At 58.8% G+C, this 48655-nt stretch carries 46 protein-coding genes; 15 read left to right on the forward strand and 31 right to left on the reverse strand.

The annotated features are described in order from the left end of the window. Nucleotides 1–419 precede the first annotated feature (419 nt). Genes AACR14_RS05815 through AACR14_RS05840 form a run of 6 tightly spaced genes read right to left on the reverse strand, consistent with a single transcriptional unit; the run spans nt 420 to nt 5247 of the window. The gene (locus tag AACR14_RS05815) at nt 420–1598 is read right to left on the reverse strand and encodes a hypothetical protein (RefSeq protein WP_019445497.1); all 1179 of its coding nucleotides are present in this window, start codon (nt 1596–1598) and stop codon (nt 420–422) included. A 2-nt stretch (nt 1599–1600) separates the two neighbouring features. Then, the gene (locus AACR14_RS05820) at nt 1601–2263 is read right to left on the reverse strand and encodes an energy transducer TonB (protein ID WP_019445498.1); all 663 of its coding nucleotides are present in this window, start codon (nt 2261–2263) and stop codon (nt 1601–1603) included. After that, the gene (locus AACR14_RS05825; protein WP_005339369.1) at nt 2260–2661 is read right to left on the reverse strand and encodes an ExbD/TolR family protein; all 402 of its coding nucleotides are present in this window, start codon (nt 2659–2661) and stop codon (nt 2260–2262) included. The genes AACR14_RS05820 and AACR14_RS05825 overlap by 4 nt, the downstream gene beginning before the upstream one ends. Beyond that, on the reverse strand, nt 2658–3188 hold the full coding sequence (locus tag AACR14_RS05830) for a MotA/TolQ/ExbB proton channel family protein (protein WP_005339367.1): 531 nt from the start codon (nt 3186–3188) through the stop codon (nt 2658–2660). Before AACR14_RS05830 ends, AACR14_RS05825 begins: the two co-directional genes overlap by 4 nt. Continuing rightward, nucleotides 3185–4489 carry a MotA/TolQ/ExbB proton channel family protein gene (locus AACR14_RS05835; RefSeq protein WP_019445499.1) on the reverse strand — a complete coding sequence of 435 codons (1305 nt, stop codon included), beginning with the start codon at nt 4487–4489 and terminating at the stop codon, nt 3185–3187. Before AACR14_RS05835 ends, AACR14_RS05830 begins: the two co-directional genes overlap by 4 nt. Then, nucleotides 4486–5247 carry a DUF3450 domain-containing protein gene (locus AACR14_RS05840; protein ID WP_005357258.1) on the reverse strand — a complete coding sequence of 254 codons (762 nt, stop codon included), beginning with the start codon at nt 5245–5247 and terminating at the stop codon, nt 4486–4488. Before AACR14_RS05840 ends, AACR14_RS05835 begins: the two co-directional genes overlap by 4 nt. Nucleotides 5248–5457: 210 nt before the next feature. Between AACR14_RS05840 and AACR14_RS05845 the strand changes: the two genes are divergently transcribed. Then, complete coding sequence (locus AACR14_RS05845) at nt 5458–6234, forward strand: helix-turn-helix transcriptional regulator (RefSeq protein ID WP_005339360.1); 777 nt, start codon at nt 5458–5460, stop codon at nt 6232–6234. Between the two features lie 59 nt (nt 6235–6293). Here AACR14_RS05845 and glmS read toward each other — a convergent pair whose 3' ends face one another. After that, entirely contained in the window at nt 6294–8126 is a 1833-nt protein-coding gene (gene glmS / locus AACR14_RS05850; protein ID WP_019445500.1) for a glutamine--fructose-6-phosphate transaminase (isomerizing), read from the reverse strand. Between the two features lie 56 nt (nt 8127–8182). Beyond that, nucleotides 8183–8956 carry a DeoR/GlpR family DNA-binding transcription regulator gene (locus AACR14_RS05855; protein WP_005339356.1) on the reverse strand — a complete coding sequence of 258 codons (774 nt, stop codon included), beginning with the start codon at nt 8954–8956 and terminating at the stop codon, nt 8183–8185. A 122-nt stretch (nt 8957–9078) separates the two neighbouring features. Here AACR14_RS05855 and blrA point away from each other — a divergent pair, with 122 nt between their 5' ends. The 5 genes from blrA to creD all read left to right on the forward strand — a co-directional run bounded on the left by blrA (nt 9079) and on the right by creD (nt 14097). Beyond that, on the forward strand, nt 9079–9753 hold the full coding sequence (gene blrA / locus AACR14_RS05860) for a beta-lactam response regulator transcription factor BlrA (RefSeq protein WP_013724228.1): 675 nt from the start codon (nt 9079–9081) through the stop codon (nt 9751–9753). Continuing rightward, on the forward strand, nt 9750–11171 hold the full coding sequence (gene blrB / locus AACR14_RS05865; RefSeq protein WP_019445501.1) for a beta-lactam sensor histidine kinase BlrB: 1422 nt from the start codon (nt 9750–9752) through the stop codon (nt 11169–11171). The genes blrA and blrB overlap by 4 nt, the downstream gene beginning before the upstream one ends. An 80-nt stretch (nt 11172–11251) precedes the next feature. After that, the gene (gene blaOXA, locus AACR14_RS05870; protein ID WP_019445502.1) at nt 11252–12046 is read left to right on the forward strand and encodes an OXA-12 family class D beta-lactamase; all 795 of its coding nucleotides are present in this window, start codon (nt 11252–11254) and stop codon (nt 12044–12046) included. Between the two features lie 83 nt (nt 12047–12129). Further along, nucleotides 12130–12609 (forward strand): Lcl C-terminal domain-containing protein, encoded by a 480-nt coding sequence (locus AACR14_RS05875; protein WP_026034948.1) that lies wholly within the window; start codon nt 12130–12132, stop codon nt 12607–12609. A 117-nt stretch (nt 12610–12726) separates the two neighbouring features. After that, nucleotides 12727–14097, forward strand: a complete 1371-nt coding sequence (gene creD, locus AACR14_RS05880) for a cell envelope integrity protein CreD (RefSeq protein WP_019445504.1) — start codon at nt 12727–12729, stop codon at nt 14095–14097. Nucleotides 14098–14149: 52 nt separating this feature from the next. Here creD and glmU read toward each other — a convergent pair whose 3' ends face one another. From glmU to mioC, 15 genes are all read right to left on the reverse strand, one after another. Continuing rightward, nucleotides 14150–15511 carry a bifunctional UDP-N-acetylglucosamine diphosphorylase/glucosamine-1-phosphate N-acetyltransferase GlmU gene (gene glmU, locus AACR14_RS05885; RefSeq protein ID WP_019445505.1) on the reverse strand — a complete coding sequence of 454 codons (1362 nt, stop codon included), beginning with the start codon at nt 15509–15511 and terminating at the stop codon, nt 14150–14152. Nucleotides 15512–15604: 93 nt separating this feature from the next. Then, complete coding sequence (locus tag AACR14_RS05890; protein ID WP_005339345.1) at nt 15605–16033, reverse strand: F0F1 ATP synthase subunit epsilon; 429 nt, start codon at nt 16031–16033, stop codon at nt 15605–15607. 18 nt (nt 16034–16051) lie between these two features. Then, nucleotides 16052–17440 carry a F0F1 ATP synthase subunit beta gene (atpD, locus tag AACR14_RS05895; RefSeq protein WP_005339344.1) on the reverse strand — a complete coding sequence of 463 codons (1389 nt, stop codon included), beginning with the start codon at nt 17438–17440 and terminating at the stop codon, nt 16052–16054. A 33-nt stretch (nt 17441–17473) separates the two neighbouring features. Next, the gene (gene atpG, locus AACR14_RS05900) at nt 17474–18340 is read right to left on the reverse strand and encodes a F0F1 ATP synthase subunit gamma (RefSeq protein ID WP_005339343.1); all 867 of its coding nucleotides are present in this window, start codon (nt 18338–18340) and stop codon (nt 17474–17476) included. 43 nt (nt 18341–18383) lie between these two features. Further along, complete coding sequence (atpA, locus tag AACR14_RS05905) at nt 18384–19925, reverse strand: F0F1 ATP synthase subunit alpha (protein WP_005339342.1); 1542 nt, start codon at nt 19923–19925, stop codon at nt 18384–18386. A 15-nt stretch (nt 19926–19940) separates the two neighbouring features. Next, nucleotides 19941–20474 (reverse strand): F0F1 ATP synthase subunit delta, encoded by a 534-nt coding sequence (gene atpH / locus AACR14_RS05910; protein WP_005339341.1) that lies wholly within the window; start codon nt 20472–20474, stop codon nt 19941–19943. Between the two features lie 13 nt (nt 20475–20487). Beyond that, on the reverse strand, nt 20488–20958 hold the full coding sequence (atpF, locus tag AACR14_RS05915; RefSeq protein ID WP_005339336.1) for a F0F1 ATP synthase subunit B: 471 nt from the start codon (nt 20956–20958) through the stop codon (nt 20488–20490). Between the two features lie 54 nt (nt 20959–21012). Next, the gene (gene atpE / locus AACR14_RS05920; protein WP_005307205.1) at nt 21013–21255 is read right to left on the reverse strand and encodes a F0F1 ATP synthase subunit C; all 243 of its coding nucleotides are present in this window, start codon (nt 21253–21255) and stop codon (nt 21013–21015) included. Between the two features lie 58 nt (nt 21256–21313). Continuing rightward, the gene (gene atpB / locus AACR14_RS05925; RefSeq protein WP_005339335.1) at nt 21314–22096 is read right to left on the reverse strand and encodes a F0F1 ATP synthase subunit A; all 783 of its coding nucleotides are present in this window, start codon (nt 22094–22096) and stop codon (nt 21314–21316) included. 8 nt (nt 22097–22104) lie between these two features. Then, nucleotides 22105–22515: an ATP synthase subunit I gene (locus tag AACR14_RS05930; protein ID WP_019445506.1), complete on the reverse strand. Its 411-nt coding sequence runs from the start codon at nt 22513–22515 to the stop codon at nt 22105–22107. A 190-nt stretch (nt 22516–22705) separates the two neighbouring features. Next, nucleotides 22706–23614 carry a ParB/RepB/Spo0J family partition protein gene (locus AACR14_RS05935; protein WP_019445507.1) on the reverse strand — a complete coding sequence of 303 codons (909 nt, stop codon included), beginning with the start codon at nt 23612–23614 and terminating at the stop codon, nt 22706–22708. Then, on the reverse strand, nt 23611–24414 hold the full coding sequence (locus AACR14_RS05940; protein ID WP_005357226.1) for a ParA family protein: 804 nt from the start codon (nt 24412–24414) through the stop codon (nt 23611–23613). The genes AACR14_RS05935 and AACR14_RS05940 overlap by 4 nt, the downstream gene beginning before the upstream one ends. 26 nt (nt 24415–24440) lie before the next feature. Then, the gene (rsmG, locus tag AACR14_RS05945) at nt 24441–25067 is read right to left on the reverse strand and encodes a 16S rRNA (guanine(527)-N(7))-methyltransferase RsmG (RefSeq protein WP_019445508.1); all 627 of its coding nucleotides are present in this window, start codon (nt 25065–25067) and stop codon (nt 24441–24443) included. An 8-nt stretch (nt 25068–25075) separates the two neighbouring features. Then, nucleotides 25076–26965 carry a tRNA uridine-5-carboxymethylaminomethyl(34) synthesis enzyme MnmG gene (gene mnmG / locus AACR14_RS05950; RefSeq protein WP_005357220.1) on the reverse strand — a complete coding sequence of 630 codons (1890 nt, stop codon included), beginning with the start codon at nt 26963–26965 and terminating at the stop codon, nt 25076–25078. Nucleotides 26966–27473: 508 nt separating this feature from the next. Continuing rightward, on the reverse strand, nt 27474–27923 hold the full coding sequence (gene mioC / locus AACR14_RS05955; RefSeq protein ID WP_019445510.1) for an FMN-binding protein MioC: 450 nt from the start codon (nt 27921–27923) through the stop codon (nt 27474–27476). Nucleotides 27924–28319: 396 nt separating this feature from the next. Here mioC and AACR14_RS05960 point away from each other — a divergent pair, with 396 nt between their 5' ends. The 5 genes from AACR14_RS05960 to fhuB all read left to right on the forward strand — a co-directional run bounded on the left by AACR14_RS05960 (nt 28320) and on the right by fhuB (nt 35856). Continuing rightward, a complete protein-coding gene (locus tag AACR14_RS05960; protein WP_019445511.1) occupies nt 28320–30422 on the forward strand; it encodes a TonB-dependent siderophore receptor in 2103 nt (700 codons plus the stop codon). 79 nt (nt 30423–30501) lie between these two features. Then, nucleotides 30502–32148: a multidrug ABC transporter permease/ATP-binding protein gene (locus AACR14_RS05965; RefSeq protein WP_019445512.1), complete on the forward strand. Its 1647-nt coding sequence runs from the start codon at nt 30502–30504 to the stop codon at nt 32146–32148. 46 nt (nt 32149–32194) lie between these two features. After that, the gene (locus tag AACR14_RS05970; RefSeq protein WP_019445513.1) at nt 32195–32959 is read left to right on the forward strand and encodes an ATP-binding cassette domain-containing protein; all 765 of its coding nucleotides are present in this window, start codon (nt 32195–32197) and stop codon (nt 32957–32959) included. A 33-nt stretch (nt 32960–32992) separates the two neighbouring features. Next, nucleotides 32993–33877, forward strand: coding sequence for an ABC transporter substrate-binding protein (locus tag AACR14_RS05975; protein WP_019445514.1), 885 nt, complete (start codon nt 32993–32995; stop codon nt 33875–33877). Then, nucleotides 33874–35856, forward strand: a complete 1983-nt coding sequence (gene fhuB, locus AACR14_RS05980) for a Fe(3+)-hydroxamate ABC transporter permease FhuB (RefSeq protein WP_019445515.1) — start codon at nt 33874–33876, stop codon at nt 35854–35856. Before AACR14_RS05975 ends, fhuB begins: the two co-directional genes overlap by 4 nt. 71 nt (nt 35857–35927) lie before the next feature. Here fhuB and mnmE read toward each other — a convergent pair whose 3' ends face one another. The 8 genes from mnmE to AACR14_RS06020 all read right to left on the reverse strand — a co-directional run bounded on the left by mnmE (nt 35928) and on the right by AACR14_RS06020 (nt 42193). Further along, the gene (gene mnmE, locus AACR14_RS05985; protein WP_019445516.1) at nt 35928–37289 is read right to left on the reverse strand and encodes a tRNA uridine-5-carboxymethylaminomethyl(34) synthesis GTPase MnmE; all 1362 of its coding nucleotides are present in this window, start codon (nt 37287–37289) and stop codon (nt 35928–35930) included. Between the two features lie 98 nt (nt 37290–37387). Further along, the gene (gene yidC / locus AACR14_RS05990; protein ID WP_019445517.1) at nt 37388–39034 is read right to left on the reverse strand and encodes a membrane protein insertase YidC; all 1647 of its coding nucleotides are present in this window, start codon (nt 39032–39034) and stop codon (nt 37388–37390) included. Between the two features lie 5 nt (nt 39035–39039). Then, nucleotides 39040–39288, reverse strand: coding sequence for a membrane protein insertion efficiency factor YidD (yidD, locus tag AACR14_RS05995; RefSeq protein ID WP_010672280.1), 249 nt, complete (start codon nt 39286–39288; stop codon nt 39040–39042). Beyond that, the gene (gene rnpA, locus AACR14_RS06000; protein ID WP_005339313.1) at nt 39255–39614 is read right to left on the reverse strand and encodes a ribonuclease P protein component; all 360 of its coding nucleotides are present in this window, start codon (nt 39612–39614) and stop codon (nt 39255–39257) included. The genes yidD and rnpA overlap by 34 nt, the downstream gene beginning before the upstream one ends. Then, nucleotides 39614–39748 (reverse strand): 50S ribosomal protein L34, encoded by a 135-nt coding sequence (gene rpmH, locus AACR14_RS06005; RefSeq protein ID WP_005307156.1) that lies wholly within the window; start codon nt 39746–39748, stop codon nt 39614–39616. The genes rnpA and rpmH overlap by 1 nt, the downstream gene beginning before the upstream one ends. 270 nt (nt 39749–40018) lie before the next feature. Beyond that, complete coding sequence (locus AACR14_RS06010; protein ID WP_005339311.1) at nt 40019–40753, reverse strand: amino acid ABC transporter ATP-binding protein; 735 nt, start codon at nt 40751–40753, stop codon at nt 40019–40021. A 12-nt stretch (nt 40754–40765) separates the two neighbouring features. Beyond that, the gene (locus AACR14_RS06015) at nt 40766–41434 is read right to left on the reverse strand and encodes an amino acid ABC transporter permease (protein WP_019445518.1); all 669 of its coding nucleotides are present in this window, start codon (nt 41432–41434) and stop codon (nt 40766–40768) included. Then, the gene (locus tag AACR14_RS06020) at nt 41435–42193 is read right to left on the reverse strand and encodes an amino acid ABC transporter substrate-binding protein (RefSeq protein ID WP_019445519.1); all 759 of its coding nucleotides are present in this window, start codon (nt 42191–42193) and stop codon (nt 41435–41437) included. It lies immediately after the preceding gene. Nucleotides 42194–42504: 311 nt separating this feature from the next. Between AACR14_RS06020 and dnaA the strand changes: the two genes are divergently transcribed. From dnaA to gyrB, 4 genes are all read left to right on the forward strand, one after another. Continuing rightward, on the forward strand, nt 42505–43875 hold the full coding sequence (gene dnaA, locus AACR14_RS06025) for a chromosomal replication initiator protein DnaA (RefSeq protein WP_005339307.1): 1371 nt from the start codon (nt 42505–42507) through the stop codon (nt 43873–43875). An 83-nt stretch (nt 43876–43958) separates the two neighbouring features. Beyond that, nucleotides 43959–45062: a DNA polymerase III subunit beta gene (dnaN, locus tag AACR14_RS06030; RefSeq protein ID WP_005339306.1), complete on the forward strand. Its 1104-nt coding sequence runs from the start codon at nt 43959–43961 to the stop codon at nt 45060–45062. Nucleotides 45063–45064: 2 nt separating this feature from the next. Continuing rightward, nucleotides 45065–46168: a DNA replication/repair protein RecF gene (recF, locus tag AACR14_RS06035; protein WP_019445520.1), complete on the forward strand. Its 1104-nt coding sequence runs from the start codon at nt 45065–45067 to the stop codon at nt 46166–46168. After that, on the forward strand, nt 46165–48576 hold the full coding sequence (gyrB, locus tag AACR14_RS06040; protein WP_019445521.1) for a DNA topoisomerase (ATP-hydrolyzing) subunit B: 2412 nt from the start codon (nt 46165–46167) through the stop codon (nt 48574–48576). The genes recF and gyrB overlap by 4 nt, the downstream gene beginning before the upstream one ends. The last annotated feature ends 79 nt before the right edge of the window (nt 48577–48655 follow it).

Below are 48655 nucleotides of genomic sequence, written 5' to 3' on the forward strand. Positions count from 1 at the left end.
TCTTCAATTTAAGTTTGGTTGCCAATTAAGGCGGCTCAATGAATTGCTGAATTAACTGCTGCAACTAAAAGTTGCTTTGGTCACTTCATCAGACATTGAAAATCAAAAATTGTTTTTGATGTTCGATGCTGTGAGTGCCCACACAGATTGCTTGATTCAAATTGTTAAAGAGCGTCACGCTTGTCGCGTTGAGGAGGCGCATATTACGCTTCTCACTTCGAAAGTCAAGCGATTGTTTTCGCTTTTCTTTCGGCGCCTGCTTCACAAGGAAGGTAGCTCATCAGTTTGGCGTGTTCCGCCGTGCTGGTAGGGGCGCATTATAGGGAGCCGCGCCGCGATGACAAGGGCTTTTTGCAAAAATGCGTTCGTTTGCTGAAAAAGCGAACTGAACGCCCCAAAACAGCCCCTTGGCATCTCTTTTACGCCGCTTTTTTGCTCAACTCTTCGCTTTGTGCCCGGATATAGTTGACCCAGCTGGTTGCCTTCTGTTGCCAGTTATCCTGCTGCTGCAGCTCACGGGCCAGTTCCAGCGCCTGGGCATACTGCTCCTTATTAAGGTGTGCCTGCACCAACAACGCTTTGGCACGATTGCCTTGCTCGCCTTTTACCGACTTGATGGCGGCGAGCTGGGTCATGGCAGCATCTGTCTTGCCCTGTTGCAGCAGCAGTTCGGCGGCGCGCATGGCCGCTTTGGGCTGACCATGCTGGTTGGCCAGCTGTTGCCAGCTATCGACCGCTTGTGACCACTCCCGGGCACCTTCCCACAATTGGGCCAGCAGTTGGCGATTTTCAGCACTTTGCTTCATCTGTCCCTTGGCCATGGCCGCTTCCAGCAGACGGGCACCACGATAAGGCAGCCCTTGCCAGGCATAGAGGCGGATCAGCTGATTGCGGGCAGACGCGTCATCCATCAGTTTTTTGTCGATGGCGGTCTGCAGCAATGCCAACGCCTGATCGCCCCGTTTGGCAGAGAGGTTGAGCGACACCGCCTGCTGCCACCATTTGCTCTCTTTGGGTTCGTGGCTGATCAACTCGACCGCCTGATCGGCCGCCACGCCATAACGTTGCTGAGCGGTGAGGGCGGAGAGACGAATAATGGCGGCCTGCTTCTGCCAACCCTTCTTCAACAACTGTTCGCTCTGGCTGGCGGCGTCACCGTACTGCTTGTTGTGGTAATAGAGGCCAGCCAGACGCAGGTGCAGCCCATCGTCTTGCTTGAGTGCCAGTGCCGCCTTGTAGCTGGCGATGGCACCAGACCAGTTGGATTGCTGGGCCTGAATATCGCCGCGCAGTCGCAGCAGCTGGAGCTGTTGTTGCTCGGGCCACTCTTTATAGGCAAGGGCCTGTTCGACATAACGGCTCGCCTGGGCGGTCTGTTGCAGATTGGCCGCCAGCGAGGCTTGCAGCTGCGCCAGCCAGGCACGCTCGGCATCGCTATTTGGCTTGAGGCCGGATGCCTTGCTCTGGGCTTGTTGCCAATGACCGGACTGATAGAGCTTCATCACGGGTTCAAGCTGACGGGAGAAGTGGGGGCTGACCTCCATCGCCAGACAGGCTTGGCCGACCAGGGCCAGCAGACAGATCCAGATCCGCAACATAGTTATGACTCCAGTTTGAATTTGAGCGTGATGACTTGCACCAGCTTGTCGGTGGCGCCCGGTCTCGGCTGATAGCGCCACTTGTTGATCGCCTGAATGGCCGCCCGCTCGAACTGACGCTTGGGCTTAGCCTCAATCACCTCAACATCCTGCACACCACCTTCGGCATTCACGCTAAAACGCAGGGTGACGAATCCTTCGATCCCTGACTGCTGGGCACGATAGGGGTAAACCGGCTCGATCCGTTGCAGCGGCATCAGCATGTCACCGGCGCCGATCCCTGCCCCTTGCTGCTGGCCGTGGTAGTTGCTACTCAAGACCGGCGCGGTACTGGTCGCCACACCGGGGGCATAAACCTGCACAGCGCTGAGGCTGGATACCAGATCCAGACTCGGCTCAACGGCCGCCAAGGGGGCCGCAGCGGGCATCGGCAGCGGTGTGGAGGCCAATGCGGCAGGAGGCTCTGGCAGAGGTTCGGGCTCCTGCGGCACCGGACGCTCGCGTACCTGCACCTCGGTCACCTCGTTCTGCATATTGATGACGATGGGCTTCTGTTCGCTCGCCACCTTCTCGCCCCGGGGCGGTTCAACCAGGGTAGCCATAAACAGCAGGATGCCCAGACTGAGGGCAATCCCCAGCCCCAGGCTCATCAGCTTGTATTTCATTTCGGTGCCACCGCCACGGCGATATTGGCGATACCCGCCGCCTTGGCCTCATCCATCACCCGCACCACCTTGCCGTGGGGCACCCGCTCGTCGGCCTGGATCACCAGGCTGGCATCGGGTTGCTCCGCCAGCAGACGGGCAATGGTGGCCTGTACCCGCTCCACATCGATCTGCTTGCGGTCGAGGAAGATCTGACCCTGAGCCCCGATCGCCAGCATGATGCTGGAGGATTTCTGCGCCTTGGCTTGACTGGCCTGGGGCCTGTGCACCTCGAGCCCGGCTTCACGCACGAAGGAGGTGGTGACAATAAAGAAGATCAGCATGATGAACACGATATCCAGCATGGGGGTCATGTCGATCTGCACTTCGTCACGCTGGCGTTTGGATTGCCGTCTCATTGCATTACCTTCTCTTCTCGCAGGCCGTCCCGGGTCTTGGCCAGCGCACGCTTGGCCTGACTCTCGAGCCGACTGAGTAACAACACGCCGGAGAGCGCCACCACCATGCCTGCCATGGTGGGAATAGTGGCGCGGGAGATCCCGCCCGCCATGCTCTCCGGGTTAAAGCGGTTGGCCGCAGCCAACGCATCAAATACGCCGATCATGCCGGTCACTGTGCCCAGCAACCCCAGCATGGGACAGAGCACCACCAGGGTGCGGATGAAGATCAGATGACGGTTCAGTTCCAGCTCTGCCTGCGCCAGCCAGCGGCTGCGGATTGCCCGGGCGTGCCAACTGTGGCGCTCGCTGCGGGCCTGCCAGCGGCCGAGCAGCTGTTGCTGCAAGGGGCCAAAACCCAGATTGAGGTAGAGCAGCCGCTCGATCATCAAAATCCACATCAGCACCAGCAGGGCCAAAATGACCCAGAGCACAGGGCCGCCACGGCCCATGAAACTCTGCAGCTGTTGCCAGATGTCGAGCATCATGCTGCTCGCTCCATCCCGCCGTTATTGCTCTCGGCGCGCTCAGCCAGAATGCCGGCTACTTGCTGCTCCAGCACATTGGAGAGCTCGGTGAAGCGTGATTGCAGCAGGCTGTGGGCCAGGATCAGCGGAATGGCCGCAACCAGACCCTGTACCGTGGTGACCAGCGCCATGGAGATGCCGCCCGCCATGATCTTGGGATCGCCGGTGCCAAACTGGGTGATGGCCTGGAAGGTGCCGATCATCCCGGTTACTGTACCGAGCAGACCCAGCATGGGGGCGATGGCCGCGATTACCTTGACCATGCCGATGCCGCGCTCCATGCGAGGAGTCTCCTGCAGGATCGCCTCATCAAGACGCAGCTCGAGGGTCTCCATGCTCAGCTCAGGGTGTTTGTCTGCCACCGTCAGCACCCGGCCGAGGGCGTTGTCGGCGTGATACTCGCCGCTCTTGAGCTGGCGACGCACCAGCGTGAGTTCGCGGGAGAGGCTCCACAACCGTACAGCCGCAATTCCCAGACCAATAGCAGCCAGCAGCACGATAATGGCGCCAACCTGACCACCTTGTTGTACCTGCTGCCAGAAGGTGGGTGCCTGTGCCAACATCGCCAGCAGAGTGCCATGAGAAGGATCCAGCGGCAGCGCTTCCCCTTCCTGACCCTGATAAGCCGCAACGGCAGAGAGCACGCTACCGGGCAGACCCAGTACCGGGCTCAAGCCTTCGGCGGTCGGTTGCAGGAAGCCCTCGCTCCCCAGCAGGGCAAAGCTGCCTGCCCGGGTCAGCGACTGCTCGCTGGCAGCCCCCTGGGCATCGAGCACCTTGCCGTTGAACTGGGCAATCCGGCCAGATTCACGGATCTCCTGCAGCAGCGTGGTGGGTAGAAGGGCGAGGGCGGCGCGATCCGGCACCTGTTTATCCTGTGCCATGGCTTTCAGCGGGGCGAGACGCTCCGGGTACTGGCCCTCGACGGCGGATTCGCTCAGCAGCTTGACCGCATCGCTGGCGCCCTGACGGGTGACCGCGAAGATCTCGTTCATGTCGCCGGAGGCTTGCTCCCACTGGGCGTTGAGCTCGACCAGCTGCTTCTCGTTGCTGGCGAACTTGCCGGCCAGCTCCTTGCTCAAGCGCTGAGCCTCGGCCAGTCTGGCGCGGGCAGTGCCGAGCTCCCTGGCAACGGTCGCCAGATCTTGCTGAGCCTGCTGTTCACGAGCCTGTTCCTGCTGCTGCCACTCATCGGCGACAGCGGCGTTGGTACCGCAGGAGAGAGCAATAAGGAGGGGGAACCACTTCATGGTGACTCTCATGATTGGGCCTCCTGACTACGGCTGACAGAGAGGGGGACATTGAGCAACTGGGGAACTTTCTTGTCGGCGGCCACATCCATCGCCTCGGCGATAGGGGAGAGCCACTGGCTGTCGAGGGCTTGCCACTGCTTCGCCTCGGCAGACCAGCGCCATGCCTGACTGCGATCGGCCGTCATTGCCAGCAGGGAGACCCGCCCCAGCGCCAGCACATCAACCCGACGCGGAGCACCATCCAGCTCCAGCTCGGCGGAATAGCTGTCCATCCGGCTGCCGTATTCGGCTTCGATCTGATAGGCCTGCAGCAACTGACGGAATTTCTCTGCCTCGCTAACGTCTGCGCGAGCCAGGGTCGCTTTCAACTGTTCAACCCGCGCCAAACGATCTTCCTTGCGCAGCGGAATGTCATTTTGCACCAGCTGTTCCAGATCTGCCTGCATCTGCAACATCAGCGGGATCAAGCCCTGACGGGTCTCTTGCACCGCTTCCAGCTGCTGGCTCAATTTACCCAGCTCATTTTGCTGATCGGCCACCAGAGATTGCATGTAGCGGTTGTAGGCTTCGAGGTCACGCAGTTGCAGCTGGGCATTTTGCAGCTCCAGTCGTGCGGCAACGGCGGCATCGGCGGCTTTTTCCACCCGCTGCTGGGAGGCTTTCCCGGCAGCTATGCTGTTCTTGAGGGCGGGAGCAACCAGCTCATCCCCGATGGCAGCAAAGTGGACTGACAGTGGCAGCAGGGCCACACCCCATAATTTGTTCATTGAAATACATCTTACTAATGATAACTATTATCATTATCTCAAATGCAGGGCGGACTGGCAACGAGAGGATTTTCTTGGCCTTTATGCACAAAAAAAGGATAATTTTTAAGCACGCACGGAATAAGTGGCGCCAATAGCCACCGCACAAATATAAATAACGATAAAAAATCTTTTCGATCAGTGTGATAGAGATCGAAAAAGGAGAAAGTAATGCTCAACGATGCGATCTGGGAACATATCGACAAGTTCACCAAGGCAACAAAAACCAGCGATATCCAGCAACTGCTGGAGCGCTTCAGTCATCAAATGGGCTTCGATTACTTTCGGCTGCTGATTATTTTCCCCATCAGCATGCAAAAATCCCACGTGGCACTGTTCAACAACTGTCCGACCACCTGGTTTGACGCCTACAGCGAAAACCAGTATCTGACCCAGGATCCGGTGGTCTATCTGGGGCTGAAACAGACCCAGCCGATCTTCTGGAACAAGCTCGACTGCGACTCGCCCTGGCTGCCCAGTGCCAGCCGCGACGTGATGAACCTGGCCGCCGATTTCGGGGTACGCAATGGCGTCTCCTTTCCGCTGCACACCCCGCAGGGGGAGCACGGCATTCTCTCATTCATCACCAAGGATAAATCCAACTCCGACCTGATGTTTGAAAATGTCCCGCTGCTGTCTTTCTGCGCCAGCTATATCTTCAACTCCGCGCTGCAACTGATCAAAAGCAGACCGGATATGATGAAGTACCTGACCGAACTGTCGGATCGGGAGAAGGAGTGCCTGTTCTGGGCCAGCGAGGGCAAGACCTCCTGGGAGATCGCCACCATCCTCGGCATCAGTGAGCGGACGGTCAACTTCCACCTGACCCAGGTGACCAACAAGACCGACTCGAAGAACCGCAGTCAGGCCATCGCCAAAGGGATCACCAGCGGCATCATAGTGCCCTCCCTAGACGAGGTCACCATCACCAACCTGCGGCTGTCGTAACCCCTCAGCCGAAACAAAAAGAGCCGCAATTGCGGCTCTTTTTAATTTGAGAGAGTGACTTACTCGACGGTCACCGATTTTGCCAGGTTGCGCGGCTGGTCCACGTCGGTGCCCTTGATCAGGGCAACGTGGTAGGAGAGCAGCTGCAGCGGCACGGTATAGACGATGGGGGCGATCACCTCTTCCACATGGTTGAGGTTCATGACCCGCATGGTCTCGTCGCTCTTGAAGCCGGTGTCGGCATCGGCGAACACGTAGAGGATACCGCCACGGGCGCGCACCTCTTCCACGTTGGACTTGAGCTTCTCCAGCAGATCGTTGTTCGGCGCCACCACAATGATGGGCATCTCGGCATCGATCAGCGCCAGCGGGCCGTGCTTCAGCTCGCCAGCGGCGTAGGCTTCGGCGTGGATGTAGGAGATCTCTTTGAGCTTGAGCGCCCCTTCCATGGCGATGGGGTACTGGCTGCCACGACCGAGGAACAGGCTGTGCTGCTTGTCGGCAAACTCTTCGGCCAGGGTTTCAATATCCTTGGCCAGCGCCAGACTCTCTTTAATACGCAGCGGCAGGGCTTGCAGCGCCTTGACCAGTTCAGCCTCGGCGGCGGCGCTCAGGTGGCCACGGCAGTGACCGACGGAGGCCACCAGCATCAGCAGGCCAGCCAGCTGGGTGGTGAACGCCTTGGTGGAGGCCACTCCAATTTCTGCCCCCGCGCGGGTCATAAAGGCCAGATCCGATTCACGCACCAGCGAGGAGCCCGGCACGTTACAGATAGCCAGCGAGCTCATGTAGCCGGATTCCTTGGCCAGACGCAGGGCGGCCAGGGTATCGGCGGTCTCGCCACTCTGGGAGAGGGTCACCAGCAGGCTGTTGGGGCGCACTACCGACTTGCGATAGCGGAACTCGGAGGCGATCTCTACATCGCAGGAGACGCCAGCAATCTCTTCGAACCAGTAGCGGGCCACCATGCCGGAGTGATAGGAGGTACCGCAGGCAACGATCTGCACGTGCTCGACCTTGCCAAAGATGGCGCGCGCGCCGTTGCCGAACGATTCGACCACCACGTGATCGCAGCCCAGACGCCCTTCCAGAGTGTTGGTGATCGCTTTGGGTTGCTCGTGGATCTCCTTGAGCATGTAGTGACGGTATTCACCCTTGTCACCGGCATCGTGGGAGAGCTCGGACTCCTGCTCTTCGCGCACCACAGCGTTGCCGTTGGTATCGAAGATCTGCACATCGCGACGGGTCACTTCGGCCACATCACCCTCTTCCAGGAAGATGAAACGGCGGGTCACCGGCAGCAGCGCCATCTGGTCGGAGGCGATAAAGTTCTCGCCGATACCGCGGCCGATCACCAGCGGTGAACCGGAGCGGGCCACCACCACGCGGCTGTCGTCGCGGCTGTCCATCACCACGGTACCGTAGGCACCGCGCAGCTGCTTCACCGCAGTCTGCATGGCGGCCAGCAGGCTACCGGCGCTCTTCAGCTCGTGATGGACCAGATGGGCAATCACCTCGGTATCGGTGTCGGAGCTGAACACATAACCCAGCGCCTTCAACTCTTCCCGCAGCTCTTCGTGGTTCTCGATGATGCCGTTGTGTACCACCACGATATGCTCGGAGACGTGGGGGTGGGCATTGCGCTCGGAAGGCTCGCCGTGAGTGGCCCAGCGGGTATGGGCGATGCCGGTACCACCATGGACGGACTGCTCGTCGAGCGCCTTGGCCAGCTCGGCCACCTTGCCCAGACGGCGAACCCGCTGCAACGGCTGGTTGGCGCTGAACACGGCCACACCGGCTGAGTCATAACCGCGGTACTCCAGACGGCGCAGGCCCTCTACCAGAATTTCAGCCACATCACGTTGGGCAACAGCCCCGACGATGCCACACATACACTTCTCCTTGAGATGCAAATCGTAAAGTCAGTTGGATGGTTCAGAGCTCGATGTCAGCAAGTGACCGGGGCGCAGATAAGCGTCACCCCCTGGGCTTGAATCTGTTCTCTGGCCTCGCTGGCCAGCCCCTCGTCGGTCACCAGGGTATGGATGCTCGACCAGGGAAGTTCGAGATTGGGGATCTTGCGGCCGATCTTTTCCGATTCGACCATCACAATAACCTCCCGCGACACCTCGGCCATGACCCGCGACAGGCCCACCAGCTCGTTGAAGGTGGTGGTGCCACGCTCTGGGTCGATGCCGTCGGCACCGATAAATAGCTGGTCGAAGTCGTAGGATCGCAACACCTGTTCTGCCACCTGCCCCTGGAAGGATTCGGAGTGAGGGTCCCAAGTGCCACCGGTCATTAACAGGGTAGGCTCATTTTCCAGCTCGCGCAGGGCACCGGCCACATTGAGGGAGTTGGTCATCACGATAAGGCCGCGCTTGTTGCCCAGCATGGGGATCATGGCGCTGGTGGTGCTGCCACTGTCGATGATGACGCGGTTGTGATCACGCAGCCGCTCGGCCGCCGCACGGGCAATGGCTAACTTTCGGTTCGAAACTTGTTCAGGGTTGGCCTCGACCACCATCTCGCTCGGCAAGGGGACTGCACCACCGTAACGGCGCAGCAGCAGACCACCGGTCTCCAGTACGGCCAGATCTTTACGGATAGTCACTTCGGAGGTAGAAAAGTGTTTGGCGAGGGCGTCGACGCTCACTTCACCCTGCTCTTGTACCAGGGTCACTATGGTGTGTCGGCGTTGTTGAGTATTACGTTTGGTCATTTTTAAGTTTTGATTCGAAAGAACATCGAAATATTAGCCCCTTTTTCGGAAAAATAAAACAGCAAATAGGATCCGATTTGGTTCGATGCCAGAATGGGGTGCCAATTTGCGACGAGGATGCCATGCAAAAGAGAGTCATCTGGCTGGTGGAGGATGAGGCCAGCATCGCCGACACCCTGATTTACGCCCTGCAGACCGACGGGTTCGAGGTGGAGTGGTTCATGCTGGGCCAACAGTTGCTGACACGACTGGAACAGACGCGACCCGACTTCCTGATCCTCGATGTGGGGCTGCCCGACATCAGCGGCTTCGAACTCTGCAAGCAGGTGAGGGCGCTGACCGATATCCCCCTGATGTTCCTCACCGCCCGCAGCGAGGAGATAGACCGGCTGATCGGACTGGAGATCGGTGCCGACGACTATGTGGCCAAACCCTTCTCGCCACGGGAAGTGTGTGCCCGGGTGCGGGTCATCCTGCGCCGCAGCCAGCCCGTCGCCCCCCAGCCCAGCGCCCTGCTGGTACTGGATGAGGAGCGGGCCCGCATTCACTTTCGCGGCCAGCCGCTGGCCCTCACCCGCTACGAATATCTGCTGCTCAAGACCCTGATGCTGGCGCCGGGGCGGGTCTACTCCCGCCAGCAGCTGATGGATCTGGTGTGGCAGGATGCGGAGGAGAGTCTGGATCGCACCGTCGATACCCACATCAAGACCATCCGCGCCAAGCTGCGCGAACATGATCCAGAAGCCAACCTGATCCTCACCCATCGCGGGCTGGGCTACAGCCTGGAGCTGGCATGAGACTCGGACTGCAACTGCTGTGCGGCCTGCTGCTGATCTTCGCGCTGGCCGCCTGGTTCGTGCTGGAGATCTTCGTCGAGGAGATCAAACCCGGGGTGCGCAGCGCCACCGAGGATACTCTGGTAGACATGACCCAGCTGCTGGCACCGCTGGCGCTCGATGATCTGAAAGAGGGCAATATGATGAACGGGCGGTTGGCCAGCGCCTTCGCCCGCCTCAACCAGAATCCCATCAATGCGATGATCGACGGCCACCTCAAGCAGCAGGCGGAGTACCGCATCTATGTCACTGACCAGAAGGGTATGGTGATTTACGACTCCGACGGCACGGATCTGGGCAAGGATTATTCCCGATGGAACGATGTCTACCGCACCCTGCGCGGCCAATATGGCGCCCGCAGCACCCGCACCGATCCCGACGATGCCGCCAGCTCGACCATGTATGTGGCAGCGCCGCTGCGGGAGGGGGCCGAGATCATCGGCTCCCTCACCGTCGCCAAACCCAATCGCACCCTGATGCCCGCCATTGAGCGGGGGGAACAGGAGCTGCTGCGGGCAGGCGGCCAGATGCTGCTCATCTCGCTGCTGATCGGCAGCCTGCTGGTGTGGTGGCTCAACCGCGCCATCGGCAAGCTGGTGCACTACGCCGACTCGGTCAGCAAGGGGGAGGCGGCACCGCTGCCACGGCTGCACACCGTCGAACTGGATCGGCTCGGCCGCTCGCTGGAGACCATGCGCCACCAGCTCGATGGCAAAAGCTACATCGAAGCCTATGTGCACAGCCTGACCCACGAGCTGAAGAGCCCGCTGGCCGCCATTCGCGGGGCAGGGGAAATTTTGGCCGAAACGCCGCCCCCCGAAGTTGCCAAACGCTTTATCGGCAACATCAATCTGGAAACCGCCCGCATGCAGCAGCTGATCGAGCGAATGCTGCAACTGGCGCGGCTGGAGTCGGGGCAGGGGCTGGATCGCCAGTCGGTGGAACCGGCAAAACTGGGCAAGCGCACCCTCGACGCCCGCCAGATCATCGCCCAGCGCCGTCAGGTCGAGTTGGTGGCCGAGCTGGCCAGCGCGCCGAAACAGAAGTGGGATCCGCTGCTGGTGGAGCAGGCCATCGGCAACCTGCTGGATAACGCCATCGACTTCTCTCCCGCCTACGGGCAGGTCACCCTGAGCGGCAGCCAGCAGGAGGAGGGCTACTGTTTTCGGGTCACCGACAGCGGCCCCGGCATTCCCGACTACGCCCTGCCGCGCATCTTCGAGCGCTTCTACTCCCTGCCACGACCGGACAAGGGCAAGAGCAGTGGTCTGGGGCTCAGCTTCGCCCATGAGGTGGCCCACCAGCATGGCGGCCGTCTGACCCTGAGCAACCGGCCAGAGGGAGGCGCGCTGGCGGAACTCTGGCTGCCATTCACTTAGTCCCCCCGCAACTTCACATTCCCCACACAAAGCGGCATTAGACTGCCGCTTTCTCTCATCCATTTGCTCAAGGAAATGCTATGTCCCGCCTGCTTCTCTCCAGCCTGCTGGCTGCCGGTCTGCTCGCAGCCCTGCCTGCCTCCGCCGCCAGCGGCTGCTTTCTCTATGCTGACGGCAACGGCCAGACCCTCTCCAGCGAAGGGGACTGCTCCAGCCAGCTACCGCCCGCGTCCACCTTCAAGATCCCGCTGGCGCTGATGGGTTACGACAGCGGCTATCTGGTGGATGAAGAGCATCCGGCACTGCCCTACAAGCCGAACTACGATGGCTGGCTGCCCGCCTGGCGCGAAACCACTACCCCGCGCCGCTGGGAAACCTACTCGGTGGTCTGGTTTTCCCAGCAGCTCACCGAATGGCTGGGGATGGAGCGCTTCCAGCAATATGTCGACCGCTTCGACTACGGCAATCGGGATCTCTCCGGTAATCCGGGCAAACATGACGGCCTGACCCAGGCTTGGCTCAGCTCCAGCCTCGCCATCAGTCCGGAGGAGCAGGCCCGCTTCCTCGGCAAGATGCTGAGCGGCAAGCTTCCTGTCTCGGCGCAGACCCTGCAGTACACCGCCAATATCCTCAAGGTGAGCGAGATCGACGGCTGGCAGATCCACGGCAAAACCGGCATGGGCTACCCGAAGAAGCTGGATGGCAGCCTCAACCGCGATCAGCAGATCGGCTGGTTCGTCGGATGGGCCAGCAAACCGGGCAAGCAACTGATCTTCGTCCATACCGTGATGCAAAAGCCCGGCAAGCAGTTCGCCTCCCTCAAGGCGAAAGAAGAGGTGCTGGCCGCCCTGCCTGCACAACTTAAAAAGCAGTGATCTCGCTTCCCGCCAGATAAACCCCGATAACCACGGTCAGCCCACCAGCGACGGGCTGACCGCCATTCGTAAACGAGACAAAAATGAAATTATTTCTATTGCTGCTCTGGCTTCCGGCCAGCATGGCGCTGGCTGCCTGTGATCTCTCCGACCGCCTGACACGGCAGGGAGAAGTCATCCATGATCGGCTAAACCACCTCGAATGGCAGGCGTGCAGCCTGGGCAGCGAGTGGCAGAAAGGGAAAGGCTGCGTGGGCACACCGGCCCTGCTGACGCTGCTTGAAGCCAAAGATGAAGCGGCCCGCCTGGGCGAGGGGTGGCGACTCCCCACCATCGAGGAGCTCTTCACCCTGCTCGACGAAAATTGCCGGACGCCGATGACAGACCCGCGCTTCTTCTCCGATATCCATGACAACGGGGAAAATTCAGCCCCCTACTGGACCTCCAGCTCCATCGAGGAGATGCCGGAACTGATCTATTACATCGATTTTATGCACGGGCTCATCGACGGCCACACCGATCGTTTCGCGCAAGCCGCCCGGTTGGTGCGCTCCCGCCCCTGAAGAATCCCACGGCGCCTGATGACGCCGTTTTTCAACAGTTCACCGCCACTTCACACAGACCCATCACCACTTCACACCGGACTGACAGACTCACTCCATCAAACAAGGAGACGTGTCATGGTCAAACAGATATTCACCCACAAGATCTTTCTGCTGCTGTTGCTCAGCCTGCTGTTGATGGTGCCGGTGCAATCCATCATGGAGCTGAACCGGGAGCGTCAGGCTTACCGCAGTCAGGCCATTCACAGCATCATGGCCAGCAGCAGCGGCCCGCAACGACTGATGGGGCCCATTATCGTGCAGCCCTATACCCGTTCGGTGACGGTCGAGCAGGAGGGCAAGCGCTTCGTCCGTCAGGAGCAGATCTACCGCTACCTGCTGCCGGAGCAGTTGGATATCAAGGCCAACATGGAGGTCACCCCGCGCAAGCTGGGCATCTATCAGGCGCAGGTCTACCAGACCCGGCTCTCCCTCTCCGGCCGTTTGCCGACAGCCGCTCAACTACAAGAGAGCGCGCCGCTCGCCGGGGATGACGAGCTGGTGGCAGGTAAACCCTACCTGAGTCTGGTGCTCTCCGATGCCCGCGGCATCAACAGCGTGCCCGAGTTGCAGCTAGGCAAGCAGCGCACCCCCTTTGCTCCGGGTGCTCGCCTCGGCAGCACCCAGGCCGGGATCCATGCTCCTCTCGACAGCCTGCCGCAACAGGATGGCACCTTCCATCTGGAGCTCAATCTGCAGGGGATGAACGAGCTGGAAGTGGTGCCGCTCGGCCGGGAAAGCAAGCTGCAGCTGGCCGGCAACTGGCCCCACCCCAACTTTATCGGTGACTTCCTGCCGGCCAGTCGCAGCCTCAATCAGGAGGGGTTCAGCGCCAGCTGGCAGACCAGCTGGTTCGCCACCGATATGGAGAGCCGCTTCAATCGGGCGATGAACGGCGGGGAGGGTGTGTTGCCTACCTTCAGCGTCAGTCTGGTGCAACCGGTGGATCACTATCAGCTCAACGAGCGGGCGGCCAAGTATGCCCTGCTCTTCATCGGCCTTACCTTTATCAGCTTCTTCATGTTCGAGCTGCTCAAGGGGCTGCGGGTTCACCCGATCCAGTACGCGCTGGTGGGCATGGGGCTGGCCATCTTCTATCTGGTGCTACTGGCCCTGACCGAACACCTCGGCTTTGGCTGGGCCTATCTGGTGGCCTCGCTAGCCAGCGTGCTGCTCAACGGCTTCTACCTCAGTCATGTGCTGGGTGGCCCGAAGCAGGGGATCGGCTTTGCTGCGCTGCTCGGGCTGGTCTATGCCATTCTCTACAGCCTGCTGCAGGCCGAAGAGATAGCTCTGCTGCTCGGCGCCCTGCTGCTGTTCGCCACCCTGGCGCTGATCATGCTGCTGACCCGCAAGCTCGACTGGTATCAGGTGATGGACTACAGCGCACCCGCGACCACATGGGCGGCCCCCCAGTCATCGACCAGTGACACCAACCATCAGTCATAAGCCAAAAAAAACCGGCGCCATCAGGCGCCGGTTCTATTTTATTGATCGGGCATCACTTCTTCTTGACCGGACGAGCCCAGTTTTTGATGTGACGCTGGGGCACCCGGGTGATCACCAACTCGTTCTCGGCCACATCCTTGGTGATGGTAGAACCCGCCCCCAGAGTCGCCCCCTTGCCGATGCGCACTGGCGCCACCAGCTGGGTATCGGAACCGACAAACACATCATCCTCGATGATGGTCTGGAATTTGTTCACCCCGTCGTAGTTGCAGGTGATGGTACCGGCACCAATATTCACCTTTGCGCCCACCTCGGCATCCCCCAGATAGGTCAGATGACCACACTTGGAGCCAACCCCCAGACGGGCCTTCTTCATCTCGACGAAGTTGCCAACATGCGCATCCTGCTCGAGCACAGCCCCCGGGCGTAGACGGGCAAACGGGCCGACCGAACACTGATCTGCCACCTGAGCCCCTTCAACGATGGAGTAGGGCTTCACTTCAGTGTGATCGCCGATCACGCAATCCTTCAGCACGGCACCGGCACCGATACGAACATGGTTGCCGAGGGTTACCTTGCCTTCGATGATGACGTTGACATCGATCACCACCTCTTCACCGATCTCGAGGGTTCCGCGCAGATCGAAGCGGGCCGGGTCGATCAGGGTAGCACCGGCGATCATCAGCTTCTCGGCCTGCATCTGCTGGTAGCTGCGCTCAAGGGCAGCCAGCTGCACCCGGTTGTTGGCCCCTTCCACCTCGGCGGCACGCTCCGGATGGACCGCTGCGATCGGGCAGCCATCGCCGTGCGCCATGGCGATCACGTCGGTCAGGTAGAACTCACCCTGGGCATTCTTGTTGTCCAAGCGGGAGAGCCAGCTGCGCAACTGACCGCCGTTGGCCACCAGCACGCCGGTGTTCACTTCGCGGATGGTCAGTTGCTCGGCGTTGGCATCTTTCTGTTCGACGATGCCGACCACCTGACCGTTTTCACGGACGATGCGGCCATAGCCGGTGGGGTTGTCCAGCACCACAGTCAGCAGCGCCATGCCATCGCTTGCCTTGGCAGCCAGCAGTCGTTGCAGGGTCTCTGGCTGGATCAGCGGGGTATCGCCGTAGAGCACCAGCACATCGTCTTCATCCTTCCAAAACGGGATGGCCTGGGCGACGGCGTGACCGGTCCCCAGCTGTTGCGCCTGCAGCACCCAGTTGACATCGGCCGCCACGATCCGCTCTTTCAGCAGTTCGGCACCGTGCCCATAGACCAGATGCAGCTGCTCGGCACCGACCTGACGTGCAGTATCGATCACATGGGAAACCATGGGTTTGTTGGCTACCGGGTGGAGTACCTTGGGCAGGGAAGAGCGCATGCGGGTACCTTTACCCGCCGCCAAGATCACGACGTTGAGGGACATAAATTGGCCTTTGGAACATGAGAAATACTCGGCGGAGTCTATCCAACGGGTAAAAAAAAAGCGACCCGAAGGTCGCTTTTTACATCACCGTTATTAGCGGTAATTCTTTTTGACGATATCGATGACTCGCAGTTGAGCCATCGCCTTGGCCAGCTCGGTGGCGGCCTGGGCGTAGTCGATATCACCATGGGAGCTGTGGATCCGCTCTTCGGCTGCGCGCTTGGCTTCCTGGGCTTTCGCCTCATCCAAGTCGTCAGCACGAATCGCAGTGTCCGCCAGCACGGTCACGGATTCAGGTTGTACTTCCAGCATACCGCCGGAGATGTACAGCACCTCTTCAGTTCCGTTCTGCTTCACCAAGCGGACCAGGCCCGGCTTGATGGCAGTCAGCAACGGAGCATGACCGTGGCGGAGACCCAACTCACCTTCGGAGCCTGATACCTGAGCGGATTGCACGCGACCGGAAAACAGTTTTCCTTCGGCGCTCACCACGTCCAGGTGAAAGGAGATCATCTCTGCCATGGGCCCTCCTGTCGAGGCTTACAGTTTCTTGGATTTCTCGACGACTTCGTCGATACCGCCAACCATGTAGAACGCCTGCTCGGGCAGATCGTCATACTCGCCTTTCAGGATGCCCTGGAAACCACGGATGGTCTCTTTCAGCGGCACGTATTTACCCGGAGAACCGGTAAACACTTCTGCTACGAAGAACGGCTGGGACAGGAAACGCTCGATCTTACGGGCACGGGCTACGGTCAGTTTGTCTTCTTCTGACAGTTCATCCATACCCAGGATGGCGATGATGTCCTTCAGCTCTTTGTAGCGCTGCAGTACGGTTTGAACGCCACGAGCGGTCTCGTAGTGCTCTTTGCCAACCACCAGCGGATCCAGCTGACGAGAGGTAGAGTCCAGCGGGTCAACGGCCGGGTAGATACCCAGTGCCGCGATTTGACGGGACAGTACGACGGTCGCATCCAGGTGGGCGAAGGTGGTCGCCGGAGACGGGTCAGTCAAGTCATCCGCAGGCACGTAAACGGCCTGTACGGAGGTGATGGAACCGGTCTTGGTGGAGGTGATACGTTCTTGCAGAACACCCATCTCCTCGGCCAGGGTCGGCTGGTAACCTACTGCGGAAGGCATACGGCCCAGCAGTGCGGATACTTCGGTACCGGCCAGGGTGTAACGGTAGATGTTGTCCACGAAGAACAGCACGTCACGACCTTCGTCACGGAACTTCTCGGCCATGGTCAGGCCGGTCAGCGCAACGCGCAGACGGTTTCCGGGCGGCTCGTTCATCTGACCGTAAACCAGAGATACTTTGTCCAGTACGTTGGACTCCATCATCTCGTGGTAGAAGTCGTTACCCTCACGGGTACGCTCACCAACACCGGCGAACACAGAGTAACCACTGTGCTCGATCGCGATGTTACGGATCAGCTCCATCATGTTTACGGTTTTGCCTACACCGGCACCACCGAACAGACCAACTTTACCACCCTTGGCGAACGGGCATACCAGGTCGATAACCTTGATGCCTGTTTCCAGCAGATCGTTGCTGTTGGACTGATCTTCGTAGCTGGGGGCAGCGCGGTGGATAGACCAGCACTCTTCTTCACCGATCGGACCTTTTTCGTCGATTGGCTCGCCCAGTACGTTCATGATCCGACCCAGAGTCGCAGTACCGACCGGAACCTGGATGGATTTACCGCTATTCACTACTTCCAACCCACGACGCAGACCGTCGGAGGAGCCCATGGTGATGCAACGAACGACGCCGCCACCGATCTGTTGCTGAACTTCCAGCACCAGACCCTGGCCTTGACCTTCGCTAACGACCTTCAGTGCATCGTACACCTGGGGCACGGCATTCTGCGGGAACTCGATGTCCACCACAGCGCCGATGATTTGGACGATGAAACCGTTACTCATGTCAAATCCTCTAAACCTTTGATAACCCTTGCCTTACACCGCAGCAGCACCGGATACGATCTCTGTCAGCTCCTGGGTAATACTGGCCTGACGGGCCTTGTTGTATACCAGTTGCAGATCGTTAATCAGGTTACCGGCGTTGTCAGTCGCGGCTTGCATGGCAACCATTCGGGCTGCCTGTTCACTTGCCAAGTTTTCCACTACACCCTGGTAAACCTGAGATTCGACGTAGCGAACCAGCAGGGTATCCAGCAGCTTCTTGGGATCCGGCTCATAGAGGTAATCCCAGTGGTGTTTCTTGGCGAGCTTGCTGTCTTCAGTTACGGGCAAAGGCAGCAGTTGATCGACCCGTGGTTGCTGCACCATGGTGTTGACGAACTTGTTGTACACCAGATACAGCTTGTCAATCTCACCGTTGTCGTAAGCCTTCAGCATGACCTTGACTGAACCAATCAGGTCATTGACGCTCGGACTATCGCCCAGTCCTGCGACATGAGCTTTAACCTTGGCGCCGTGCCGTTCAAAGAAGTTGGAGGCCTTGTTACCGATCAGTGCCAGGTCAACCTTGGCACCTTTCGCGCTCCATTGCTTCATATCATTGAGGGCAGCCTTGAACAGGTTGATGTTCAGACCACCACACAGGCCACGGTCGGTGGAGACGACGATGTAACCCACTCGCTTGACCTCACGTTCGATGAGGTAGGGGTGCTTGTATTCCAGGTTCCCCTGAGCGATATGGCCGATCACCTTGCGCATGGTTTCAGCGTACGGACGGCTGGCAGACATGCGTTCCTGCGCACGGCGCATTTTGCTTGCTGCCACCATTTCCATAGCGCCGGTGATCTTCTGAGTGTTTTTCACACTCCCGATCTTGTTACGTATCTCTTTTGCGCCGGCCATCTCTTACTCTCCATCAAGTGGCAGCTCACGCTGCCACACACGCTTACCAGGTCTGGGTTGCTTTGAAGCTATCCAGCAACGCAGTCAGCTTGCCAACGATCGCGTCGTTGTAGTCGGCTTTGGCATTGATTTCAGCCATCAGCTCGGCATGCTGGGTATTGGCGTAAGAGAGCAGAGCGGCTTCGAAGTCGACGATTTTGTTCAGCTCGACATCGGAGAGATAGCCTTTCTCGGCGGCGAACAGCACCAGAGACTGGTGAGCCACGCTCAGCGGAGAGTACTGCTTCTGCTTCATCAGCTCGGTCACTTTCACACCGTGATCCAGCTGCTTGCGAGTCGCCTCGTCCAGATCGGAAGAGAACTGGGCGAATGCCGCCAGTTCGCGATACTGGGCCAGCGCGGTACGGATACCACCGGACAGCTTCTTGACGATCTTGGTCTGAGCAGCGCCACCTACACGGGATACGGAGATACCCGGGTCAACCGCCGGACGAATACCGGAGTTGAACAGCTGTGAAGTCAGGAAGATCTGACCATCGGTGATGGAGATCACGTTGGTCGGAACGAACGCAGATACGTCACCCGCCTGGGTTTCGATGATTGGCAGTGCGGTCAAAGAACCGGTTTTGCCTTTCACTTCACCCTTGGTGAACTTCTCTACGTACTCGGCGTTAACGCGAGCAGCACGCTCCAGCAGACGGGAGTGCAGATAGAAAACGTCACCCGGGTAAGCTTCACGTCCTGGCGGACGGCGCAGCAGCAGGGAGATCTGACGATAAGCTACGGCCTGCTTGGACAGGTCATCATAGATGATCAGCGCGTCTTCACCGCGGTCACGGAAGTACTCACCCATGGAGCAACCGGCATAGGGAGCCAGGTACTGCAGAGCAGCCGCTTCGGAGGCAGAGGCAACCACCACGATGGTGTTGGCCAGGGCACCGTGCTCTTCCAGCTTGCGCACCACGTTGGCGATGGTGGAGGCCTTCTGGCCAATCGCAACGTAGACACACTTAATGCCGGAATCTTTCTGGTTGATGATTGTGTCGATCGCGATGGCGGTCTTACCAACCTGACGGTCACCGATGATCAGCTCACGCTGGCCACGACCGATTGGGATCATGGCATCGATGGCTTTCAGACCGGTCTGGACCGGCTGGTCAACAGACTTACGCTCGATAACGCCCGGTGCGATCACTTCGATCGGCGAGAAGCCGTCGTTGTCGATCGGACCTTTACCGTCGATCGGCTGACCCAGGGTGTTCAACACCCGGCCCAACAGACCACGACCTACCGGCACTTCCAGAATACGGCCAGTACCTTTTACTTTCATTCCTTCTGACAGACCGTCATAGGAACCCATAATCACCGCACCGACGGAGTCACGCTCCAGGTTCAATGCCAGAGCGTAGCGGTTGCCCGGCAGCTCGATCATCTCACCCTGCATGGCATCAGCCAGGCCGTGAATACGAATGATACCGTCGCTCACAGAGACGATAGTACCTTCGTTACGCGCTTCGCTCTTTACATCAAACTGCGCAATGCGCTGCTTGATCAGCTCGGCGATTTCAGTGGAATTCAGTTGCATGCTCTAATACCCCAATCAAGATTGCAGCGCGTCAGCCATGCGATCCAGCTTACCGCGGACTGTGCCGTCGATTACCAGATCACCGGCCTTGATGAGCACCCCGGCCATCAAGGACGCATCAATGCTGCAATTCAGCTTCACTTTGCGCGCGAGACGTTGTTCCAGAGAAGCCTGAATATTGGCTTTCTGCTGGTCGGTCAGTTCGATCGCCGAAATCACGTCAGCCTGAACCTCTTTATCCAGTTCAGCTTTAAACGCTACAAATTCAGCAACGACCGCCGGCAGCACACCCAAGCGACCATTCTCGGCCATCACCCGGATCAGGTTCTGGCCATGCACGTCGAGTTGCTCACCGCAGACACCGACAAACAACGTTGCCAGCTCTTCGGCGGCCACAGAGCCGTTTACCAAGTTGTGCATGGTCTCGTTTTCCACTACTTGCGCAGCAAAACCGAGCATACCCAGCCACTGGTCAACCGCCTTGTGCTCAACGGCAAACTCGAAAGCAGCCTTGGCGTAGGGGCGAGCGATTGTAGTCAGTTCAGACATAGCCCCGTTCCCGTTACAGTTCTGCTACCAGTTTGTCGACGATGTCGCTGTTGGCAGCCTGGTCGATTTGACGCGCCAGGATCTTCTCTGCACCAGCAATGGCAAGAGCAGCAACCTGCTTACGCAGTTCTTCTTTGGCACGATGACGTTCAGCTTCGATCTCGGCACGGCCCTGAGCCAGGATTTTTTCCCGCTCAGACTGGGCACCAGCGGCAGCTTCATCAATGATCTGGGCTTTACGTTTGTTAGCCTGCTCAATGATTTCAGCAGCCTGCAGCTTGGCTTCTTTCAGCTGATCGGTGGCGTTGGCCTTGGCCAAATCCAGATCTTTCTTGGCACGTTCGGCAGAAGAGAGACCGTCAGCAATAGCTTTCTGACGGGCTTCGATGGCTGCAATCAGCGGCGGCCATACGTACTTCATGCAAAACACTACGAAGAAGAAAAAAGCAATTGCTTGGCCGAGGAGGGTGGCATTGATATTCACAGCCGATGTCCTCTTAAGTTAGTTAATGGGTTATGCCTGGAGAGTCGTAACGACTTAGCCAGCAACCGCAAACATCACGTACAGACCCAGACCAACGGCGATCATCGGGATCGCATCCACCAGACCCATTACGATGAAGAACTGGGTACGCAGAACAGGGATCAGATCCGGTTGACGAGCAGCACCTTCCAGGAACTTGCCACCCAGGATACCGATACCGATGGAAGCGCCGATAGCAGCCAGACCCATCATCATTGCAGCAGCGATGTACAGCAGGTCCATGTTCAAGTTTTCCATGAGGATCTCCAGTTATTTAGATGTAATTGATTGTATAAAAAGGATTATTTGAGTTGCATCAACCATGGTCTTCCTGCGCCATCGACAGATAGACGATGGTCAGAACCATGAAAATGAATGCCTGCAAAGTGATGATCAGGATGTGGAAAATTGCCCAAGGCACGGACAGGATCCACTGTGACCACCAGGGTAACAAACCAGCAATCAGGATAAAGATCAGTTCGCCAGCATACATGTTGCCGAACAGTCGAAGACCCAGAGAAACAGGTTTGGAAATCAGCGTAACAGTTTCCAGGATGAGGTTAACCGGGATGGCCGCCGGGTGGTTGAAAGGCTGAAGCGTCAGCTCCTTCACAAACCCGCCGATACCCTTGACCTTGATGCTGTAATACAGGATCAAGAAGAACACGCCCAAAGCCATGGACATGGTGATGTTAACGTCAGCAGAGGGAACCACACGCAGATAGGGAATACCCATCAATTGTGCAGCGTGAGGGATAAAGTCAACGGGGATCAGATCCATGAAGTTCATCAGGAAGATCCACACAAACACCGTCAGCCCCAAAGGTGCGATGACCTTGTTGCGACCGTGAAAGATGTCTTTGACGTTACCATTCACAAACTCGACCAGCATCTCCACAAAGCACTGCAGCTTACCCGGCACCCCGCTGGTAGCGTTAACGGCTACTTTGCGGAACAGCAGGATAAACAGGGCGCCTAGCACGACGGAAAATACCATTGAGTCGATATTGACCGTCCAGAACCCGGACCCGACTTGAAGGTGGGTCAGGTGGTGGGAGATATATCCCTGAGGAGTCAGGACTTCTCCGGTTGCAGACATGAGTTTTCCTAATAGTGGTTGTTAAGCGTGAATGAAACCATCCACTGTACAACGAGGGCGAGGATATAAGTGGCGAAAAACGAGACGGTAACGACCTCGACTCCCGCACCAAACATCAGGGCGAATAGACCTGTTGTAGAAATGAGCTTAATCCCTGCCCCACCATAAAAGTCCCGCAAAACCAGGCCCACACTCTCGGTTGTCACCTTGCGGCGCAGCACCCAGACAGTAAACAAGGCTTGAGGAACCCAGTACATCCCCCCTCCGTAGAGGGCGGAATAACCGGCGCTGGCACCAGTCAGGTAAAACCAGACGGCACTCATCGCCAGGATCAGGATGAGCTGACAAACGAGCATAACCAAGGCCAGTGTCAAACCTTCCAAGGCTATTTTCTGCTTCACCAACCTACCCCTGAACATTACAGAACTGTAAAAAATCGGGATCCGAAGACCCCATGTTAACAGCTCTTAAAGCCGGTCAAATTATACCCTTGAGGGCAGCTATTGCAATATGACAAAAATCCTTAATTTTTGCGGCTTTCCGCGGCAAATCAGGGTTATGGTCATATCAAAAGGAATGGATGTTTTATTACTACAAAAAGCGTAAAAATCACGATTCCGACACGCCAAAATAGCCCAATATACGGTCCAAATCGGACAAATTCTCGTAACTTATTACTAACTTCCCGCTATCCCGCTTGCCAGGCTGAAGTTGCACCTGATTGCCAATTTTTTCTGCCAGTTGGCGCTCCAGGTAGCCGATCTGCGGATCACGGGCCGGTTCGACCATGGCTTTTGCCGGTTCGAGCGCTTTTTGCACCAGCTTCTCGGTATCGCGCACGGTCAGCCCTTTCTGGGCAACCAGCTTGGCCAGTTCGGACTGGGCCTGGCCACTCAGGGCCAGCAGGGCACGGGCATGGCCCATGTCGAGGTCGCCATGCTCGACGAAACGCTTCACGTCGTCGTTGAGCTGGTTGAGACGCAACAGGTTGGTCACCGTGGTGCGGGACTTGCCCACCGCCTCGGCCACCTGCTGGTGGGTGAGTTCGAATTCGGTCAGCAGTCTTTGTAAAGCGACCGCCTCTTCGATGGCATTGAGGTCTTCCCGCTGAATATTCTCAATCAGCGCGATGGCGACGGCAGCCTCGTCGGGTACATCCTTGACGATGCAGGGCACCACCTCGAGCCGCGCCAGCTGGGACGCGCGCCAGCGCCGCTCACCGGCAATGATTTCGAAGGATTGTTCGCCGAGAGGGCGTACCACGATGGGCTGGATCACCCCCTGAGCGCGGATGGAGTTGGCAAGCTCTTCCAGTGCATCCTGGGACATGTCCTTGCGGGGCTGGTACTTGCCGGACTGCAACCACTCCACCGGCAGCTTGCGCAGCTCGCCCTGATTGGTGGGGGCCATGGCCTCTTCAGTACGTTGATCGCTCATCACCTGTTTCTGGCGGGCAGCCGTGCTGGTACTGAGCAGGGCATCCAGCCCCTTGCCCAGCCCACGTTTTTTCGGAGTCATATGCTCTCTCGGTCTGCGATGGTCGCCTGACGTTCCTGCTCCTGGCGGCGCAGGATCTCGCCAGCCAGTGCCAGGTAGGCCTTGGCGCCCACCGATGATTTGTCATAGTGCATGGCCGGGGCACCGAAACTCGGGGCCTCCGCCAGTCTAACGTTGCGGGGAATGATGGTGCGGTAGACTTTGTCGCCAAAGTGCTGTTTTAGCTGATCGGACACATCATTGGCCAGCCGGTTGCGGTGATCGAACATGGTGCGCAGCACCCCTTCGATCTTGAGCTCCGGATTGACCACGGCGGCCAGCTTGCTGATGGTGTCGACCAGGGCGGTGAGCCCCTCCAGCGCGTAATATTCGCACTGCATGGGCACCAGCACGGAGTCGGCGGCGGCCATGGCGTTCACGGTCAGCATGTTGAGAGAGGGCGGGCAGTCGATGAAGACGTAGTCGTATTTGTCCCGCACCGAGGCCAGCGCATTGCGCAGGCGGATTTCGCGGGCGAAAAATTCCATCAGACGAATTTCGGCCGCGGTCACGTCGGCGTTGGCGGCAATCAGGTGATAGCCCCCGGTGGTTTCGGGGATGATCACTTCGCTGATGGGGGCATCCTCGATCAGCAGCTCATAGGCTGTGCGCTCGACGTCATACTTGTCGACACCGCTGCCCATGGTGGCATTGCCCTGCGGATCCAGATCGATCACCAGCACCTTGCGCCGGGTGGCAGCCATGGAGGCGGCCAGATTCACACAGGTGGTGGTTTTACCCACTCCACCCTTCTGGTTGGCTATGGCGATGACTTTTCCCACACGATCCCCTAAATGAAACTGCGACCCTATTCGGGCTGGATATGTTTGAATTCCAGCAGATGACGTTCGCCTTCCAGCTCCGGCACCCGCAACTCATGACAGGCTACCAGACGGATATTGGCAGGCAACTGGGCCAGCTCCTGCTCGGGATATTGTCCCTTGAGCGCCAGGAAGCAACCCTGTTCTGACGGCAGGTGGTGACACCAGCTCAGCATGTCCTCCAGCGAGGCAAATGCCCGACTCAGTACACCATCAAATCCCACCTCGGGTTGATACTCTTCAACCCGGGATTTGACCGGCGTCACATTGGTCAGACCCAGCTCCTGGATTACCTGACGGATGAAGTTGATCCGCTTGCCCAGACTGTCGAGCAGGACGAACTGCTTGTCCGGATTGATGATCGCCAGCGGCAATCCCGGCAGGCCGGGACCGGTCCCCACGTCGATGAAGCGCTCACCGTGCAAGTGGGGGCTTACCACCAGGCTATCGAGGATATGCTTGACCAGCATGGCATCCGGATCTCGCACCGAGGTGAGATTGTAAGCCTTGTTCCACTTGTGCAGCAACTCGACCAACTTCACCAGTTGGCTCTTTTGGGTATCGGTGATAACAATTTCGGCCTGCTTGAGCAGGCCGTTCAATCTTTCCAGCATGGGATTCCTCAGGCGGTTTTACGCAGCAGGCCGTGTTTTTTCAGGTGAACCAGCAGGATGGAGATGGCCGCCGGGGTGATGCCGGAGATGCGGGAAGCCTGACCAATGGTCTGCGGCTTGGCATCGTTCAGCTTGGCTTTCACCTCGTTGGAGAGGCCGTTCACCTCGCGATAATCCAGATCCAGCGGCAGCAGGGTGTTTTCGTTGCGCAGCTGCTTTTCCACTTCATCGTGCTGACGCTCGATGTAACCGGCGTACTTGATCTGGATCTCAACCTGTTCGGCCGCGGCAGGATCGGTCACGGAAGGACCGACACCTTCGATGGCCATCAGCGCATCATAGGTCACCTCGGGGCGACGCAGCAGCTCTTCCAGACTCTGTTCGCGGGTCAGCGGGGTGTTGACCAGGGCGTTGACCGCTTCCAGTGACGGATGTTGCGGGTGGATCCAGGTTGAACGCATGCGCTGACGCTCCAGCTCGACCTGTTCCATCTTGGCGTTGAATTTGCTCCAGCGCTCGTCATCCACCAGACCCAGCTCACGACCGATGGCGGTCAGGCGGATATCGGCGTTGTCTTCACGCAGCAGCAGGCGATATTCGGCACGGCTGGTGAACATGCGGTAAGGCTCGCGGGTCCCCAGGGTGGAGAGATCGTCCATCATCACTCCCATGTAGGCCTGATCCCGACGCGGGTTCCAGGGATCCTTGTCCTGGGCACGCAGGGCCGCGTTCAGGCCGGCCATCAGGCCTTGTGCCGCAGCCTCTTCGTAACCGGTCGTGCCGTTGATCTGGCCGGCGAAGAACAGGTTTGGAATGCACTTGCTCTCCATGTTGGCCTTGAGATCCCGCGGATCGAAGAAATCATATTCGATGGCATAGCCGGGGCGGGTGATGTGGGCGTTCTCGAAGCCGCGCACGGAACGGACAATCTGCACCTGCACGTCAAACGGCAGGCTGGTAGAGATCCCGTTCGGATAGAGTTCGTGGGTGGTCAGGCCTTCCGGCTCGACGAAGATCTGGTGCGCCGTCTTGTCGGCGAAACGGGTGATCTTGTCTTCGATCGACGGGCAGTAGCGCGGGCCGATCCCCTCGATCACCCCGGCGTACATGGGGCTGCGATCCAGGTTATTGCGGATCACTTCGTGGGTACGCTCGTTGGTGTGGGTGACGTAGCAGGGCACCTGACGGGGATGCTGGCTGGCATTGCCGATAAACGAGAAGACGGGGCGCGGATCGTCACCGTGCTGCTCCTGCATGACGGAGAAATCGACGCTGCGGGCATCAATGCGCGGCGGGGTGCCCGTCTTGAGACGATCGATACGCAGCGGCAATTCACGCAGGCGCTGGGCCAAGGCGATCGAGGGAGGATCCCCGGCACGGCCGCCCTTGTAGTTTTCCATCCCGATGTGGATCAAACCGTTCAGGAAGGTACCGACCGTCAGCACCACTGTCTTGCCGCTGATGCGGATCCCGCTCTGGGTGACCACACCGGCAACACGATCCCCGTCCATGATCAGATCGTCACAGGCCTGCTGGAAGATCTTCAGGTTCGGGTAGTTCTCCAGCATCTGGCGAACGACGGCCTTGTAGAGCAGGCGATCCGCTTGGGCACGAGTGGCTCGCACTGCCGGGCCCTTGGAGGAGTTGAGGGTGCGGAACTGGATCCCGCCAAGATCAATGGCACGCGCCATGATCCCGCCGAGTGCGTCAACTTCCCTGACCAGGTGTCCCTTGCCGATCCCGCCGATCGCCGGATTACAGGACATGTGTCCCAGCGTATCGATATTGTGGGTCAGCAACAGGGTGTTCATGCCCATACGGGCTGCCGCTGTTGCTGCTTCGGTTCCGGCATGACCGCCACCGACGACGATCACATCAAATTGTTCATGGTATTGCATTGGGATCACCTTGATCTGCACGCCTGAAGATCTTTATTTGCCTGGGCTAAAGGGCGGAACATTCTATCTGTTTCGCGTCCTGAGGGGAACGTCTACTTAACGTTCAGTATGAAGGGAGGATCCACTAATTAGATCTTAAGGATCTTTAGATCGATCTTTTACTGGATCTCTTATTAGGATCCGCCCTTTCTGTTGATAAGCACTTTTTGATCATAAAGATCATTAATTTAAGGGCGATCCTAGCTTGTGGAAAAGCTTGGATCCTAGCCCGGTGAGCGAGGGGATAACCAGGACTTTTATACACAGAGGTCTGTCGGTATGGATCTAATACATGGATAACTATAGGTTTTGCAGAGCTTTACACCGTAGTTATGCACATTACCCCTGGGCGTTGTGGGTAACCTTGTAGAACAACTCCCCCGGATCAATCTGTTAATAACATGGTGGATAGTCGATCTGGGGATAAGTGGGGAGATCAAGCTTTTTTTCAGGATCTCCCGCACGCTGATCAGGCGATCATCGTCATCCAGTCGCGGATCCACACTTCTGCGGCATCTTCGGGGATCTCGTGTTGGGTCACATCTATGTCGAGCCGCTCGCCGATCCGGCTGGCACCGCACTCGGCCAGCAGGCGATCCAGCGTCTTGCCACCCTGGCAAAAGGTGTCATAACTGCTGTCGCCAAGGGCGATCACGCCATATTTCAATGAATTAAGATCCGGATGCTGCTCGGCAAGATCCTTGGCGAAGGGTTGCAGGTTGTCGGGCACATCACCGGCACCGTGGGTCGAGGTGACCACCAGCAGGATGGATCCCGCATCATCCAGCACCTTTGCCAGCTTGGCCGGGTTGTGGATCCGGGTCTGGTGGCCAGCCTGTTCCAGCAGGTTGGCGACGTGGTCTGCGACATATTCGGCGGCGCCCAGCATGGAGCCGACGACGAGATTGAGTTTGGCCATGGAATGGATCCTGATTTCAGACAAAGAAACGGAAAGCCGGATTCTACCGCCAAAGGGTGTGGATAAATATGGATAAAGCTTGGGGATAATGGATCCAGTCAGATAATGCAGCCGGATCCATCCCGTCGATCTTTTTTCTGCTTCTTTATATCCCTCTTCATTTTCTTCTCCGCTCATGGTTCTCCTGATGACTCCCATCCCCTGCGAGATCCTGCCAACGATGCAGCTAGATAACAATGTAGATGCAAATGATTAGCAATTATTGAATCGATTCGATCACGGCTCCTGTAGTAGGATTGCGCTGCTTTATTCGCCCATGGAACAGGGTGATGTCGTGACAAACGACCACAAATAACAATTAAAACAACATAACTCATTGATAAACGAGACTTTAATATGATTGCGCAAAAATACACTACAGGACCCGGCAAGAAGGGCGCCTTCGGCGTGCTTTCGCTCTCCGGTTTGCTCGTCTCCCTGCCGCTGATGGCCGAACAAACCACCGCTGAGCTGCCCAAAGCCAGCGAAACCATGGTGGTGACCGGTACGGCCATGAAGGTGGAAGTGCCGATGGCCGAGACCCCTCGCGCCGTTTCCGTAGTTAATCGCGAGGAGCTGGATCAGCACGCCGTGTTGCAGCTGGATGAGGCGCTTCGCTATCGTTCCGGCGTATTGACCGGCCTCTATGGTTCCGACAACAACACCGACTGGTTCAAGGTGCGTGGCTTCGATGCTGCTTCCTATCTCGATGGAAGCATCCTGTTTGGCTCTGGTTACTATCTTTGGACGCCGGAACCGTTCGGCCTGGATAGTCTGGAAGTGCTGAAGGGGCCCGCTTCAATGCTCTATGGCGTAGCGCCTCCGGGCGGGGTGATCAATGCCATTAGCAAGCGACCGACCACCACGCCGCAAGGGCTGGTGGATCTGCAGCTTGGCAGCCGGGATCATCGTCAGGTCGGGGTGGATGTCTCTGACGCGCTCTCCGACAGCAGCCGCTACCGGATGGTGGCTCTCTATAAAGAGCGTGATGGGGTGCTTACCGGCACCTACAACGATCGGGTTTATCTGGCGCCGAGCGTCACCTTCGATCTTTCGGATCGTACCAGCCTGACCCTGCTGGCCAGTTTCCTGCACGACGAAGGGGTCCCGACCAACGGCTTCTTCCCGGTCTATGGCACTCTGAATACGTCAGGTGGCCAGATTGATCCCTCCACCAACCTGAGTCAGCCGGATTACGATCGCAACCGCAACACCCAGATCTCCACCGGTTACGAGCTGGCCCACCAGCTCAACCAGAGCTGGGAGTTCAAGCAGAACGTGCGCTTCAACTACAACGATCTGCTGCTGCGGCAGACTTATATCTTCCCGACCTATGAAGGCACGACCGCCTACCGCGGTCTGGTTTACCGCGATGGCAATACCAAGAGTGCCACCATGGATAACCAGATGGTGGGCTACTGGAACACCGACAGCACCGAGCAGACCCTGTTGCTGGGGGTGGATCTGCAGCGTCACGTCAATGAAGGGGTCGAGGCCGACAATTACGCCATGGGCTCCATCAATACCATGAACCCGGATTACAGCGGTTTCCCCGGTTTTGACGAGTCAACGGCCACTTACCAAAAAACAACCATGGCTCAAGAGGGGATCTATGCCCAGCATCAGATCCGTTGGGACGATCGCTGGTTGCTGACAGGAGGTGGTCGCTTTGACTATGTCGAGACCCATAACATCAGCAAAACATATGATAGAGATGAAAAGCAGTACGATCATGCGCTATCCCTTTCCGGCAGCTTGATGTATCTGGCCGACAACGGCATCTCGCCATATCTTGCTTATTCTGAGTCGTTCTTGATGTTGCCCGGGATCGATCCGAATACCAAAACTTCATATAAATCCCGTGAGGGAAAATTGTATGAAGCAGGCGTCAAATATGCGCCTGCCTTCCTCGACGGTTACATCAATCTGGCGCTGTTCGATCTGGAGCAAAGTAACGCTCTGGTTTCCAGTGGCTCAGGCCAGCAGACCCAAGCTGGCGAGATGACCTCTCAGGGGATTGAGCTGGAAGGGAGCGTGCAGGTGACCGATGCGCTGCGTCTGACCGCTGCTTATACCTACACAGATGCCAAAACCAACGACACCGGCAGTGGCGATCGCCGTGCCAGCCTGATCCCGCGCCACCAGGCCTCCTTCTGGGGTAACTACAAGGTGCAGCAAGGGGTGGCTTCGGGTCTGGAGCTGGGTACCGGTGTGCGTTATATCGGTTCCAGCGTGGGTATTGGCGCCGTGAATGCGGACTATACCCCCATCTACGGCTCTGCCGAGGTGCCAGCCCATACCGTCTGGGATGCGCTGATCGGGTATGACTTTGCCAAGAACTGGCGCGCCCAGCTCAACGTCAACAACCTGCTGGGTGAAACCTACGTGGCCAGTTGTGACTATTACTGCTACTACGGCGAGCCGCGCAGCGTAGTGGGCAGCATCAACTACCGCTGGTAATCGAAGTCGGGCGGGAACCGGATTTCCGCCCTTCTTTTCACCTGCAGTTGTTCTGATCTCTCTGGAATACCGGTCCGTTATGGAACTCTTGTCTCTGGTTTATCGCCAATATCGTTGGCCCTTTATCGCCATCACCCTGCTCAGTCTGCTCAGTGCCGTCAGCGGGATTGGCGTCATTGCTTTTATCAATCAGTCTCTTATCGAATCTATAGGTGATCCGCTGCCGATCCTCGGTCAGCTGGTCGGCCTGATTGTGTTGCTGCTGGTGATCACGCTCGGATCTCAGCTGGCCCTGACCACTCTCGGTCACCATTTTGTCTACCGGTTGCGCGGCCGTCTGCTCAAGCAACTGCTGGATACCGATGTCGCCCGCATCCGCCAGATTGGTCAGGGGCCGCTGCTGGCCTCCCTCTCCAGCGACATCGGCCAGATAACCATCGCCTTCGTGCGCCTGCCTGAGCTGGTGCAGGGGCTGGTGCTCACGCTGGGTTCTGCCCTTTACCTTGGCTGGCTTTCTCCGGCCCTGCTCGGGGTGACCACGCTCTGGGTCACCGTCACCATGGTGGTGGGCTGGCTGCTGGTGAACCGTGTTTATTGCCATCTCTCCCACATGCGTCAGGCCGAAGATCGGCTCTATCAGAACTATCAGGCCATCATCGCCGGCAGCAAGGAGCTGGCGCTCAACCGCGAGCGGGCTCACTTCGTTTACCACCAGCTCTATGAGCAGAATGCCCGTGACTACCGCCAGCAGATCATCCGCGCCGACACCTATCACCTGAGCGCGGTGAACTGGTCGAATATCATGATGCTGGGGGCCATCGGTCTGGTCTTCTTTCTGGCCAACGGCCTTGGCTGGGCCAACACCAATGTGGCCGCCACCTTCGCCCTGACCCTGCTGTTCCTGCGCACCCCGCTGTTGCAGGGGATTGGCGCCCTGCCGACTCTGCTTGCCGCTCAGGTGGCGTTCGACAAGATCGCCGCCCTCAATCTGGCCGAGGTGGGTGCGGATTTCCCGCTGCCGCCCGCCATCCGCCCCTGGCAGCGTATCGAGCTGGAGCAGGTGAGCTTTCACTATCAGGGGGAGGGCGGCTTTGCCGTTGGCCCCATCGATCTGGTCATCGAAAAGGGGGAGCAGATCTTCATCATCGGTGGCAATGGATCCGGCAAGTCGACGCTGGCCATGCTGTTGACCGGCCTCTACCAGCCGGTATCGGGCCGGATCCTGCTGGATGGTGAGCCGATCACCGATCGCAACGGCTATCTGGCGCTCTTCTCCGCCATCTTCACCGACTATCACCTGTTCCAGCACCTGCTGGGGCCGGAACCCAAGGATGAGCTGGTGGCCGAGTGGCTGGAGCGGTTGCAGATGGGCAGCAAGCTCACCATCGAGGATGGCTTTATCGCCGATATCGATCTCTCCCAAGGGCAGCGCAAGCGGGTCGCCCTGCTGCTGGCGCTGGCCGAGCAGCGCGAGGTGATGCTGTTTGACGAGTGGGCTGCGGATCAGGATCCCCAGTTCCGCCGCATCTTCTATCAGGTGCTGCTGCCGCGCCTCAAGGAGATGGGCAAGACGGTGATTGCCATCAGTCACGACGATCACTACTTCCCGCTGGCCGATCGCCTGCTGGAGATGCGTCAGGGCCAGCTCACCGAACTGACCGGCGCGCGCCGTACTGAGGTGAGCCGCGATGCGATCGCCCATCTGGATTGCGAGGTGCCAGCTTGATGCCGGCACCGATGAGACTGGCGGCAAGCCAGCACAGGAATTGCTTATGTTCGAGATGAAATCAGCCAGCTTCACGGTCAATGATCGCACGCTGCTGTACCCCACCGACCTGCGTTTCGAGCAGGGACAGGTCTATGGCCTCATCGGCCACAATGGGTCGGGCAAATCGACCCTGCTCAAGCTACTGGCACGCCAGCAACCCCTCAGCGACGGCGAGATCCTGTTCGATGGCAAGCCGCTGCCCGACTGGGGCAATCGGGAGTTTGCCCGTCAGGTGGCCTATCTGCCCCAGCATTTGCCGAGCGCCGAGAATCTGCTCGGGAGGGAGCTGGTGGAGATGGGCCGCTACCCCTGGCGCGGCCTGCTGGGCCGGATGGGGGCGGAGGATCACCGTCAGGTCGATCGGGCCATCGCCCTTACCCATACCGAACGCTTTGCCGATCGGCTGGTGGATACCCTCTCCGGCGGCGAGCGGGGGCGGGTCTGGCTGGCGATGCTGCTGGCCCAGGAGAGCCGCTTTATCCTGCTGGACGAGCCGCTGGCCGCGCTGGATGTGGCCCATCAGGTGGAGGTGCTGACGCTCGTCAAGCAGTTGAGCCGTCAGCTCAACCTTGGGGTCATCATCGTCATTCACGACATCAATATGGCCTCCCGCTTCTGTGATCGGCTGGTGGCGCTCCACTCCGGCCGCCTGCTCACCCACGGTGAACCTGAGGGGCTCATGACCAGCGAGACCCTGCATGCTATCTATGGCATTCCGATGGAGGTCATTCGCCACCCGGCTCATGCTCATCCCATCGCCATCGTCTGACCGGGGGCATCCTTGAACCTTTTATTGAAGAAGATGGCTCCCTGCCTTATCAGCCTGTTGTTACCACTTGTGGCGCAGGCTGACACATCCTCGATCGCTTCTGCGCCGCTACCCCGTATCGCCACCGTCGACTGGACCATAGCCGAAACCCTGCTGGCACTCGGGGTGACTCCGCTGGCCGTTGGGGATGTTGGCCCCTATCAGGCATGGGTTGGCGAGCCACGGCTACCCGCCGGAGTGGTGGATATCGGCCTGCGCACCCAGCCCAACCGTGAGCTGCTGGCAGAGCTCAAACCCGACCGCATCCTCATCTCGCCGCTGGCGGCCCCGCTGGCGCCAACTCTTTCCCGCATCGCGCCGGTGAGCACCATCGCCCTCTATGATGGGCAAACCGATCTGTGGCAGAGACTGCACGAGGTGACCCTGACTCTCGCCCGTATGGTGGGCAAAACTGCCGAGGGCGAACGGCTGCTGGCCGGGCTGGATCGGGATCTCGCCAGCATGCAGGCCGGATTGCCTGCGGATCTGCCGCCCCTGCTGGTGGTGCAGTTTATCGATGAGCGCCATGTGCGGGTGTTTGGTCGCCACAGCCTGTTCGATGCGGTGATGACGCGGCTTGGGCTGCGTAATGGCTGGCAGGAGCAGACCAATGACTGGGGTTTCTCGGTGGTCAGCATCGAGCAGTTTATGACCTTGCCAACCGCGCGGCTGGTGGTGGTCGATCCCATCCCGGTAGGGGTGAGCGAACGGCTGCAGGAGCCTGGGCTGTGGCAGCATCTGCCGCTGGTACGCCAAGCCCCCGTGCTGCATCTGCCTGCGGTCTGGAGTTTTGGCGGCGTACTTGCCGCCCGCCGTTTCGCCGGTCTGCTCAGTGATGCATTGCTGCAAGATGCCGAGCGTATGGAGGCTGGTCGATGAAGCGACTGCTCACATCGCCGCTGCTGCGGCCGGTCTCGATCCTGCTGGGGTTGACCCTCTTGCTCGCGTATTGGGAGCTGGCTCGCCAGCTGCCTGGTGCGCTCTGGTGGCGGAGCCTCTTCACCCCCAATCTGGATGACGTCAGCCAAGCAGTGGTGCATTTCAGCTGGCTGCCCCGCTTGGCGGTCACCCTGCTGGCCGGGGCGGCGCTCGGGCTGGCGGGCACCCTGATGCAGCAGGTGCTGCGCAACCCGCTCGCGTCACCGACCACCTTGGGGGTGGCCTCCGGTGCCCAACTGGCGTTGATGATGGTGACCCTGTTTGCCCCCTCCTGGTTGCTGTTGGGGCGGGAGTGGATCGCCATGGCCGGTGGCAGCCTCGCGATGGCACTGGTGTTTGCCCTGGCCTGGCGTCACCAGCTCAATCCGGTGGTTATCGTCTTTGCCGGGCTGGTGATCAACCTCTATCTGGCGGCCATCAGCATGGGGCTCTTGCTGTTCTTTCAGGAGGAGCTGAAAGGCTTGCTGGTGTGGGGCAGTGGCTCGCTAGTGCAGAACAGCTGGAGCGGGGTGAGTTACCTGTTGCCCCGCTTGCTGGCAGCTGCTGCGTTGGCCGCGGTACTGGTGCGCCCGCTGGCGGTGCTGGAGCTGGATGATGCCAGCGCCCGCAGTCTGGGGGTCTCCCTGCAGCATCTGCGTTTTGCCGGACTGGGGCTGGCGGTGTTTGTCACCGCTTGCGTGGTGAGCGTGGTGGGGCTGATCGGCTTTATCGGGCTGGCCGCACCCGCCATGGTGCGGCTGCTCGGGATCCGCCAGCTCGGCCAGCGGCTGTTGTGGGCACCGATCCTCGGCGCCCTGCTGCTGGCGGCGACCGATCTGCTGCTGCAGAGTCTGAGTCGCTTCTGGCCAGTATTGATCCCCACCGGCGCCATGACCGCCCTGCTGGGGGCGCCGCTGCTGCTCTGGTTGATCCCGCGCCTTGGCATCAAGTCGGGTACGCCGAAGGCAAACGCCGGTCTGCTGGTGGCCCGACATCCGGCACCGGCTCGCCTTATTGGCCTGTTGCTGGTCGGGTTGATGCTGGTCGTGGTCGCCTCCCTGCTGTTTGGGCAGGGAATGACGGGCTGGTGCTGGCCAAGCTGGCTCCGCTGGCAGGCACAACTGGAGTGGCGACTGCCGCGCACTCTGGCGGCGGGGGCGGCCGGTGTGCTGCTGGCGCTGGCGGGCACCCTGTTGCAGCGGGTCAGCAACAACCCGATGGCGAGCCCGGAGCTGCTGGGGGTGAGCGGTGGCACCTTTATGGGGGTGATAGCGACGGCGCTGTTGCTGCCTGCATTGCCCCTGCCGCTGATGCTGTCCGGTGGCCTGCTCGGTGCCTTCGCTTGTCTCTTGCTGCTGGTGGTGGTCAATCGCAAGCACGGCTTCCAGCCGGAGCGGACCCTGCTCTCCGGTATCGCCATCACGGCGTTGTTTGAGCCGCTGCAGGCTATCGCGCTGGCCAACGGCGACATGCGGGTGCAGCAACTGCTCTCCTGGATGTCCGGCTCCACCTACTACGTCACCCTGCCGGTGGCTTATGGGTTGGTGGGGCTGGCGCTGTTGATGCTGTCCGCCTGCCTGTTGGTGAGCCGCTGGCTCGATCTGCTGCCGATGGGGAGTGCTGTAGCGACCGCGCTTGGCATTCGCCTCAACCGTGCCCAGCTCGCCATCCTGCTGCTGGTGGCCGTGCTCACCGCCAGTGCCACCCTGGTGGTCGGGCCGCTCTCATTCGTCGGTCTTCTGGCGCCACATATGGCCAAGCTGATGGGGCTGGTGCGGGCACGCTGGCACCTGCTTGGGGCCGCCGCTTCCGGCGCCCTGTTGATGGTATCGGCAGACTGGGTCGGCCAGCAGTTCCTCTTCCCGCAGGAGGTGCCGGTCGGGCTGGTCTCCACCCTGTTAGGGGGCGCTTACTTCATGTGGTGCCTGCGTCGCCTCTAGGTTCGCGGACAAAAAACGCACAATAAAAAGCCCGGGATGAACCCGGGCTTTTTATTGTCTGTCGTGCGGCGTTACTTGCCGATGCAGAAGCTGGAGAAGATGCGGCCCAGCAGATCGTCGGAGCTGAATTCGCCGGTGATCTCGGAGAGGGACTCTTGCGCCAGGCGCAACTCTTCGGCCACCAGCTCGCCGGCCACGAACACTTCCAGCTGCTCTTTGGCCACCAGCAGCCGCTCGGCAGCACGCTCCAGCGCATCCAGATGGCGGCGACGGGCCATAAAGCCCCCTTCGGTGTTGCCCTGGAAGCCCATGCAGGCTTTCAGGTGCTCGCGCAGGGCAGGCAGTCCCAGCTCGGTCTTGGCGGAGATGCGGTAGACGGCGTGGCCCTGCTCCTGGCTCGGTGCCAGATCCTCGCCTGTCAGATCGGCCTTGTTGCGAATGACGGTGAGGCCGATGTTTTTTGGCAACCGATCAACAAATTCCGGCCAGATCTCCCGCGGGTCAACCGCATCTGTGGTGGTGCCATCCACCATAAACAGCACCCGATCGGCCTGTTCAATCTCGGCCCAGGCGCGTTCGATACCGATCTGCTCCACCTTGTCCTGGGTGTCGCGCAGACCGGCGGTGTCGATGATGTGCAGCGGCATGCCATCGAGATGGATATGCTCGCGCAGCACATCGCGGGTGGTACCGGCAATCTCGGTGACGATGGCCGACTCACGGCCCGCCAGGGCATTTAGCAGGCTCGATTTGCCGGCGTTGGGACGACCGGCGATCACCACCTTCATCCCTTCCCGCAGCAGGGCGCCCTGTTTGGCTTCCCCGCGCACGTCGTCCAGCTCGGACATGATGGCGTAGAGGTCGCCCGCCACCTTGCCGTCGGAGAGGAAGTCGATCTCCTCGTCCGGGAAGTCGATGGCCGCTTCCACATAGATGCGCAGCCGGATCAGGCTTTCCACCAGTTGCTGGATTTTGCTGGAGAACTGCCCCTGCAGTGAGTGCATGGCACTGCGGGCGGCCTGTTCGCTGGAGGCTTCGATAAGGTCAGCGATGGCTTCGGCCTGGGCCAGATCCAGCTTGTCGTTGATGAAGGCGCGCTCGCTAAACTCGCCGGGGCGGGCAGGGCGGATGCCATCGATTTTCAGAATGCGGCGGATCAGCATGTCCATGATGACGGGGCCGCCGTGGCCCTGCAGCTCCAGCACATCCTCGCCGGTGAAGCTGTTGGGTGCTTTGAACAGCAGGGCGATGCCCTGATCCAGTACCTGGCCTTGCTCATCCTTGAACGGCAGATATTCGGCGTAGCGCACCCGCGGGAGCTTGCCGAGCACTATCCCGGCGACCTGTTCGGCGGCGGGGCCGGAGACCCGGACTATGCCGACGCCACCACGGCCTGGCGCGGTGGCCTGGGCCACGATCGTATCTGTTGTCATCTTGCTTGGCTCGTTTGTTCGCTGATAGGAAAACGTAGTGGGGACATTGTAATAAAAAAGGCGGCCCGAAGGCCGCCTCTTTTGTCATCACGGGAAGATTAGCTGCGTGAATGCAGTCCTTTCTTCTCCAGCTGACGATAGATGATGGTCTGCTGGATGATGGAGATGACGTTGCTCACCAGCCAGTAGAGAGTCAGGCCAGCCGGGAACCAGAGGAACATGAAAGTGAAGATGATCGGCATGAACTGCATCACTTTCTGCTGCATCGGGTCGGTTACGGTGGTCGGGCTCATCTTCTGCAGATACCACATGGAGGCACCCATGAGGATTGGCAGCACGAAGAAGGGGTCCTTCACTGACAGGTCAGTGATCCACAGGGCAAACGGCGCGTGACGCAGTTCAACGGACTCCATCAGTGCCCAGTAAAGGGCGATGAAGATCGGCATCTGAACCAGGATCGGCAGGCAGCCACCCAGCGGGTTGACCTTCTCCTTCTTGTACAGCTCCATCATGCCCTGAGACATCTTCTGGCGGTCATCGCCGAAGCGCTCGCGCAGGGCCGCAATCTTGGGTTGCAGCATGCGCATCTTGGCCATGGAGGTGTACTGGGCCTTGGTCAGCGGGAACATGATGCCGCGCACCAGCAGGGTCAGCATGATGATGGCCAGACCCCAGTTCTGGACGAAACCGTGGAACACGGTCAGCAGCCAGTGCAGCGGTTGGGCGATGAACCACAGCCAGCCGTAGTCGACAGTCAGGTCGAGGTGGTTAGCCACCTTGGCCATCTGGTCTTGCAGCTTGGGACCGACCCACAGCTTGCTGGTTACTTCAGCCTGTTGGCCGGCAGCCACGTCAACCAGCGGCGCCTTGTAACCGATGATGGCCTGGCCTTTGCCCGGGATCACACGGCTGTAGAAGCTGTTGGCATCGTCGGCATTCGGAGCCCAGGCAGAGACGAAGTAGTGTTGCAGCATGGCGACCCAACCACCCTTGGTGGTCTTGTTCAGGTCGGCATCCTTCATCTCGTCGAAGGTGTACTTCTTGTAGCGGGTATCTTCAGTGGAGAAGGCACCACCACGGTAAGCGCTGGCTACCATGGCATGACCTTCCTGATCCTTCGGCGTTGCTACGGTCTGCTTTAGCTGGCCATAGAACTGCACCTGAACCGGCTCGGCAGATTTGTTGTCGATCTTGTAATCAACGCCAACGGCATAGTCGCCACGCTTTAGGATGAACTCCTTGGTGAAGACCACGCCCTTGCTGTCGGTCCAGGTCATCGGAACGACGACTTGATCCTGACCATCGGCCAGCTGATAGCTGGTCTGGGCGGCTTCATAGGTAGGACGACCTTCGGCCTGACTGTCCGGACCGTTGCGACCCACCAGACCGCTCTGGGCGATATAGAGGTGCTCAGGCTTGCTGGTCAGCAGCACGAACGGTTGGTCCTTGCCCTCTTCCAGTTTGTGAGACAGCAGTTCGGCAGACACGACGTCACCACCCTGGGTATCCAGGGTCAGCTTGAGCACGTCAGAGGAGACGGTGATCAGCTTGCGTGCGGCAGTCGCGTTGGCTTGCTCGGAAACCTGAGGAATATCACCGGTCTGACCGGCTTCAGGTACGAAATGTTCGGTTTGGGCCACGGTAGTCGGGGCCGGCTTCGGAGCCTTGTCGGACTCCCACTGTTGCCAGAGCAGAAAGCTCACGAACAGCAAACCGATCAGGAGTAGATTGCGTTGTGATTCCATAGTCTTCAGTTTCTTCGCTTTGGTTGCGGAACCGGGTCATAACCACCCTCGGATAAGGGATGGCATTTTAATAGACGTTTGCTAGCTAACCAAACGCCTTTTATGAAACCGTGAAGTCGGATGGCTTCTATCGCAAATTGGGAACAAGTTGGAGTAAAACGGCAGCGCGGCCCGAGCAGAGGGCTAATGATTAGCTGATACAGGCGTATCAGTTTGATAGCTACCCATTGCAACGGCGTGACAGAGTGCGCCATAGCTTTTCCAGTAACTTGAACAGTTCCTCGTTATCCATCTCTTTCACACCGGCTTTGGCGATCACCACGATGTCGATAGCGGGCAGCTGATGTTGTTTGAGGCGGAAACTTTCCCGGACCACCCGTTTGACACGGTTACGCCAGACGGCACGCTTGAGTGCTTTTTTGGGCACAGCGAGACCAAGACGAGAGTGTTCGAGTGAATTGGGGCAGGCGAGAAGCGTAATTTGCGGGGAAGCAGCCCGGACAGGCTCGGCGAAAACGCGTTTGAAGTGTTCGGGAGTTAACAGACGTAACTCCCGAGAGAAGGTGTGCTGGGTAGGCATTAAACTACCAGACGGGCACGACCCTTGGCACGACGAGCGGCCAGAACTTTACGACCGTTGGCAGTTGCCATGCGGGCGCGGAAACCGTGAGAGCGCTTGCGCTTCAGGTTGGACGGTTGAAAAGTACGTTTCATGATTCGATTCCGTATTTCTGTACAGTTTTGATTGTCACACTTAGCCGACGCGCCAGCTATAGCGTGTGACGACTAGCAAAAGAGGCCGAATTCTAAACAGAGTTCGGCTTTTAGTCAATCCGCCGTTCCCTCTCATCCTGCCGTGGTCTTGAAAAGGCCGCTGCCGAGCGTGAGGATCCAGAGGATCAAGGGCTCCGGATTATACTGGCAACCCGGGGTTAAACAAGGGATCCCTCAATAAAAAAGGCGGCCAGGCCGCCAAAGAGAGAGCTATTTAAGGACTTTCCGCAAGAACTCCCGGGTACGGGGATCCTTGGGATCGACCAATATCTGATCCGGCGGGCCCTGCTCGACGATCCGCCCCCCTTCCATGAAGATCACCCGATCGGCAACATCACGAGCAAATTCAATCTCATGAGTCACCACCACCATGGTCTGGTGCTGGCGGGCCAACTCTTTCATCAGTCCCAAAACCTCGTCGACCCACTCGGGATCGAGGGCCGAGGTGGGCTCGTCAAACAGGATCACCTTGGAGTGGGCCGCCATGGCGCGGCCAATGCCGACCCGTTGCTGCTGGCCGCCGGAGAGGGAGGCCGGATAGGCATCCTGCTTGTCGGCGAGGCCAATGTCCTTGAGGATGCCGAGCGCTGTGGCGCGGGCCTCCGCTTTTGGCTGCTTCCAGACGGTGATCAGCCCTTCGGCGATGTTGTCCAGCGCCGTCTTGTTGGCAAAAAGGGCGTAGTTCTGGAACACGAAGGAGGCCCGCTTGCGCAGCTCGATCGCCTGCTGTTCGCTGGCCTTGGCCAGATTCAGCTCGAGATCGTCGATGGCAAGGGTGCCCGCATCCGGGGTCTCCAGCAGGTTCAGGCAGCGCAACAGGGTCGACTTGCCGGTGCCGGAGGGGCCGATGATGACGACAATTTCCCCCTTTTTGACCTCCAGATCGATGCCGTTGAGCACCTGATTGCCGTGATATGCCTTGGAGAGGCCGGTTAGCTTGATCATGAACGCCCTCCTTTAATAGGCACGGTTGAGACGGACTTCCAGCAGATGCTGCAAGCGGGTAAAGAAGATCACCACCACCCAGTAGATCAGCGCCACCGCCATAAAGCTCTCGAAGAACTTGAAGGAAGAGGAGGCTTCCATCTGCGCTTTGCCCATGATCTCGGCCACTCCCAGGGTGAAGGCCAACGAGGTGCTTTTGATCATGTCGATGAAGTAGTTCATCAGCGACGGGGTGGCGATGCGGGCCGCCTGCGGCAGGATGATCCGCTGCATCGCCTGATAACGGCTCATGCCGATACTGAGCGCCGCTTCCATCTGGCTTTTGTGAATGCCGAGGATGGCTGCGCGGATCGACTCAGCCATATAGGCGGCGAAGTGCAGGGTCAGACCGACGATGGCGGCGGTAAAGGCATCCATCCCCACGAAGATCGGGAACAGTTGCGGCAATCCGTAGTAGAGCAGGAACAGCTGAACGAGTAGCGGTGTACCCCGAAAGAACGAGATATAGAGCATCGCCAGCCAGTGAATCGCGGGGACGCGAAACACCCGTACTATCGCCAGGGCCAGCGAGAGTACGAGTGCCAGCACGAATCCCCACAGGGCCATTTCCATCGTGGTGCCCAGGTATTTGAGCAGGATGGGAAACAGCCCCAGCGTGTATTCGAGGTCAAATTCCATCATTTATTTGTCGGTGATGTCGGAAGCGAACCATTTCTCGGAGATCTGACGCAGGGAGCCATCCTTGCGCATGGCGGTCAGGGCCTCGTCGACCTTCTTCAGCAGTGCCTGTTTCTCCGGGGTCTTCAGGAAGGGCAGGGCGTTCTCGATAGTCTCGAACGGTGCGCCAGCCTGTTGCAGCGGCAGCTTGGACTCTTTGATCAGCTGGGCGGTGGAGACGCGGTCCATCACGAAGGCATCGATGCGACCCAGCGCGACATCCTGCTCGAAGGCGGAGTCATAGGTGCGGATATCGATCTTCTTGTTCGGGTCGTTCTTGCGCAGCAGCTCTTCGAAGTTGGAACCCAGGTTCACGGCAACGCTCTTGCCTTCCAGATCCTTGATGCCATGAATGGTGCTGTTGCCCTTGCGTACCACGATCTGGGCGCCGTCATAGACGTAAGGCTGGGAGAAGTCGTACTTCGCCTTGCGCTCGTCGGTGATGGTGATCTGGTTGGAGATGGTGTCGATGCGGCCGGTTTCCAGCATGCCGAACAGGCCGGAGAAGCTGGCAGTCACGAATTCGACCTTGTAGCCGGTGCGCTCGCCGATCTGGTTCCACATATCCACTTCAAAGCCCTGCAGCTTGTCCTGCTTGACGAAAGTGAACGGGAAATATTTGCCAGACATGCCGACCTTGATGGTCTCCTGGGCGATGGCCTGACCGGACAGGGTGGCGAGCAGGATGGCTGCGCCGGAAATCAGTTTGATGGATGTTTTCATGGTGTTTCTCTCTCTCAATGTCTTGTATTTGTAGTTGTAATAACTGGTTTGGCCCTGATGTTATTGGAATAAAATTTAAAAAATAAATGACATTTGGTTATATGAAATAACAGGAGAGAAGCACGGGATCGACCAATCAGGACGGTGGATCAAGCTGTGGGTAACTTTGGGGATGAAATCTGATCCAAAGGCGCTGGATCCTTGAAAGTCAAGGATCTTATTTGCTGGATCCACCGGGCGATGGCTGGAGATCCGGCGGCTAAAAACGTAGAATAGCCGGTCTTTAGTTAATCAATCGACAGGAGTTTAGAGTGACTGCTTCGCTATGGCAGCAGTGCCTTAACCGGCTGCAAGATGAGTTGCCCTCGGCAGAATTCAGCATGTGGATCCGGCCGCTTCAAGCGGAGTTGAGTGACAATACTCTGACCCTGTATGCACCGAATCGCTTTGTTCTGGACTGGGTACGGGACAAGTATCTCATCCGGGTTAACGGCATCATCAACGAACTCTGCGGGGTCGACGGCCCCGCCCTGCGTTTTGATATAGGCAATCGTCCCCATCCTGTTGCTGTCGCCAGAGCGCCGGTACAGGGTGCCGCGCCTGTGAATAACTTGCAGAAGAGCTGGGAAAGCAAGGCTGAAGCCAAGCCCGAGCCGAACCACAAGAGCAATACCAACGTGAACTATACCTTCGAGAATTTCGTCGAGGGTAAGTCCAACCAGTTGGCGCGTGCGGCTGCCCGTCAGGTAGCGGACAATCCGGGTGGTGCTTACAACCCGCTGTTCCTCTATGGCGGCACCGGCTTGGGTAAAACTCACCTGCTGCACGCCGTTGGCAATGCCATCAAGGAGAGTAAAAAAGATGCCAAAGTCATCTATATGCACTCCGAGCGGTTTGTTCAGGACATGGTGAAAGCGCTGCAAAACAACGCCATTGAAGAGTTCAAGCGTTACTACCGCAGCGTCGATGCCCTGCTCATCGATGACATCCAGTTTTTCGCCAACAAGGAGCGCTCCCAGGAGGAGTTCTTCCATACCTTCAATGCCTTGCTGGAAGGTAACCAGCAGATCATCCTGACCTCGGATCGCTATCCGAAGGAGATCAACGGTGTCGAGGATCGCCTCAAGTCCCGCTTCGGCTGGGGCCTGACCGTGGCGATCGAACCGCCGGAGCTGGAGACCCGCGTCGCGATCCTGATGCGCAAAGCTGATGAGAACCAGATCCATCTGCCTGACGAAGTGGCCTTCTTCATCGCCAAACGTCTGCGATCCAACGTCCGTGAACTGGAAGGCGCCCTCAACCGGGTGATCGCCAACGCCAACTTCACCGGCCGTGCCATCAACATCGATTTCGTGCGCGAAGCGCTGCGCGACCTGCTGGCACTGCAGGAGAAGCTGGTCACCATCGACAATATCCAGAAGACGGTGGCGGAGTACTACAAGATCAAGCTGGCGGATCTGCTCTCCAAGCGTCGTTCCCGCTCCGTTGCCCGTCCGCGCCAGCTGGCGATGGCACTGGCCAAGGAGCTGACCAACCACAGTTTGCCGGAGATAGGTGATGCCTTTGGTGGCCGTGACCACACTACCGTTCTTCATGCCTGCCGCAAGATCGAGCAGCTGAAGGAGGAGAGTCACGACATCAAGGAGGACTATTCCAACCTGATCCGTACCCTTTCTTCCTGATAACGGAATCGAGTGGACAGATGCAGCGCGAATATTCCAACCTGATCCGAATCTTTTCCTCCTAATCACAACGGAGAGCACAGATGCAGCTCGAAATTAGCCGTGAGGCCCTGTTACGTCCTCTGCAACTGGTGTCCGGCGCCCTCGGCGGCCGACCGACCCTGCCGATCCTCGGCAACGTGCTGCTTGATGTCAGCAACGGTCTGTTGTCACTGACCGGTACCGATCTCGAAGTAGAGATGATCGGTCAGGTCTATCTGAACGGGGCCAGCGAAGATGGCCGCACCACAGTACCGGCGCGCAAGCTGCTGGATATCTGCCGTGGTCTGCCGGAAGGCGCCGAGATCCGTCTCAATACCGAAGGCGAGCGCCTGATCATCCGGTCCGGTCGTTCCCGCTTCAACCTCTCGACCCTGCCGGCGACCGAGTATCCGAACATCGAGGATTGGGAATCCGTGCTCGAGTTCGATATCAGCCAGCTGGAGCTGAAGAAGCTGATCGATGCGACCCAGTTCTCCATGGCCAGCCAGGATGTGCGTTACTACCTGAACGGCATGCTGTTCGAGAGCGAAGGTCACGGTCTGCGCACCGTGGCGACCGACGGTCACCGTCTGGCCACCTGCCGCCGCGAGGTAGTAGGGGAATCGCTGCCCGATCATCAAGTTATCCTGCCGCGCAAAGGGGTATTGGAGCTGGTGCGTCTGCTGGAGGCGGAAGACAAGCCGGTGCGGCTGCAGATCGGTCGCAGCAATCTGCGGGCTGCACTGGACGGCTTCATCTTCACCTCCAAGCTGGTGGATGGCCGCTTCCCGGACTGGCGTCGCGTCATTCCGCGCAACAGCGACAAGGCCCTGATCGCCGGCCGTGAGGATCTGCGTCAGGCGTTTGCCCGCGCCGCCATCCTCTCCAACGAGAAATTCCGTGGGGTGCGTCTCAATCTGCAGGAAAACCTGCTGCGCATCACCGCCAACAACCCGGAACAGGAAGAAGCCGAAGAGCTGCTTGACGTACAATATGCCGCTGGCGAGATGGAGATCGGCTTTAACGTCTCTTATGTGCTCGACGTGCTGAATACGTTAAAATGTGACCAAATTCGGATTAGCCTGAGCGATTCCATCAGCAGTGCCATTATTGAGGATTTTGAACATCAGGATGCTCAGTACGTGGTGATGCCGATGCGGATCTAGTCGTGTCCCTGGTCAAACTCCAGCTCAGCGACTTTCGCAATATCCAGCAAGCCAGTCTCAAGCTGTCGCCCGGCCTCAACATTCTGGTCGGGTGCAATGGCAGCGGCAAGACCAGCGTGCTGGAAGCCATTCACTACCTTGGTCTGGGGCGCTCCTTTCGCACTCATTTGACCGGGCGGGTCATCCGCCAGGGGGAGAGGGCGTTTACCCTGTTTGCCCAGTGTGAACTGGAGGGGCGTCAGGTACCGATCGGTCTTGCCAAAGACAAGAGTGGCGAGACCCAGCTCAAGATTGCCGGGGCGCAGGCCCAGCGGCTGGCCGATTTGGCGGAGCTGTTGCCGGTGCAGTTGATCCATCCCGATGGCTTCAACCTGCTGACGGGCGGGCCTCAGGCTCGCCGTGCCTGGCTCGATTGGGGCGTTTTCCATCAGGAGCCGACCTTCTTTGCCCTGTGGGGACGAGTGCGGCGGCTGCTGAAACAGCGCAATGCGCTGCTGCGCCAGAGCACCCAGTACCGCCAGCTGGCGTTCTGGGATCAGGAGCTGGTGCGGCTGGGTGGTGAGCTGGCCGAGTTTCGCGCCAGTTATTGTCAGGCCATTACGCCCCTGATCAAGGAGATGACGGCGGATTTTCTGCCGGAATTCAATATCAGTCTCGGCTTTTACCGGGGCTGGGAGAAAGATACTCCCCTCGGCGATCTGCTGGAGGCGGGGTTTGAGCGGGATCGGGCGCTGGGCTATACCGGTGTCGGTCCACAGAAAGCCGATGTGCGCCTCAAGGCGAACGGGGTGCCCGCTCAGGATATTTTGTCCCGGGGTCAGCTGAAGTTGCTGGTCTGCGCCATGCGACTGGCCCAAGGGCTCTATTTGAATCAACATAGCAGCCGTGGCTGTATTTTTTTAATTGACGATTTTGCCTCTGAACTGGATGTCGACAAGCGCCGCTTGCTGGCCGCAAGGCTGAAGCAGTGTGCGTCCCAGGTGTTTATCACCGCCATCGACACCGGTCAGCTCGCAGACATGATGGATGCGAATGACTGCAAGTTGTTCCACGTGGAACAGGGTAAAATCTCCGAAACGTTAGAGAAGGCAGAGAGTAAGCTATGAGTGAAAATACTTACGACTCCTCGAATATCAAGGTGCTGAAGGGGCTGGATGCGGTCCGCAAGCGCCCGGGGATGTATATCGGCGATACGGATGATGGCTCGGGTCTGCACCACATGGTGTTCGAGGTCGTCGATAACTCCATTGACGAGGCGCTCGCTGGCTACTGCTCCGATATTCTGGTCAAGATCCATTCCGACGGTTCTGTCTCTGTGCGTGACAATGGCCGGGGTATCCCGGTAGACATGCACGAGGAGGAGGGCCGCTCCGCCGCAGAGGTCATCATGACCGTGCTGCACGCTGGCGGTAAGTTTGATGACAACTCCTACAAGGTATCCGGCGGCCTTCACGGCGTGGGTGTCTCGGTAGTTAACGCCCTCTCTGACAAGCTGTTGCTGACCATTCGTCGTAACGGTCACGTCTACGAGCAGACCTATCATCTGGGTGAGCCACAGGCGCCGCTCAAGCAGATTGGCGACAGCACCGGTACCGGTACCGAAGTTCGCTTCTGGCCGAGCCCGGCCATTTTCAGCGATACCCTGTTCCACTACGAGATCCTGGCCAAGCGCCTGCGCGAGCTCTCCTTCCTCAACTCCGGTGTCTCCATCCGTCTGCAAGACGAGCGTGATGGCCGCGAGGCGCATTTCTGCTACGAGGGTGGCATCAAGGCATTCGTTGAGTACCTGAACCAGAACAAGACCCCGATCCACCCGAAGGTGTTCCATTTCACCACCGAGCAGGATGGTATTGGCGTTGAAGTGGCGATGCAGTGGAACGACGCCTATCAGGAAGGGGTCTACTGCTTCACCAACAACATCCCGCAGCGGGATGGTGGTACTCACCTCGTTGGTTTCCGTACCGCGCTGACCCGTACTCTGAACTCCTATATGGACAAAGAGGACTACAGCAAGAAGGCCAAGTCTGCCGCCAGTGGCGACGACGTGCGTGAAGGTCTGATTGCCGTTATCTCCGTCAAGGTACCGGATCCCAAGTTCTCCTCCCAGACCAAAGACAAGCTGGTCTCTTCCGAAGTGAAGACCGCCGTTGAACAGGCGATGGGTGAGAAGCTGGCCGACTTCCTGCTGGAAAACCCGGGCGATGCCAAGATCGTGGTCAACAAGATCATCGATGCGGCCCGTGCCCGCGAAGCGGCCCGCAAAGCCCGCGAACTGACCCGCCGCAAAGGCGCGCTGGATATCGCCGGTCTGCCCGGCAAGCTGGCTGACTGTCAGGAAAAAGACCCGGCTCTCTCCGAACTCTACATAGTGGAAGGGGACTCTGCTGGCGGTTCCGCCAAGCAGGGTCGCAACCGTAAAAACCAGGCCATCCTGCCGCTCAAGGGTAAAATCCTGAACGTAGAGAAGGCCCGTTTCGACAAGATGATCTCCTCGCAAGAGGTGGGCACCCTGATCACCGCACTGGGTTGCGGTATCGGTCGCGACGAGTACAACCCGGACAAGCTGCGTTATCACAACATCATCATCATGACCGATGCGGACGTCGATGGTGCGCACATCCGAACCCTGCTGCTGACCTTCTTCTATCGTCAGATGCCGGAAATCATCGAACGTGGCTACGTCTACATCGCCCAGCCGCCGCTCTACAAAGTGAAGAAGGGCAAGCAGGAGCAGTATCTGAAAGACGAAGACGCGCTGCTGCAGTACCAGACCGCCATGGCGCTGGATGGTGCTACCCTGCACGTCAACGAGTCTGCCCCGGCCATCGGCGGCGAGGCGCTGGAGCGTCTGGTCAACCAGCACCGCTCGGTGACTCACCTGATCACCCGTATGTCTCGTCGTGCGCCGGAAGCCGTGCTGACCCAGCTGATCTATCAGCCGGAGTTGAACGAAGCGCTGCTGAACAGCGAGAGCGATCTGCTGGCCTGGTGTCAGGGTATGGAAGCCGTGCTCAACGAGAGCAACCACGGTATCCAGTACCAGATCCAGGTTCGTCGTGACGAAGAGCGCCGCCTGTTCGTGCCGCACGCCGTGGTACGTCAGCACGGTGTCGACCGCGAATATCCGCTCAGCTACGACTTCCTGCAGTCCGGTGAGTACCGTCAGCTGGTTTCGCTGGGCAAGGAGATCGCCAACCTGATTGAGGAAGGTGGTTTCATCAAGCGTGGCGAGAAGGTGAAGCCGGTTGCCAACTTTGTGGAAGCCGTCGAGTGGCTGATGGGCGAAGGCAAACGCGGCATCTACATCCAGCGCTATAAAGGGCTGGGTGAGATGAACCCGGACCAGCTGTGGGAAACCACCATGGATCCGGAAGCCCGCCGCATGCTGCGCGTCACCATCGACGACGCCGTCGGCGCTGACCAGCTCTTCTCCACCCTGATGGGTGATGCCGTTGAGCCCCGTCGTGACTTTATCGAGACCAACGCCCTGCGCGTAGCCAACCTCGACGTCTAATCAGACTCGCTGATTGCAATAAAAAGCCGCTCACAAGAGCGGCTTTTTTACATCTGTATGTCCCGTCCTGAATATGGTT

This window comes from Aeromonas sp. 159 (assembly GCF_963862045.1).
Taxonomy (GTDB): domain Bacteria; phylum Pseudomonadota; class Gammaproteobacteria; order Enterobacterales; family Aeromonadaceae; genus Aeromonas; species Aeromonas veronii.

What these genes read in the sequence shown, in the direction of transcription:
- AACR14_RS05815 (WP_019445497.1), bottom strand. Translation starts at nt 1,598, where the DNA reads ATGTTGCGGATCTGGATCTGTCTGCTGGCCCTGGTCGGCCAAGCCTGT.
- AACR14_RS05820 (WP_019445498.1), bottom strand. Translation starts at nt 2,263, where the DNA reads ATGAAATACAAGCTGATGAGCCTGGGGCTGGGGATTGCCCTCAGTCTG.
- AACR14_RS05825 (WP_005339369.1), bottom strand. Translation starts at nt 2,661, where the DNA reads ATGAGACGGCAATCCAAACGCCAGCGTGACGAAGTGCAGATCGACATG.
- AACR14_RS05830 (WP_005339367.1), bottom strand. Translation starts at nt 3,188, where the DNA reads ATGATGCTCGACATCTGGCAACAGCTGCAGAGTTTCATGGGCCGTGGC.
- AACR14_RS05835 (WP_019445499.1), bottom strand. Translation starts at nt 4,489, where the DNA reads ATGAGAGTCACCATGAAGTGGTTCCCCCTCCTTATTGCTCTCTCCTGC.
- AACR14_RS05840 (WP_005357258.1), bottom strand. Translation starts at nt 5,247, where the DNA reads ATGAACAAATTATGGGGTGTGGCCCTGCTGCCACTGTCAGTCCACTTT.
- AACR14_RS05845 (WP_005339360.1), top strand. Translation starts at nt 5,458, where the DNA reads ATGCTCAACGATGCGATCTGGGAACATATCGACAAGTTCACCAAGGCA.
- glmS (WP_019445500.1), bottom strand. Translation starts at nt 8,126, where the DNA reads ATGTGTGGCATCGTCGGGGCTGTTGCCCAACGTGATGTGGCTGAAATT.
- AACR14_RS05855 (WP_005339356.1), bottom strand. Translation starts at nt 8,956, where the DNA reads ATGACCAAACGTAATACTCAACAACGCCGACACACCATAGTGACCCTG.
- blrA (WP_013724228.1), top strand. Translation starts at nt 9,079, where the DNA reads ATGCAAAAGAGAGTCATCTGGCTGGTGGAGGATGAGGCCAGCATCGCC.
- blrB (WP_019445501.1), top strand. Translation starts at nt 9,750, where the DNA reads ATGAGACTCGGACTGCAACTGCTGTGCGGCCTGCTGCTGATCTTCGCG.
- blaOXA (WP_019445502.1), top strand. Translation starts at nt 11,252, where the DNA reads ATGTCCCGCCTGCTTCTCTCCAGCCTGCTGGCTGCCGGTCTGCTCGCA.
- AACR14_RS05875 (WP_026034948.1), top strand. Translation starts at nt 12,130, where the DNA reads ATGAAATTATTTCTATTGCTGCTCTGGCTTCCGGCCAGCATGGCGCTG.
- creD (WP_019445504.1), top strand. Translation starts at nt 12,727, where the DNA reads ATGGTCAAACAGATATTCACCCACAAGATCTTTCTGCTGCTGTTGCTC.
- glmU (WP_019445505.1), bottom strand. Translation starts at nt 15,511, where the DNA reads ATGTCCCTCAACGTCGTGATCTTGGCGGCGGGTAAAGGTACCCGCATG.
- AACR14_RS05890 (WP_005339345.1), bottom strand. Translation starts at nt 16,033, where the DNA reads ATGGCAGAGATGATCTCCTTTCACCTGGACGTGGTGAGCGCCGAAGGA.
- atpD (WP_005339344.1), bottom strand. Translation starts at nt 17,440, where the DNA reads ATGAGTAACGGTTTCATCGTCCAAATCATCGGCGCTGTGGTGGACATC.
- atpG (WP_005339343.1), bottom strand. Translation starts at nt 18,340, where the DNA reads ATGGCCGGCGCAAAAGAGATACGTAACAAGATCGGGAGTGTGAAAAAC.
- atpA (WP_005339342.1), bottom strand. Translation starts at nt 19,925, where the DNA reads ATGCAACTGAATTCCACTGAAATCGCCGAGCTGATCAAGCAGCGCATT.
- atpH (WP_005339341.1), bottom strand. Translation starts at nt 20,474, where the DNA reads ATGTCTGAACTGACTACAATCGCTCGCCCCTACGCCAAGGCTGCTTTC.
- atpE (WP_005307205.1), bottom strand. Translation starts at nt 21,255, where the DNA reads ATGGAAAACTTGAACATGGACCTGCTGTACATCGCTGCTGCAATGATG.
- atpB (WP_005339335.1), bottom strand. Translation starts at nt 22,096, where the DNA reads ATGTCTGCAACCGGAGAAGTCCTGACTCCTCAGGGATATATCTCCCAC.
- AACR14_RS05930 (WP_019445506.1), bottom strand. Translation starts at nt 22,515, where the DNA reads ATGTTCAGGGGTAGGTTGGTGAAGCAGAAAATAGCCTTGGAAGGTTTG.
- AACR14_RS05935 (WP_019445507.1), bottom strand. Translation starts at nt 23,614, where the DNA reads ATGACTCCGAAAAAACGTGGGCTGGGCAAGGGGCTGGATGCCCTGCTC.
- rsmG (WP_019445508.1), bottom strand. Translation starts at nt 25,067, where the DNA reads ATGCTGGAAAGATTGAACGGCCTGCTCAAGCAGGCCGAAATTGTTATC.
- mnmG (WP_005357220.1), bottom strand. Translation starts at nt 26,965, where the DNA reads ATGCAATACCATGAACAATTTGATGTGATCGTCGTCGGTGGCGGTCAT.
- mioC (WP_019445510.1), bottom strand. Translation starts at nt 27,923, where the DNA reads ATGGCCAAACTCAATCTCGTCGTCGGCTCCATGCTGGGCGCCGCCGAA.
- AACR14_RS05960 (WP_019445511.1), top strand. Translation starts at nt 28,320, where the DNA reads ATGATTGCGCAAAAATACACTACAGGACCCGGCAAGAAGGGCGCCTTC.
- AACR14_RS05965 (WP_019445512.1), top strand. Translation starts at nt 30,502, where the DNA reads ATGGAACTCTTGTCTCTGGTTTATCGCCAATATCGTTGGCCCTTTATC.
- AACR14_RS05970 (WP_019445513.1), top strand. Translation starts at nt 32,195, where the DNA reads ATGTTCGAGATGAAATCAGCCAGCTTCACGGTCAATGATCGCACGCTG.
- AACR14_RS05975 (WP_019445514.1), top strand. Translation starts at nt 32,993, where the DNA reads ATGGCTCCCTGCCTTATCAGCCTGTTGTTACCACTTGTGGCGCAGGCT.
- fhuB (WP_019445515.1), top strand. Translation starts at nt 33,874, where the DNA reads ATGAAGCGACTGCTCACATCGCCGCTGCTGCGGCCGGTCTCGATCCTG.
- mnmE (WP_019445516.1), bottom strand. Translation starts at nt 37,289, where the DNA reads ATGACAACAGATACGATCGTGGCCCAGGCCACCGCGCCAGGCCGTGGT.
- yidC (WP_019445517.1), bottom strand. Translation starts at nt 39,034, where the DNA reads ATGGAATCACAACGCAATCTACTCCTGATCGGTTTGCTGTTCGTGAGC.
- yidD (WP_010672280.1), bottom strand. Translation starts at nt 39,288, where the DNA reads ATGGCGCACTCTGTCACGCCGTTGCAATGGGTAGCTATCAAACTGATA.
- rnpA (WP_005339313.1), bottom strand. Translation starts at nt 39,614, where the DNA reads ATGCCTACCCAGCACACCTTCTCTCGGGAGTTACGTCTGTTAACTCCC.
- rpmH (WP_005307156.1), bottom strand. Translation starts at nt 39,748, where the DNA reads ATGAAACGTACTTTTCAACCGTCCAACCTGAAGCGCAAGCGCTCTCAC.
- AACR14_RS06010 (WP_005339311.1), bottom strand. Translation starts at nt 40,753, where the DNA reads ATGATCAAGCTAACCGGCCTCTCCAAGGCATATCACGGCAATCAGGTG.
- AACR14_RS06015 (WP_019445518.1), bottom strand. Translation starts at nt 41,434, where the DNA reads ATGATGGAATTTGACCTCGAATACACGCTGGGGCTGTTTCCCATCCTG.
- AACR14_RS06020 (WP_019445519.1), bottom strand. Translation starts at nt 42,193, where the DNA reads ATGAAAACATCCATCAAACTGATTTCCGGCGCAGCCATCCTGCTCGCC.
- dnaN (WP_005339306.1), top strand. Translation starts at nt 43,959, where the DNA reads ATGCAGCTCGAAATTAGCCGTGAGGCCCTGTTACGTCCTCTGCAACTG.
- gyrB (WP_019445521.1), top strand. Translation starts at nt 46,165, where the DNA reads ATGAGTGAAAATACTTACGACTCCTCGAATATCAAGGTGCTGAAGGGG.